The organism is Aeromonas sp. S19(2024), from assembly GCF_041402625.1.
Lineage (GTDB): Bacteria > Pseudomonadota > Gammaproteobacteria > Enterobacterales > Aeromonadaceae > Aeromonas > Aeromonas caviae.
The window spans coordinates 1-57671 of the sequence record NZ_JBGLQU010000014.1 but is presented as its reverse complement, the minus strand read 5'-3'; the positions used below and the strand labels follow the sequence as shown (position 1 = coordinate 57671).

The 57671-nt window shown below is 61.4% G+C and carries 37 protein-coding genes and 1 tRNA gene (1 of these 38 running past the window's edge); 23 read left to right on the top strand and 15 right to left on the bottom strand.

The features are described 5' to 3' along the window. Positions 1-272, bottom strand: the beginning of a protein-coding gene (locus ACB037_RS19315) for an ABC transporter transmembrane domain-containing protein (protein ID WP_371175774.1). The gene continues 1465 nt to the left of window position 1, outside the view; the window shows 272 of its 1737 coding nt (coding positions 1-272); the start codon lies at positions 270-272; its stop codon lies off the left edge, out of view. A 139-nt stretch (positions 273-411) separates the two neighbouring features. Further along, a complete protein-coding gene (locus tag ACB037_RS19310) occupies positions 412-3210 on the bottom strand; it encodes a response regulator (protein WP_045524566.1) in 2799 nt (932 codons plus the stop codon). Positions 3211-3363: 153 nt separating this feature from the next. Here ACB037_RS19310 and trxC point away from each other — a divergent pair, with 153 nt between their 5' ends. The 3 genes from trxC to ACB037_RS19295 all read left to right on the top strand — a co-directional run bounded on the left by trxC (position 3364) and on the right by ACB037_RS19295 (position 6116). Then, the gene (gene trxC, locus ACB037_RS19305) at positions 3364-3804 is read left to right on the top strand and encodes a thioredoxin TrxC (protein ID WP_042879777.1); all 441 of its coding nucleotides are present in this window, start codon (positions 3364-3366) and stop codon (positions 3802-3804) included. Between the two features lie 154 nt (positions 3805-3958). After that, a complete protein-coding gene (locus ACB037_RS19300) occupies positions 3959-5347 on the top strand; it encodes a DASS family sodium-coupled anion symporter (RefSeq protein ID WP_010674893.1) in 1389 nt (462 codons plus the stop codon). Between the two features lie 202 nt (positions 5348-5549). Beyond that, complete coding sequence (locus ACB037_RS19295; protein WP_371175773.1) at positions 5550-6116, top strand: cytochrome b/b6 domain-containing protein; 567 nt, start codon at positions 5550-5552, stop codon at positions 6114-6116. 64 nt (positions 6117-6180) lie between these two features. On the opposite strand, the gene ACB037_RS19290 is transcribed toward ACB037_RS19295, so the two are convergent. Then, on the bottom strand, positions 6181-8655 hold the full coding sequence (locus ACB037_RS19290; RefSeq protein ID WP_045524561.1) for a glycogen/starch/alpha-glucan phosphorylase: 2475 nt from the start codon (positions 8653-8655) through the stop codon (positions 6181-6183). Positions 8656-9048: 393 nt separating this feature from the next. Then, entirely contained in the window at positions 9049-9246 is a 198-nt protein-coding gene (locus ACB037_RS19285) for a DUF4250 domain-containing protein (protein WP_005323525.1), read from the bottom strand. Positions 9247-9480: 234 nt separating this feature from the next. Between ACB037_RS19285 and ACB037_RS19280 the strand changes: the two genes are divergently transcribed. Then, positions 9481-9960 (top strand): cell division inhibitor, encoded by a 480-nt coding sequence (locus tag ACB037_RS19280; RefSeq protein ID WP_323929942.1) that lies wholly within the window; start codon positions 9481-9483, stop codon positions 9958-9960. 321 nt (positions 9961-10281) lie between these two features. Here ACB037_RS19280 and ACB037_RS19275 read toward each other — a convergent pair whose 3' ends face one another. Then, on the bottom strand, positions 10282-11805 hold the full coding sequence (locus tag ACB037_RS19275; RefSeq protein WP_039040872.1) for a fumarate hydratase: 1524 nt from the start codon (positions 11803-11805) through the stop codon (positions 10282-10284). Positions 11806-12015: 210 nt separating this feature from the next. Between ACB037_RS19275 and pabB the strand changes: the two genes are divergently transcribed. From pabB to ACB037_RS19260, 3 genes are all read left to right on the top strand, one after another. Beyond that, positions 12016-13386, top strand: a complete 1371-nt coding sequence (pabB, locus tag ACB037_RS19270) for an aminodeoxychorismate synthase component I (protein ID WP_371175772.1) — start codon at positions 12016-12018, stop codon at positions 13384-13386. Positions 13387-13429: 43 nt separating this feature from the next. Beyond that, the gene (locus ACB037_RS19265; RefSeq protein WP_029314598.1) at positions 13430-13996 is read left to right on the top strand and encodes a CoA pyrophosphatase; all 567 of its coding nucleotides are present in this window, start codon (positions 13430-13432) and stop codon (positions 13994-13996) included. A gap of 215 nt (positions 13997-14211) precedes the next feature. Continuing rightward, complete coding sequence (locus ACB037_RS19260) at positions 14212-15510, top strand: serine/threonine transporter (protein WP_151027678.1); 1299 nt, start codon at positions 14212-14214, stop codon at positions 15508-15510. Between the two features lie 733 nt (positions 15511-16243). On the opposite strand, the gene sstT is transcribed toward ACB037_RS19260, so the two are convergent. After that, positions 16244-17494 carry a serine/threonine transporter SstT gene (sstT, locus tag ACB037_RS19255; RefSeq protein ID WP_371175771.1) on the bottom strand — a complete coding sequence of 417 codons (1251 nt, stop codon included), beginning with the start codon at positions 17492-17494 and terminating at the stop codon, positions 16244-16246. A gap of 332 nt (positions 17495-17826) precedes the next feature. On the opposite strand from sstT, the gene ACB037_RS19250 reads away from it, so the two are divergent. The 4 genes from ACB037_RS19250 (at position 17827) to ACB037_RS19235 (ending at position 25071) form a co-directional block, all read left to right on the top strand. Continuing rightward, positions 17827-19749, top strand: a complete 1923-nt coding sequence (locus tag ACB037_RS19250; RefSeq protein ID WP_371175770.1) for an ATP-dependent DNA helicase RecQ — start codon at positions 17827-17829, stop codon at positions 19747-19749. A gap of 572 nt (positions 19750-20321) precedes the next feature. Further along, positions 20322-22244 (top strand): PrkA family serine protein kinase, encoded by a 1923-nt coding sequence (locus ACB037_RS19245; protein WP_010674903.1) that lies wholly within the window; start codon positions 20322-20324, stop codon positions 22242-22244. A 24-nt stretch (positions 22245-22268) separates the two neighbouring features. After that, positions 22269-23540 carry a YeaH/YhbH family protein gene (locus ACB037_RS19240; RefSeq protein WP_346198779.1) on the top strand — a complete coding sequence of 424 codons (1272 nt, stop codon included), beginning with the start codon at positions 22269-22271 and terminating at the stop codon, positions 23538-23540. Between the two features lie 10 nt (positions 23541-23550). After that, positions 23551-25071 (top strand): SpoVR family protein, encoded by a 1521-nt coding sequence (locus tag ACB037_RS19235; RefSeq protein ID WP_371175769.1) that lies wholly within the window; start codon positions 23551-23553, stop codon positions 25069-25071. 59 nt (positions 25072-25130) lie between these two features. On the opposite strand, the gene fadR is transcribed toward ACB037_RS19235, so the two are convergent. Then, a complete protein-coding gene (gene fadR / locus ACB037_RS19230; RefSeq protein ID WP_010674906.1) occupies positions 25131-25844 on the bottom strand; it encodes a fatty acid metabolism transcriptional regulator FadR in 714 nt (237 codons plus the stop codon). A 333-nt stretch (positions 25845-26177) separates the two neighbouring features. On the opposite strand from fadR, the gene nhaB reads away from it, so the two are divergent. Then, positions 26178-27752: a Na(+)/H(+) antiporter NhaB gene (nhaB, locus tag ACB037_RS19225; RefSeq protein WP_371175768.1), complete on the top strand. Its 1575-nt coding sequence runs from the start codon at positions 26178-26180 to the stop codon at positions 27750-27752. A gap of 86 nt (positions 27753-27838) precedes the next feature. Beyond that, a complete protein-coding gene (gene dsbB, locus ACB037_RS19220; protein WP_139737963.1) occupies positions 27839-28360 on the top strand; it encodes a disulfide bond formation protein DsbB in 522 nt (173 codons plus the stop codon). A 246-nt stretch (positions 28361-28606) separates the two neighbouring features. On the opposite strand, the gene ACB037_RS19215 is transcribed toward dsbB, so the two are convergent. The 3 genes from ACB037_RS19215 to uvrB form a co-directional block, all read right to left on the bottom strand. Further along, positions 28607-29269 carry a DedA family protein gene (locus tag ACB037_RS19215; RefSeq protein ID WP_010674909.1) on the bottom strand — a complete coding sequence of 221 codons (663 nt, stop codon included), beginning with the start codon at positions 29267-29269 and terminating at the stop codon, positions 28607-28609. 146 nt (positions 29270-29415) lie between these two features. Then, positions 29416-29673 (bottom strand): DUF1232 domain-containing protein, encoded by a 258-nt coding sequence (locus ACB037_RS19210; RefSeq protein ID WP_010674910.1) that lies wholly within the window; start codon positions 29671-29673, stop codon positions 29416-29418. Beyond that, complete coding sequence (uvrB, locus tag ACB037_RS19205) at positions 29670-31682, bottom strand: excinuclease ABC subunit UvrB (protein ID WP_010674911.1); 2013 nt, start codon at positions 31680-31682, stop codon at positions 29670-29672. The genes ACB037_RS19210 and uvrB overlap by 4 nt, the downstream gene beginning before the upstream one ends. Before the next feature lie 132 nt (positions 31683-31814). On the opposite strand from uvrB, the gene ACB037_RS19200 reads away from it, so the two are divergent. The 6 genes from ACB037_RS19200 (at position 31815) to ACB037_RS19175 (ending at position 39253) form a co-directional block, all read left to right on the top strand. After that, positions 31815-31890, top strand: a tRNA-Asn gene (locus ACB037_RS19200). 771 nt (positions 31891-32661) lie between these two features. Continuing rightward, complete coding sequence (locus tag ACB037_RS19195) at positions 32662-34347, top strand: aspartate:alanine antiporter (RefSeq protein ID WP_029314601.1); 1686 nt, start codon at positions 32662-32664, stop codon at positions 34345-34347. A 178-nt stretch (positions 34348-34525) separates the two neighbouring features. Then, complete coding sequence (locus tag ACB037_RS19190; RefSeq protein ID WP_128342386.1) at positions 34526-36058, top strand: lytic transglycosylase F; 1533 nt, start codon at positions 34526-34528, stop codon at positions 36056-36058. A gap of 171 nt (positions 36059-36229) precedes the next feature. Further along, complete coding sequence (locus tag ACB037_RS19185; RefSeq protein ID WP_371175767.1) at positions 36230-37195, top strand: tripartite tricarboxylate transporter substrate binding protein; 966 nt, start codon at positions 36230-36232, stop codon at positions 37193-37195. Positions 37196-37252: 57 nt separating this feature from the next. Continuing rightward, entirely contained in the window at positions 37253-37714 is a 462-nt protein-coding gene (locus tag ACB037_RS19180; RefSeq protein ID WP_005300329.1) for a tripartite tricarboxylate transporter TctB family protein, read from the top strand. A gap of 9 nt (positions 37715-37723) precedes the next feature. Then, the gene (locus ACB037_RS19175; RefSeq protein ID WP_045524545.1) at positions 37724-39253 is read left to right on the top strand and encodes a tripartite tricarboxylate transporter permease; all 1530 of its coding nucleotides are present in this window, start codon (positions 37724-37726) and stop codon (positions 39251-39253) included. A gap of 137 nt (positions 39254-39390) precedes the next feature. Here the strand turns inward: ACB037_RS19175 and ACB037_RS19170 are convergent, their stop codons facing one another. From ACB037_RS19170 to ACB037_RS19155, 4 genes are all read right to left on the bottom strand, one after another. Next, positions 39391-40056 carry a response regulator gene (locus tag ACB037_RS19170; RefSeq protein ID WP_261999491.1) on the bottom strand — a complete coding sequence of 222 codons (666 nt, stop codon included), beginning with the start codon at positions 40054-40056 and terminating at the stop codon, positions 39391-39393. After that, complete coding sequence (locus tag ACB037_RS19165; protein ID WP_043155894.1) at positions 40057-41640, bottom strand: sensor histidine kinase; 1584 nt, start codon at positions 41638-41640, stop codon at positions 40057-40059. Continuing rightward, complete coding sequence (locus ACB037_RS19160) at positions 41637-42848, bottom strand: ROK family transcriptional regulator (RefSeq protein WP_029314606.1); 1212 nt, start codon at positions 42846-42848, stop codon at positions 41637-41639. Before ACB037_RS19160 ends, ACB037_RS19165 begins: the two co-directional genes overlap by 4 nt. Positions 42849-42952: 104 nt before the next feature. Then, positions 42953-44620 carry a methyl-accepting chemotaxis protein gene (locus ACB037_RS19155; RefSeq protein WP_134996814.1) on the bottom strand — a complete coding sequence of 556 codons (1668 nt, stop codon included), beginning with the start codon at positions 44618-44620 and terminating at the stop codon, positions 42953-42955. A gap of 128 nt (positions 44621-44748) precedes the next feature. Between ACB037_RS19155 and ACB037_RS19150 the strand changes: the two genes are divergently transcribed. The 4 genes from ACB037_RS19150 (at position 44749) to glpC (ending at position 49765) form a co-directional block, all read left to right on the top strand. Then, a complete protein-coding gene (locus ACB037_RS19150; protein ID WP_109111836.1) occupies positions 44749-45204 on the top strand; it encodes a YchJ family protein in 456 nt (151 codons plus the stop codon). 221 nt (positions 45205-45425) lie between these two features. Beyond that, positions 45426-47105: an anaerobic glycerol-3-phosphate dehydrogenase subunit A gene (gene glpA, locus ACB037_RS19145; protein WP_371175766.1), complete on the top strand. Its 1680-nt coding sequence runs from the start codon at positions 45426-45428 to the stop codon at positions 47103-47105. After that, positions 47095-48372, top strand: coding sequence for a glycerol-3-phosphate dehydrogenase subunit GlpB (glpB, locus tag ACB037_RS19140; RefSeq protein WP_371175765.1), 1278 nt, complete (start codon positions 47095-47097; stop codon positions 48370-48372). Before glpA ends, glpB begins: the two co-directional genes overlap by 11 nt. Positions 48373-48562: 190 nt before the next feature. After that, a complete protein-coding gene (glpC, locus tag ACB037_RS19135; RefSeq protein WP_371175764.1) occupies positions 48563-49765 on the top strand; it encodes an anaerobic glycerol-3-phosphate dehydrogenase subunit GlpC in 1203 nt (400 codons plus the stop codon). Positions 49766-50080: 315 nt separating this feature from the next. On the opposite strand, the gene ACB037_RS19130 is transcribed toward glpC, so the two are convergent. Next, a partial coding sequence (locus ACB037_RS19130; RefSeq protein WP_371175763.1) for a type I secretion C-terminal target domain-containing protein occupies positions 50081-57671 on the bottom strand: 7591 nt, incomplete at its 5' end.

Sequence of the window (57671 nt, the reverse complement as noted above, 5' to 3'; positions counted from 1 at the left end):
ACGTAGGCGAGCCGGTAGGAGGCACCGAACAGCATGACCCGCCACACGTAGCGCAGCAGGTAGATAAGCAGTCCCAGGCCAAAAAGCCCCGCCAGATAGCCGGTCAGGGTGCCGCTGTCCAGGTCACCCTTGGCGATGCCATCCACCACCCAGCCCACCACCTTGGGAGGGATCACGGTCAACAGGGCCACCAGCATCAGCAGGGAGATGGCCACCAGATAACGCCGCCACTGATCCTTGAAAAACCAGCCAAGCCGCAAAAATACGCTCACAGAGAAGTCCTTGGTCGCAGCGCGCTGCCGCGTGATCGTGAAGAGAAGCTCAATACAATCGCCCCCTGGCGGGGGCGAACGAGTGGGTCATCATAGCCTGAAGCGGGTGACTTGAGAACGATTGCTATCTTGCCCTCCCTCAGAGCCGCTTGTCGGGGGGCGAAAACGGGAAGGCGACCGACTCCTGCTGCTCCCCGGTGAGCAGGAAGTGGGAGACCTCCTCCCGGGTCTGGGTAAAGACCTGCTGCAACTGGTTGAGCTCCCCCTCGCTCAGCTCCTCCTGCAGCCGCAGCCGCCACTCCAGTTCCCCGGCCAGCAGTTGCAGGCGGGAAGCGGAGATGTTAGCCGAGACCCCCTTCAGGGTATGCAGCAAGCGGCACGCCACTTCGGGCTGCTGGCGACGCAGGGCGGTGCGGATGTCCCACAGATCGTCCTTGTGTTCGGAGAGGAACAGCTTGAAGAGGATCTGCAGCGCCTCCCTGTCATGCTCCAGCCGGCGCAGGGCATCCTCCAGATCCAGCACGCCCATGAGGGCCGGCGGCTTAACCTCGATGGGCACCTTGGGCTCCCCGCCGCTGCTCTTCACCCATTGCAGCAGGTTGTTGTAGAGATCGAGCTTGCTCACCGGCTTGGTGACATAGCCGTTCATGCCGACGCCAAGGCAGCGCTCCCTGTCCCCCGGCATGGCGCTGGCGGTGAGGGCGATGATGGGCACATCGTGCTTGTCCACCATCTTGCGGATCTGGCGGGTGGCATCCAGCCCGTCCAGCACCGGCATCTGCAGATCCATCAAGATGACGTCAAACGGCTGCTCCGCCACCTGCTCCACCGCCTCGCGGCCGTTGTCCACCACGGTGACCTTGGCCTCCACCCGGCGCAGGTACTCCAGAATGAGCTGCTGGTTGACCCGGTTGTCCTCGGCCAGCAGCACCCGGGTGCCGCGCAGCAGCTCCCGGAACTGCTGCTGATCCCCCTGGGCCTCCGCCTGGCGGACCTTGCTGTCATGGGAGCTGCCGTTGAGCAGTTCGTCCACCTTGGCCAGCAAGGCGTTTTCGGTCATGGGTTTGGCCAGGAAATGGGTCAGTCCCATGCTCTCCATACGCCCGTGCAGCCCCTCCCTGGACCAGGCGCTGGTCATCAGGACAGGCAGGCGCCGCCACTGGCTGTGCTGGTACATCTCGAGGGCCAAGTCCAGGCCATCCTCCTGACCCATGCGCCAGTCGAGGATGGCGAGGCGGATGTGATGCCCCTCTTCCCGCAGCACCTGACGGGCGCGGGAGAGGCTGTTGACCGTGATGACGGACGCCCCCGCCCGCCCCAGGATGTCCTTGGCCAGCTCCAGCACCAGCTCGTTGTCATCCATCATCAGGATCAGGGGCTGGTGATCGAAGAAGACCCGGCGCCCCGAGACACCGTACACCGCCTGGGAGATGGGGATCTCGAACAGGAAGGTGGAGCCCACCCCGGGCTTGCTCTGCACGGTGATCTCCCCTCCCATCAGCCCCACCAGTCGCTGGGAGATGTTGAGGCCAAGCCCGGAGCCGCCATATTTGCGGGTATTGCCCGCCTCCAGCTGGGTAAAGGGCTGGAACAGCTGGGCCTGCTTCTCCGGGGCGATGCCGATGCCGGTATCCCGCACGCTGAAACAGACCCGCATGGGATGCTGGCTGGTGAGGGTGATGGCCACCTCCACCTCGCCCCGCTCGGTGAACTTGATGGCATTGTTCACCAGGTTGACCAGCACCTGACCGAGGCGCAGCGGATCCCCGCGCAGAAAGTCGGGCACGGCGGGAGACTTGTTGATGATGACCTCGATGTGCTTGCGCTCCGCCAGATCCGCGAACATGGCGGCGAGGGAGTCGAGCTGCTCGCTGAGATCGAAGTCGATCTCCTCCAGGGTCAACTTGCCGGACTCCACCTTGGTGAGATCCAGAATGTCGTTGATGAGCAGCAGCAAGGTGTCCGACGAGGATTTGATCTTGTTGAGATAGTCCCGCTGCTGGGGATCCAGACTGGTTTGCAGTGCCAGGGCGCTGAAGCCGATGATGGCATTCATGGGGGTGCGGATCTCGTGGCTCATGTTGGCCAGGAAGTCGCTCTTGGCCTGGGCCAGCAGCGCGGCATGGCGAGAGAGCTCGCTCAGCTTCTGGTTGCGACGCCACAGGGTCGCGGCCACCAGCGAGAAGCAGAGCAGCGCCCCCCCCAACACCATCAGGTAGAAGCGGCTCTTGAGGGAGGAGGCCCGCTCCAGCTTGCTCTGCTTCCAAGCGGGCAGTGAGCTCAGCCCCTTCATCTCCACCACCTGATTGCGCAGGCGATGGTACTCCATCACCTGCTGATTGAACTCCTGGCCAAGCCGAACGAGGGCCGCGACCCTCGGCTGCTCGCCATAGCGGTCGAGCAGGTGCTGCTGGAGTTGCAGCAGTTGCCGCTGCTCGTTCTGATCCCAGCTGCGTCTGAGGTAGTGGTGCAGGCGCATGAGTTCGGTCAGGTCGCGGTACTGCGCCTCACCGACCGGCAGGGTGCCTTGCAACGCCTTGAGCTGGCCCTGGAAGCGGGGAGCCAGATACTCGATGGTCATCTCCATGGTGTAAAGCCTGGCGAGATCCAGCAGATAACCGTCGATGTCCCGCTGCAACGCCTGGGAGCCGGGGTCGTCCACCGACTCCGGATCCTCGTGCACCAGCCTGACGAATCTGTCCAGGTGACTGGAAAGCAGGCTCAGGCGTTGCTGTACGCTGCCATCGCTGGCCTTCTCGCGCCCCAGCAGATAGACGGTATCGGTATTGACCCGATTGAGCACCATCTCAGCCGCCACGCTCAAATCGAAGGCACGCTGCTGCTGGCTGAGCAACTGCCAGCAATAGGCAGAAAAGCCCACCAGCGATACGATGATAAGGCCAAAGACAACACGATTGCCCCGTGCAACACTCTTCATCCCGTCTCGATTCTCATGTCATGGTCGGCCATCCGGTGACATCAGGTCACGGCCGGAGGCCAACTGTGAAAAACCACTGAGTGCTATGTTACCGTTAGTCGGCGCTCTGATTGCAATAAAGATGTTGCCGGGCCATGAAATAAGGAAGCAATTATGTCACTTGTCACCACCTATTGTAGCCAATGCTTTACCCGCAACCGCCTGCCTGTCGAAAAAGCAGACTCAAATGCGAAGTGCGGCCGCTGCCGTCACGCCCTCTTCGAACAAACCCCGGTGGCGGGGCGTCAGGCCAGCTTCGATGCCCTGATCCAGTCCGACATCCCGGTGGTGGTGGACTTTTGGGCAAGCTGGTGTGGCCCCTGCCTGCAGTTTGCCCCCGTCTTTCAGGAGGTCGCCCGGGAGCTTGAGCCCCGCCTTCGCTTCGTGAAACTCGATACCGAGCAGGAGGCCGCCATCGCAGGTCGCTATGGCATTCGCAGCATTCCTACCCTGATGGTCTTCCAGCGGGGGGAGATCCTGGCACAGCGCAGCGGCGCCCTGCCCAAGAGCCTGTTCAAGGAGTGGCTGCTCTCCTTCACCTCCCCCGTCAAATGAAAATGAAATGTTTCATTTCTGTTTGATTGAAGATCCATTTTCACTTGACTCTGTGAGTCGCCACATGATTTGACCATATCCCCCTGTTTCAAACAGGGGGATATATGTAACCTCGGCATCACAACAACAACCATAAATTAACCGAGAGAACGTTATGCACACATCGGCTGTACCTCCCACTCCCCCCTCACGCTGGCTGGACATCAAGTCCGGGATCGTCATCCTGGATCTGCTCCTGCTCTGCGCCATGCTGGCATGGCTCCCGTTTGACCCCATGGTCAACAAGGGGCTGGCCATCCTGATCTTCATCGCCATCCTCTGGCTGACCGAGGCGGTGAACATCACCATCACTGCCATCTCCATCCCGGTGCTCGCCACCCTGCTCGGGGTGTTCGACATGAGCAAGTCGCTGACCGACTTTGCCAACCCCGTCCTGTTCCTCTTCTTTGGCGGCTTTGCCCTCGCGGCAGCCCTCTCCAAGCAGGGACTCGACACCCAGATCGCCGGCAAGGTGATGCAGCTCGCCAAGGGACACCTGGGCTGGGCTTCCATCGTGCTCTTCACCATCACGGCCGCCCTCTCCATGTGGATCAGCAACACCGCTACCGCGGCCATGATGATGCCGCTGGCCCTCGGCATGCTGAAGGGGCTGGACGTTCACAAGGAGCGCCGCACCCTGGTCTTCGTGCTGCTTGGCGTCGCCTATAGCGCCAGCATCGGTGGCATCGGCACCCTGGTGGGCAGCCCCCCCAATGCCATCGCCGCCGCCCAGATGGGGCTGGGTTTCACCGACTGGCTGGAGTTCGGCATCCCCGTGGTGATCATCTTCATGCCGGTGGGCATCGGCCTGCTCTACTGGGTGACCCGTCCCAATCTCTCCCACCAGGTCAGCACCGAGCAGGTCACCATCGAGTGGACAGGCCAGCGCAAAGTGACCCTGGCCATCTTCCTGACCACGGTGCTGCTGTGGATTGGATCCCAGCCTCTTGCCAAGGCGCTGGGCGGCATTCCCCAGTTCGATACCCTGATCGCCATGGGCGCCATCCTGGCCATCGCCGTCAGCCGGGTCGCCAGCTGGGATGACATCAACCAGAACACCGACTGGGGCGTGCTGCTGCTGTTCGGGGGTGGTCTCACCTTGAGCGCCATCCTCAAGCAGACCGGGGCCAACGCCTTCCTGGCGGAGCACCTCTCCAGCGGCCTCTCCTCCATGCCCATCTTCGTGATCCTGCTCTGCCTGGCCGCCTTCGTGGTGTTCCTGACCGAGCTGGTCTCCAACACCGCCACCGCCGCGCTGCTGGTGCCGCTGTTCGCCGGGGTGGCCGAGGCACTGGGGGTCTCCCCCATCGTGGTCTCCGTGCTGATCGCCGTCGGCGCCTCCTGTGCCTTCATGCTGCCGGTGGCCACGCCCCCCAACGCCATCGTCTTCGCCAGCGGCCATATCCAGCAGCGGGAGATGATGCGGGCCGGTCTGGTACTGAACCTGGTGTTCACCGTCATCCTGACCATGCTTGCCTATTTCATGGGGGATATCCTCCACTAAGGTTCGCCCCCTAATGCCCCTCCAAGCCCCGCATCGCCGGGGCTTTTTCTCGCCCCGAAACAACCGTTCTCCCCTACCCGCGACATCACGACGACGTTAACTCGCACTTAAGAAATCGCCTCCATGATGCTCACAACGGCCATCACGCAGCCATGGCTGACGATGGCGATGATCATGGACATCACGACAAGGGGATCACCTCATGGGAAAGACGATGCAGAACAACCGTGAAATCAAGGTATGGGATCCGGTGGTCAGGGGATTTCACTGGGCCACTGTGCTGTTGTGCGTGCTGAATCTCTTCATCCTTGAAGAGGGGGCGCGCAACCACCGCTATGCGGGATATGCGCTGGCCGGACTGCTGGCACTGCGCATCGTATGGGGATTCATCGGCTCCTATCATGCCCGCTTCGCCCAGTGGCTGCCGACACCGGCCGGCGTCATCACCTATCTCAAGGAGACGATCAAGGGGCGCCACCCCTACTACGCCGGTCACAATCCTTTGGGGTCCTTGATGATACTGCTGCTGTTGACCTGCCTTGTCGGCACCGCCGCCAGCGGGATCATGACCGAATACGGGCCTCTCTCCGGCACCCATCGCATGGAAGAGATCCACGAGTTCTTTGCCAAGGGGCTGCAGGTGGCCATCTTCGTCCATGTACTGGCCGTCATCGCCCTGGATCGTCTGGTACGGAGCGATCTCGTCAGGGCGATGATCACCGGCAAGAAACGGGTGCCGGCGGACACCCGGGTGGTCGACAGGCCCTGAGCCTCCCTCAGCCCGACAGATGAAAAAAAACCCCGCATCGCGGGGTTTTTCACAGGAGCAGACATCAGCCGACGCTGCAGCTCGTCAGTTTCCAGATCCGGTCTACGTAATCCTGGATGGAGCGGTCGGAGTTGAACTTGCCCATGGTGGCCGAGTTGATGATGGCTTTCTTCGCCCACAGGGCCGGATCCCGGTACCAGGCGTCGATCAGCTTGTGCGCCTCGGAGTAGGACTCGAAATCCGCCAGGGTCAGGTAAGGGTCTCCCCCTTCCAGCAAGGAGCGCTTGATGGAGGCCAGCTCACCCGGGCGACCCGGCGTGAAGTAGTCGGTATCAAACCAGTCCAGCACGGCTTTCAGTTCGGAGTTGGCGTAGTAGAAGTCATACGGGTTGTAGCCGCGCGCCTTCAGGGACTTCACCTCGTCCACATTCAGACCGAAGATGGCGCAGTTCTCGGCACCCGCCTCTTCGGCGATCTCGATGTTGGCGCCGTCCAGCGTCCCGATGGTGATGGCACCGTTCAGCGCCATCTTCATGTTGCCGGTACCGGATGCTTCGTAACCTGCGGTGGAGATCTGCTCGGAGACATCCGCCGCCGGGATCAGCTTCTCGGCAAGGCTCACGCGGTAGTTCGGCATGAACACCACTTTCAGCTTGCCCTGGATACGGGCGTCGTTGTTGACCCGCTCCGCCAGCTTGTTGATGGCGTAGATGATGTCCTTGGCCAGCTTGTAGCCGGGCGCCGCCTTGGAGCCGAAGATGAACACCCGCGGATGCATGTCATAGTCCGGGTTCGCCAGCAGGCGACGGTAGAGCGCCATGATGTGGATGAGGTTCAGCTGCTGGCGCTTGTACTCATGCAGACGCTTGATCTGGACGTCGAAGATCGCCTCCGCGCTCACGTCGATGCCGGTTTCCGCCTTGATGACCTTGACCAGCTTCTCCTTGTTGTGGCGCTTGATGGTCATGAACTGCTGCTGGAACGCCTTGTCGTCGGCAAACTTCACCACGCTGCGCAGCTTGTCCAGTTGCAGCGGCCACTCCTTGCCCACCACCTCGTTGTAGAGTTCGGCCAGTTCCGGGTTACAGGCCAGCAGCCAGCGACGGGGAGTCACGCCGTTGGTGACGTTGCACATCTTCTCGGGCCACAGCTCGGCATACTCGGGGAAGAGATCTTCCTTCACCAGCTTGGAGTGGATCTCGGCCACACCGTTCACCTTGGAGGAGCCGATGACGCACAGGTTGCCCATGCGCACCTTGCGCACGTCACCCTCTTCGATGATGGAAAGCTTGGCCTTGATGGCATCGTTGCCCGGCCACTTGGGCTCCACCAGCTCGTTCAGGAAGCGGGCGTTGATTTCGTAAATGATCTCGAGATGGCGCGGCAGTACCTTCTCGAACAGGCTGACGGACCACTTCTCCAGCGCTTCCGGCAGCAGGGTGTGGTTGGTGTAGGAGAAGACCTGATAGCAGATGCCCCAGGCGGTATCCCAGTTCAGCCCCTCTTCATCCACCAGCACGCGCATCAGCTCGGGGATGGCCACGGTGGGGTGGGTATCGTTGAGCTGGATGGCAATCTGCGCGGCAAAGTTGCTGAAGTCACTGCCATGCACCCGCTTGTAGCGGCGCATGATATCCTTGATGGAGCAGGCGCAGAAGAAGTACTGCTGGATCAGGCGCAGCTCCTTGCCGGCGTCGGTCTCATCGTTCGGGTAGAGCACCTTGGAGATGGTCTCGGCCTGGGCCTTCTCGGCCTGGGAGTCGATATAACCACCGGCGTTGAACACGTCCCAGTCGAAGAACTCGGAGGCGCGGGATTCCCACAGACGCAGGATGTTGACGGTGTGACCACCGAAGCCGACCACCGGAATGTCCCAGGGCACCCCTTTGATCTTGCGACCGGCGTGCCACACCTTCTTAAGGCCACCCTTGTCACCAAAGACGGTCTCCACGTAGCCGTAGAGCGGGATCTCCTGCACCGATTCCGGGCGGCAGATCTCCCAGGGGTTGCCATATTCGCGCCAGGAGTCCGGACGCTCGATCTGGCGACCATCCTGGATCTCCTGACGGAACAGGCCGTGCTCGTAGTGGATGCCATAGCCCACCGCCGGGTAGTTCAGGGTGGCCAGGGAATCGATGAAGCAGGCAGCCAGACGACCCAGGCCGCCGTTGCCAAGGGCCATGTCAGGCTCTTGTTCACACAGATCGGTCAGTTCCAGACCGAGTTCACCCAGCGCCTCTTCACAGACTTTGTAGAGGGAGAGGTTGTGCAGGTTGTTGGAGGTCAAACGCCCCATCAAAAATTCAGCAGAGAGATAGTGAATCGCACGAGTATCTTTCTTGAAGTGAGTCTGCTGAGTACGGGTCAGGCGCTCGTACACCTGTTCATTGACGGCGGCAGCGGTCGCTTTCCACCAGGCATCCGGAGAGGCTTTCTGTTCGCTTGTACCCAAGGTAGAACGCAGGTGACGCACGATACTCGCCTTGAGCTGATCTTTATCCAGTTGGAGATCCTGGTCTGTCTTCTTCTTGGTAGCCATAAACCATTTTCCTTCGTTACAAATAAAAAATGTCATCCCATCGGGGGGACCGGCGCTGTTGTTATCTCAGAATATGCTCCGGCGGGGGCATACTAGCTAAAGCCAAGGGTTTAAAAGTTAACGTGAGTCACACTTTAACGCATAAAAATGACAGTTTCACCATGAAAACCCTTTCCTTGAGCCAGCCTGAATGAAATATAAATTTCGTTTTAAATCATAGCGATACATGAAAACAAAAAAGATAGTTTCATGAATAGGTTTTCAATGATTGCCTGTGACTGAAAATACGTGAAAATAACCGCCAACTAGGGAGAAATTGAAAGCGTTTTCAATTCACACCTCCTCGTCAGGTAATAAAAAGGGTGCCCCAATCGGAGCACCCTTTGATTTCAATTAACCATGCGCCTTGAACTGATTGCTCATGGGGTCGTAGTGATACCCGATCTGTTGCAGACGGGTAGCCAGCTGATCTTCTGTCATGTCGTAGTAAGCCAGCAGCTCTTCAAGGCCATCACACTCCAGCCGCAGCTTCTCGTTGATGATCCCGAGCAGAATGTTGGCATCCAGTCGTTGCAAGGTACTGACGTCCATCTCGCTCCCTCCTCTCCCTATACAGGACTGTATAACCATGAGCGCCGACCCGAAGTTTGTCTACAGGTTAAAAAACACCCTGCATAAGAAAGATATAAATATTCTTTTTAATCATTGAGTTAAAATCATCTCCTGTTAATCGGCTCACACTTTTAGCCACAAATGACTTGTCACTCCTTGCGAACAGAACTACTGTATACGCATACAGCATGGTTATTCATACAGGAACGACATATGAGCCAGCCCCTGAATCTTTGCCCCCCCTCCTCCTCTGCCGGTCTGATCACCACCTGGCCCACTCGCCATCAGAGCAAGATGGGACAAGAGCAGCGGCGCAGCCCTCTCCATCAGGAAGCACCGCTGCTCGATGCCCTGGGGCAACTGAGTCAGTCTGACAGTGGCTGGATCCTGCTCGTCGCCCCGCCAGGTCTACCCGCCGCCGCGCAATTGCAGGCCAGAGGGATCAATCCTGCCAGGGTGCTTGTCGTGCACGCTCCCAAGATCAAGAATTGGCAGCGCCTGCTGGAGCAGAGCCTGATCAATGGTCACTGTGCCGCCGTGCTGACCTGGCTGCCCGAACAGGTCGCCCTGGACCAGAGCACATTGAGCACCCTGGGCCAGCGTGTCGGTGTCCTGACCCGCTTCTTCGAGCCCTCAACCCCTCTGGGTGGGGCACTGAGTTACGGCGGCCAGGATGTCTACCTGAACCACTGATCGCCCCTTCGGCGTGACAGCCAATGCGCCGGCATTGCCCACCGGGTTATCCAGGCTTCCGACCCGGGATGCCATGGCGACAAAGACAAAGCAGCACAGCAGCACAGCAGCACAGCAGCACAGCAGCACAGCAGCACAGCAGCACAGCAGCACAGCAGCACAGCAGCACAGCAGCACAGCAGCACAGCAGCACAGCAGCAGTAAATTTGCTCAGGTCCAGACAGTCAAATGGGGCCCGCAAAAAAGGCGACCCGAGGGTCGCCTTTCAACATGCTGCTGTACGGGGCTAATCGTCCTCCGTTTGCATCGAAGCCCGATTGATCAAGCCAGCTTGGTCTCCAGCTCGGCAATCTTGGCGGACCAGTAGGCCGGGCCGGTCTCGTGGATGTTGTTGCCCTGGGAGTCGACCGCCACGGTGACCGGCATGTCTTCCACCTCGAACTCATAGATGGCCTCCATCCCCAGATCGGCAAAGGCCACCACGCGCGCCTTCTTGATGGCTTTCGCCACCAGATAGGCGGCGCCGCCCACCGCCATCAGGTAGACAGCCTGGTGCTGCTTGATGCTCTCGACCGTCTTGGGGCCGCGCTCGGACTTGCCGATCATGCCGATGAGGCCGGTTTCTCCCAGCATCATGTCGGTGAATTTGTCCATCCGGGTGGACGTGGTGGGGCCAGCCGGGCCGACCACCTCGTCACGTACCGCATCGACCGGGCCCACGTAATAGATGAAGCGGTTGGTGAAATCGACCCCTTCCGGCAGTCCTTCACCTTTTTTCAGCATGTCGGCGATGCGCTTGTGGGCGGCGTCGCGGCCGGTCAGGATCTTGCCGGAGAGCAGCACGGTATCGCCGCTCTTCCAGCTGGCAAGCTCTGCCTTGGTGATGCCATCCACGTTGACCCGGCGCACATTACCACCGGACTCACGGGTGATCTCCGGCCAGTCTTCCAGCCTGGGGGGTGTCAGCTCCGCCGGGCCGGAGCCATCGAGTTCGAAATGCACGTGACGGGTGGCGGCGCAGTTGGGGATCATCACCACGGGCTTGGAGGCGGCGTGGGTCGGTGCGGATTTCACCTTCACATCCAGCACCGTGGTCAGGCCGCCCAGCCCCTGGGCACCGATCCCGAGCTTGTTGACCTTGTCATAGAGCTCGACCCTCAGCTTCTCTTCGGTGGTCTCGGGACCACGGGCAATCAGCTCCTGGATGTCGATGTGCTCCATCAGAGCTTCCTTGGCGAGCACCGCCGCCTTCTCGGCGGTGCCGCCGATGCCGATGCCGAGCATGCCGGGCGGGCACCAGCCAGCCCCCATGGTCGGCACCGTCTTGAGCACCCACTCCACGATGTCGTCGGAGGGGTTGAGCATCACCATCTTCGATTTGTTTTCGGAGCCGCCCCCCTTGGCCGCGATACTCACTTCCACCTTGTCGCCGGGGATCATGTCGATGTGCACGACAGCGGGGGCATTGTCTTTGGTGTTCTTGCGGCTGCCGGCCGGATCCGCCAGCACGGAGGCGCGCAGCGGGTTGTCCGGATTGGTATAGGCGCGGCGGGTGCCCTCATCCACCATCTCCTGGACCGTCATGTCGCTGTCCCACTGTACCTGCATGCCGATCTTGACGAAGCAGGTGACGATACCGGTATCCTGACAGAGCGGGCGATGACCTTCGGCAGACATGCGGGAGTTGATCAGGATCTGGGCCAGGGCATCCTTGGCGGCCGGGTTGATCTCGCGGTCATAGGCGGCCTTGGCGGCCTGCACGAAATCGAGGGGGTGGTAGAAGGAGATGTACTGCAGGGCGTCAGCAATGGAATCGATAAAGTCCTGTTTTCTAATGATGCTCATATCATCCTCACTGGTCCTTGTTATCGCTTGCGCGAGCAAGGGCTTCCATATGAGCCGGGCCTTCGGCAGGTGGCAAATGCACCTGGAGCCGGCAGACTGCGGCGTGTTTTTATAACGGTGTTTTTCTTAAAAATGCCGGCGGCCATGATACGCTTGACCACCCGAACCGGCTAGGGAGCCGGGCGCAAACTGTTGCCTATGTAACAAAAAATGAAACCAAGACTGCATATCCACCATTTCGACCCGCAGGCCTCGCTCCACACCTGGTTTGCCTGCCTGCAACACCAACCCTGGGCCATCCTGCTGGAATCCGCCGGCCCCCTGGGGGCTGACAACGGTTTTGACATCATCAGCGCCGATCCGCTTGCCACCCTGGAAACCCGGGGTACCAGCACCTGCCTCACCCGGGATAACCACCAGCACCATCATGACGGCGATCCCCTCGCCCTGCTCGCCAAGACCCAGCGAGCCCTGCTTGGGGAGCGCGTTGAGGATGACTCGGGATTGCCGTTTATCGGGGGTGCCCTGGGACTCTTTGGCTACGATCTGGGCCGACGATTCGAGCGTCTACCCGCAGTGGCGCAACAGGACATCCAGGTGCCCGACATGGCGGTCGGGATCTACGACTGGGCGCTGCTGCGAAATGTCGCGACGGGACACTGGCAACTGGCCCACTGGGGTGATGAAGCCGGCCTCGCCCGCAGGCTCGACTGGCTGATGGCGCAACGCGAACGAACCACCCTCCCCCTTCGCCTGACCGGCCCCTGGCAGAGCAACATGACGCGGGCCGAATACGGAGACAAGTTTGCCCGTATCCAGGCCTATCTGGCGGCGGGGGATTGTTACCAGATCAACCTGACCCAGCGCTTCAGCGCCCCTTATCAGGGGGATGAATGGTCCGCCTATCTCGCCCTGAGCGCCGCCAACAAGGCGCCGTTCTCCGCCTTTGTCCGCCTGCCGCAAAGCGCCATTCTGAGCCTCTCCCCGGAGCGTTTCCTGCTGCTCGACAAGCGCCATATCGAGACCAAGCCCATCAAGGGCACCCGGCCTCGCCACCCGGATCCCGCCCAGGATGCCAGGGTGGCCGAGTCACTCGCCAACGCCGACAAGGACAGATCGGAGAACCTGATGATCGTCGATCTGCTGCGCAACGACATCGGCCGGGTGAGCCGGCCGGGATCGGTCACTGTGCCGCATCTCTTTGCCGTGGAATCCTTCCCGGCGGTGCATCACCTGGTCTCTACCATTCACGGAGAGCTGGATGCGCGCTGGCAAGAAGTGGATCTGCTGCGGGCCTGCTTCCCCGGCGGCTCCATCACAGGGGCTCCCAAGATCCGGGCGATGGAGATCATCGAGGAGCTGGAGCCGGTGCGGCGCAATGCCTACTGCGGCAGCATCGGTTATCTGAGTCAGCACGGAAGGATGGATACCAGCATCTGCATCCGTACCCTGATCGCCGAAGCCGGTCAGCTACACTGCTGGGCGGGGGGCGGCATCATCGCCGACTCCGATCCCGACGCCGAATATCAGGAGACCTACGACAAGGTGGCCCGCATCCTGCCACTGCTCGATGCCCTTTGATCCCATCCGGCCCTGCGGGGCCGACACAAGGAGACCCATGGAGATGACGAGTGCCGAGCTGCTGACCCGCTTTTTGCTGCAGCGCCCCGCCCCCGCCCATCGCCTGGCACTGGCCGGGCTCAAACCTGCCGCCGTGTTGATCCCCCTGGTGGAGCGCCCCGAGGGCCTGCACCTGCTGCTGACGCGCCGCAGCGCCGCCCTGCGCCACCACCCGGGGCAGATCAGCTTTCCCGGCGGGCGCCAGGACCCGGAAGACCGGGACCTCATTCACACCGCGCTCAGGGAAACCGAGGAGGAGCTTGGCATTCCCCCCTCCCAGATCCGGATCATCGGCAGCCTCACCCCTCTCAATACCGTCTCGCGCTACGATGTGCTGCCGGTCCTCGCCATGCTCGACCCAGGCTACGGGCTGACTCTGAGCCAGGACGAGGTGGCCCAGGCCTTCGAAGTCCCTCTCGCCCACGTGCTGGATCCGGGGCAGCACATAGCCCTGAGCCTGCCAAGGGCGGACGGTCGTCACACCATCTATTGGATCCCTTGGGAACAATCTTTCATCTGGGGAGCCACTGCCAGCATGATCCGCCAGCTTGCCCAGCACATCTCGACATAACATTTTGACAACATGATGAGGTGGGAAATTATCCAGTTAACATTCAAATAACACTGCATTTGATAAATAAATTTTGATTTTTTATTCTTTTGATCACATTTCTACAAGAAAGTACGGGTTTCAGCCGCACAAAGGTGAATTTGATCAACATTTTTGATTAAAAAGAAAGTATTCTTGCGCCGACTAATTAAAACCACACATTCGGGGTGAGACACATGTCCAATACTGTCACTGGCGCACAGGATGTTGCAGCCGCACAGGAGCAAGGAATCAGCTCGGTCCAATCTCGCGGTTGGAGTAAACAAGACACCACCTGGGTGATCAGCCTGTTCGGTACCGCCGTCGGTGCAGGCATCCTGTTCCTGCCCATCAACGCTGGCATGGGTGGCTTCTGGCCGCTGGTGGTTATGGCGCTGCTGGTCGGCCCCATGACCTACCTGGCCCACCGTGGTCTGGCGCGCTTCGTGCTTTCCTCCAAGCAGCCCAATGCCGACATCACCCAGGTGGTAGAAGAGCACTTCGGCGTGGGTGCCGGTAAATTGATCACCCTGCTCTACTTCTTTGCCATCTACCCCATCGTGCTGATCTACGGCGTGGGCATCACCAACACGGTGGAAAGCTTCCTCGTCAACCAGTTGCAGATGACGCCGCCCCCGCGCTGGATCCTCTCCATCGTGCTCATCATGGCCATGATGTCCGTGATGCTGGCTGGCGAGAAGCTGATGCTGAAAGTGACCGAGTTCCTGGTCTATCCGCTCATCGCCATTCTGGCGGGCATCTCCCTGTACCTGATCCCGGACTGGACCGGTGCGGCCCTGAATCAAATGCCGAGCACCAAGGACTTCGCCACCACCCTGTGGCTGACCATCCCGGTGCTGGTGTTCTCCTTCAACCACAGCCCGGCCATCTCCAGCTTCGCCCTGGCCCAGCGCCGTGATCACGGTGAGCATGCCGTCGCCAAGTCCGACGCCATCCTCAAGCGCACCGCCATCATCCTGCTGGGCTTCGTGATGTTCTTCGTCTTCTCCTGCGTGATGAGCCTGACGCCGGCCCAGCTGGCAGAAGCCAAGTCCCAGAACATCGCCGTGCTCTCCTACCTGGCCAACCAGCATGCGAGCCCCATCATCTCCTACTTCGGTCCGCTGGTTGCCTTCGTGGCCATCGTCTCCTCCTTCTTCGGCCACTATCTGGGTGCCCGTGAAGGTCTGAAAGGGATGATCGTCCAGAACATGCGCAACTCCGGCAAGGCACCGAACCACAAGAAGGTGGAGCTGTTCATCATCGCCTTCTTCATCCTGACCCTGTGGGGCGTGGCCGTGATCAACCCCTCCATCCTCGGGATGATCGAATCCCTGGGTGGCCCCATCATCGCCACCATCCTGTTCCTCATGCCCATGTACGCCATCAAGCGCGTTCCGGCCATGGCGAAATACCAGGGCCAGATCAGCAACGTCTTCGTGGCGACCATGGGCCTCATCGCCATCTCCGCCATCCTCTATCAACTGGTCGGCTAAGCCTTCCTGCGATACCGTCGGACCAGCATCTGGCCCGACGCCTCCCACAGCCCGGCAGATCTTCTCTGCCGGGCTGTGTTCGTTATGATCATCAGGCACTGAGCTCAGATGATCAGAGTCCTCAGATCAGAGACAGCCCTTTCACCCACTCTCTTTCCCCTTGGTGACAGCTTGCCGCTCATATTCCTTTCCCCATGGCACACGACCAAGGCGTGCTGCGTTATCCCGTCATCTGCCGCACGCCATCGGCCTTGCCAGGCAGAACACCAGAGCCCTTGTCCTTGCCAGGAACGCCCGCTCTTCGAGGTTTCGCCCAGAGAGCCGACCCCCCCACCCAATGGAGCCTTTCTTCGAGGCACTCAGGGAAGTACCGGCCACAGGGCGCAGGCAAAAACCGCCAAAAGGACCTTGACTGGGCTTCCCGTACAGCGACCGAAGAACAGATGACCCCTTCGGTCACCAGAGGGGATGCCACAAGCCGCCATGCTGACAGCACAATCAGCCCGATATGCCCGGCGAATGCAGCGCCGGGCACGTTGGTACAGGGAATGGCGTGTTGGCGGTGGCGAGAACACGAAGGCGGCCAACGGGCCCCTCCCGGGAAATCACACAGGGGGATCCGAGCACTGTCAATGCCATGACACGGCGAGAAGGTGCAGGGCGCCTGACGCGCGCGCAAATAAAAAGCGCCCTCCGAAGAGGGCGCCTGTGCAGAGCAGAAAGTCTGAGGGGATCAGGCTTCGCGGCTGGGGAGCGGGGCGGCATCCAGCAGGCTCTCATCCTCGGCCATGCAGGCGGCCGCAGTGAACAGCACGTCGGTGGAGCTGTTGAGGGCCGTCTCGGCGGAATCCTGCAACACCCCGATGATGAAGCCAACGGCCACCACCTGCATGGCGATGTCGTTGCTGATACCGAACAGGCTGCACGCCAGCGGGATCAGCAGCAGGGAGCCGCCCGCCACACCGGAAGCGCCACAGGCACTGATGGTGGCGACGACGGAGAGCAGAATGGCGGTCGCCATGTCCACTTCCATCCCCAGGGTATGCACCGCCGCCATGGTGAGCACGGTAATGGTGATGGCGGCGCCGGCCATGTTGATGGTGGCCCCCAACGGGATGGAGACCGCATAGGTGTCTTCCGGCAGGCGCAGCCTCTCGGCCAGGGCCATGTTGACCGGAATGTTGGCGGCGGAACTGCGGGTGAAGAAGGCGGTCACACCGCTCTCTTTCAGGCAGGTCAGCACCAGGGGATAGGGGTTGCGCTTGATCTTCCAGAAGACGATGAGCGGATTGACCACGAAGGCGATGAACAGCATGCAGCCGATAAGTACCACCAGCAGCTGGGCATAGCCAAACAGCGCATCGAAGCCGGTTTCAGCCAGGGTGGAGGCAACCAGACCCAGGATGCCGAGCGGAGCGCAACGGATCACGGCCTTGACGATGGCGGAAACCCCGTGAGCCACATCGGAAATCAGTGATTTGGTGCTCTCATTGGCGTGACGCATGGCGATACCAAGGCCGATGGCCCAGGCCAGGATGCCGATATAGTTGGCTTCCAGCAGTGCTTTCACCGGGTTGGTCACCACGTTGAACAGCAGGGTCTGCAGCACTTCCGTGATGCCCCCCGGCGGCGTGATCTCGGTAGCGCCTGCCACCAGATGCAGGTTGGAGGGGAAGAGGAAGCTCGCCACCACTGCCACGGCAGCCGCCAGGAAGGTACCCAGCACATAGAGCAGCAGGATCGGTTTCATGTTGGTCTTCTGGCCCTGCTTGTGGCCGATGATCGCCGACATCACCAGCACGAAGACCAGCAGCGGCGCCACGGCCTTCAGGGCGCCGACGAACAGACTGCCGAGCAGACCCGCCGCCTTGGCCCACTCGGGCATGAACATCGCAAGAAGGATACCGAATACCAGACCGACCAGGATCTGGCTAACCAGACTGGTGCTGTTGACCAGTCGAATGAGGGGGTGTTGTTGTGTCATCAAGTAGTCCCTGTGCACTCATGGTGCGTGAATCATTAGTCCTGTTGGCAACCAGCCCCGCGCATTGGCTCCGATCTGTTGACGGTGACGCCGTGGGCAGCTCTTCTGGTGGATCTGTCCCGTTCGCGTGGGGTTGCGGACAGGAATATCCCATCTGCCATGGTTTTTTTCCACATAATCACTGAAAAATATCAGGGTTACCTCACAAAAAATCTACAACAATGTGATAACACAATATCAACCACGGTCAAAATGTCACCAAACCAGTCCGATCATCGGCCACCACTGGGCCAGAAGTGATATGATGACGCCCTTTTTCAGGGAGCCTTGCCATGATCACCTCTTTATTGACCCGACACTTCGGCTTTGATCGCTTGCGGCCCGGGCAGGAAGCGGTGATCAGTCGTCTGCTGGCCGGCAAGAGCGCCGCAGCCATCTTCCCGACTGGCGCGGGGAAATCCCTCTGTTATCAATTGCCCGCCCTCGCACTGCCCCACCTGACCCTGGTCATCTCTCCCCTGCTGGCCCTGATGCACGATCAGCTCGCCTTTTTGCGCAGCAAGGGGATCGCCGCCGCCACTCTGGACTCCAGCCAGACAGCGGAAGAGAGCCGGCGCGTGATGCAGCAAGCCAGCGATGGCCAGCTCAAGATCCTGATGATCTCGGTGGAGCGCCTCAAAAATGAGCGCTTTCGCCGCTTCATCGCCCACATCCCCCTGTCACTGCTGGTAGTGGACGAGGCCCACTGCATCTCGGAGTGGGGCCACAACTTTCGCCCCGACTACCTCAAGCTGCCGGATCATCGCCGTGAACTGGCCATTCCCCAGGTGCTGTTGCTGACCGCCACCGCCACCCCGGCCGTCATGGCGGACATGCAAGCAAAATTTGCCATCGACCGGGATGATCTAGTGGTCACCGGTTTCTACAGACCCAATCTGGATCTGGCCGTCCTCCCGCTGGCCGGCAGTGCCCGCGATACCTGGCTGCGCGAGGAGCTGCACCGGGATCCGGCCGCCCCCACCATCGTCTACGTGACTCTGCAACACAGCGCAGAACAGTGCGCCGCGCAGCTACAGGCCAGCGGCATCCGGGCATGCGCCTACCATGCGGGGCTCGATCCCGCCCTGCGCAGCCAGATCCAGCACGACTTCATGGCTGGCAGACTCGACTGCATCGTCGCCACCATCGCCTTTGGCATGGGCATCGACAAGGCCGACATTCGCCGGGTCATTCACTACGACCTCCCCAAGTCCATCGAGAACTACAGCCAGGAGATAGGCCGCGCCGGACGTGACGGGCTTCCCTCCCGCTGCACCGTGCTGGCGAGCCGCGCCCAGTTGCCGGTACTGGAAAACTTCGTCTATGGGGATACGCCGGACAGGGACGCCATCGCGTACTTGCTCGATATCGTGCGCCAGAGCGGCGCCGAGTGGGAATTCAGCCTGCTGCGCCTCTCCAACGAGACCAACATTCGCCAACTGCCCCTCAAGACCCTGCTGGTCTATCTGGAGATGGCGGGGGTCATTGCACCGGCCTACAGCTACTTTGCCGAGTACCGTTTCAGGTTCGTACTGGAAAAACAGGCGATCCTCGCTCGTTTCAATTCCGAACGCCGCCAGTTCCTGGAGCAGGTCTTTGCCTGCGCACCCCAGGCGCGCACCTGGTGCACCATGGACTTCGAGGCGCTGTGGCAGGGATACCAGGGGGAACGCCAGCGCGCCGCGACGGCGCTGGACTACCTGCAGCAGCAGGGTTGGATCGAGCTTGAAAGCAAGCAGATGACCGAGGTCTATCGGGTGCTGAGCCAGCAAATCGATACCGCGACCCTGGCCGAAGAGCTGCATGGATTGTTTGAAAAGAAAGAGCAGAGCGAGCTGGCCCGCCTTCAGGCGCTGCTGGCCTTTTTCACTTCGACCACCTGCCTCAGCCATGAGCTTGCCCGCTATTTTGCCGACGACGCGGCCCCCGAGCGGTGCGGGCACTGTTCCGTCTGCCGGGGAGAGATCGCCGTGTTGCCGCCGTTGCCATCACCGGGCTTGCCCAACGAGCACGGTTTGCGCGCCTGGTGCGATCCGCTGATCGCCCTCTGCCATCAGCGCCATCCCAGGATCCTGACCCGTTTCCTGTGTGGCATCGCCACCCCGCTGACGACCCGTCTCAAGGCCAGGGATCTGGCCGGTTTTGGCCAGTTGGCGAACCATCCCTTCGCCGAGGTGCTGGCGGCGGTGTCAGCCCTCTATCCCGCCGGATCCTGAGCTTGCAGGTTTGGCGCCGTTCAGGCGCTGAAAAAATAAGACCCTCGCGGATGCGAGGGTCAAGCCAACGGAAACGTGCTTAAACAGAGCTTAGTATCTGCACAATCACCCACTCTCTTGCTAAAGCGATGACTGCTCGACACAGGGCCAATCTAGAGCAGCCAGAATGTAGCGTCAATGTAAAAATTAGAGCATAAGCACCAAACAAATAACATTACGTTGACGTAAGCGACACGTCTTTTCACCCTCTATTCCCTGCCGCCCTTGCCCTTGCTGGCACCGCCCCCTGACAAAACAGAGCGTCACCATTTTCTCCCTCTGGCACACAAAGATTTATTTTTTATGTCTTTGACATTTGCATCACTGTCGTGGCAAAAATAATTTAACAGTCAGTAACATAGGTATGTCACTTACTGCTTCTTCCCGCATGAGGATCGGGAAGCTCCCGCACAAACTTAAACCAATGATGGCGATGGATTACTGGGGGCTGTTGACTAGGCTTAAGAGGTAAACAGAACAAAAGTAGTGATCCACTCTTTTTCAGGGCAAGCGACTATAACGAGGGCTAAGTTATGGGCATCTTCGAGCACTATCAACAGCGGTATGAGAAGGCCAGAGAGGAGGAGTACAGCATCCAGGAGTTTCTGGATATGTGCAAACAGGACAAATCCTGCTACGCCTCTGCCGCCGAACGTCTGCTGACCGCCATCGGCGAGCCGGAAATGATCGACACCTCGACCAATCCACGTCTCAGCCGTCTCTTTTCCAACCGCGTCGTCGCGCGTTATCCCGCTTTCAAAGACTTCTATGGCATGGAAGAAGCCATCGAACAGATTGTCTCCTACCTCAAACATTCCGCTCAGGGCCTGGAAGAGAAGAAACAGATCCTCTATCTGCTCGGACCGGTTGGCGGCGGTAAATCCTCGCTGGCAGAGAAACTCAAATCCCTGATGCAAAAAGTGCCCATCTATCGCATCAAGGGCTCACCGGTGAACGATCACCCCTTCTGCCTGTTTGACATCGACGAAGATGGCGAAATCCTCGAGAAGGAGTACGGCATCCCTCGCCGTTATCTGCGCCCCATCATGTCTCCCTGGGTCGCCAAGCGCCTTCACGAGTTTGGCGGCGACATCACCAAATTCAAGGTGGAGAAGGTGAACCCCTCCATCCTCGATCAGATCGCCATCGCCAAGACCGAACCGGGGGACGACAACAACCAGGACATCTCCTCCCTGGTCGGCAAGGTCGATATCCGTATGCTGGAACACTTCGCCCAGGATGATGCCGATGCTTACTCCTACTCCGGTGCGCTGTGCAAGGCAAACCAGGGGATGATGGAGTTCGTCGAGATGTTCAAGGCCCCCATCAAGGTGCTGCACCCGCTGCTGACGGCGACACAAGAGGGGAACTACAACGGTACCGAGGGACTCTCCGCCCTCCCCTTCGACGGCATCCTGCTGGCCCACTCCAACGAATCCGAGTGGCAGCAGTTCCGCAACAACAAGAACAACGAGGCCTTCCTCGACCGGGTTTACATCGTCAAGGTGCCCTACTGCCTGCGGGTGTCGGAAGAGGTGAAGATCTACGAAAAACTGCTGTTCAACAGCGAGCTGACCGAGGCCAAATGCGCACCGGGTACTCTGGAGCTGCTGGGCCAGTTCTCGGTGCTGTCGCGACTCAAGGAGCCGGAAAACTCCAGCCTCTATTCCAAGATGCGGGTCTATGACGGCGAGAGTCTCAAAGACACCGATCCCAAGGCGAAGAGCTACCAGGAGTATCGCGACTATGCCGGTGTCGACGAGGGCATGAACGGCCTCTCCACCCGCTTCGCGTTCAAGATCCTCTCCCGCGTCTTCAACTTCGACCACGCGGAAGTGGCTGCCAACCCGGTGCACCTCTTCTACGTGCTGGAGCAGCAGATAGAGCGCGAGCAGTTCCCGCAAGAGCTGCACGATCGCTATCTGGAGTTCATCAAGGGTTACCTGACTCCGCGCTACGTCGAGTTCATCGGCAAGGAGATCCAGACCGCCTACCTCGAGTCGTATTCAGAGTACGGTCAGAACATCTTCGATCGCTACGTCACCTACGCCGACTTCTGGATCCAGGATCAGGAGTATCGTGACCCAGAAACCGGCCAGCTGTTTGACAGAGCGTCTCTCAACAGCGAGCTGGAGAAAATTGAAAAACCTGCCGGGATCAGCAACCCGAAAGATTTCCGCAACGAAATCGTCAACTTCGTGCTGCGTGCCCGGGCCAACAATGCAGGCCGTAACCCCAACTGGACCAGTTACGAGAAGCTGCGCACCGTGATCGAGAAGAAGATGTTCTCCAACACGGAAGAGCTGCTGCCGGTTATCTCCTTCAACAGCAAAACCTCGGCTGAGGAGCAGAAGAAGCACGATAACTTTGTCGAACGGATGATGGAGAAAGGCTACACACGTAAACAGGTGCGGCTGCTCTCCGAGTGGTATCTCAGGGTACGCAAGTCATCCTGACCCTGCCGTGTTCAAGGGGGAGTTATGGCGCATTTTATCGACCGCAGGCTCAACGGCAAAAACAAAAGCGCTGTCAATCGGCAGCGCTTCATCCGCCGCTACAAGAAGCAGATAAAACAAGCGGTCTCGGATGCTGTCTCCAAGCGCAGCATTCAGGACGTGGACAAGGGCGAGAGCATCAGCATCCCGACCAAGGACATCGGGGAACCCCATTTTCATCAGGGTCATGGCGGCAAACGGGAGATGGTGCATCCGGGCAACGACCAGTTTGTCTCCGGTGACAAGATTGACCGGCCCAAAGGGGGTGGCGGCGGCCAGGGGAGTGGCGAGGGCCAGGCCTCGGATCAAGGAGAGGGCGTCGATGATTTCGTCTTCCAGATCTCCAAGGACGAGTACCTGGACTTGCTGTTCGAGGATCTGGAGCTGCCGCGGCTGCAAAAGACCCAGCTCAACCAGCTGATGGAGATGAAGACCTACCGGGCCGGCTACACCTCCAACGGGGTGCCTGCCAACATCAACGTGGTGCGCTCCCTGCAAAATTCGCTGGCGCGGCGCATGGCGCTACAGGCAGGCAAGAAACGTCAGTTGCGTGAACTGGAGGAGCGCCTGGCCCAGCTGGCTTGCGATCCCAACGACCATTTCGCCGAAATCGCGCAACTTGAAAAAGAGATCAGGGAACTGAAACGGAGGATCGATGCGGTCCCCTTTATCGACACCTTCGACCTCAAATTCAACAACTTTGTCAAACGGCCCGTCCCCTCGAGCCAGGCGGTGATGTTCTGCCTGATGGACGTCTCCGGTTCCATGGATCAGGCTACCAAGGAGATGGCCAAGCGTTTCTATATCCTGCTTTATCTATTCCTGAGCCGGACTTACAAGAATGTCGAGGTGGTCTACATCCGCCACCACACCCAGGCCAAGGAGGTGGACGAGCACGAGTTCTTCTACTCCCAGGAGACCGGCGGCACCATCGTCTCCAGTGCGCTCAAGATGATGAACGACATCATCAACGAACGTTATCCCGCCAACCAGTGGAACATCTACGCGGCGCAGGCCTCTGATGGTGACAACTGGGCCGATGACTCACCCCAGTGCAGGGAGATCCTGATGCGCGACATCATGCCGCGGGTGCGTTACTACTCCTACATCGAGATCACTACCCGCGCCCACCAGACCCTGTGGCACGAATATGAGGCGGTGGCAGAGCAATACGCACACTTCGCCATGGAGCACATTCGCAAGGTCGAGGACATTTATCCGGTGTTCCGGGAATTGTTCAAGAAGCAAGCGGCTTGAGGGATCACATATGGTAGAAACCGCAAGAAAGATAGCGCCGCTGGATGACGGGCCTGACTGGAACTTCGATCTGCTGGAGCTTTATCACCAGGAGATCGCACGTGTCGCCCGCTTCTACAAGCTGGATACCTACCCCAACCAGATCGAGGTGATCACCGCAGAGCAGATGATGGATGCCTACTCCAGTGTCGGCATGCCCATCGGTTATCAACACTGGTCATTCGGCAAGCGCTTCATCCACACCGAGCGCAACTACAAGCGCGGCCAGATGGGGCTGGCCTACGAGATCGTCATCAATTCGGACCCCTGCATCGCCTATCTGATGGAAGAGAACACCATGCCGATGCAGGCGCTGGTCATGGCCCACGCCTGCTATGGTCACAACTCCTTCTTCAAGAACAACTATCTGTTCAAGGCCTGGACCGATGCCTCCTCCATCATCGACTACCTGTTGTTTGCCAAGAACTACATCACCGAATGCGAGGAAAAACACGGCATTGATGCGGTGGAGAAACTGCTCGACTCCTGCCATGCCCTGATGAACTTCGGGGTGGATCGTTACAAGCGGCCCCAGAAGATCTCTCTGGCCGAGGAGAAGCGACGCCAGAAGGCGCGGGAAGATTATCTGCAAACCCAGGTCAATGAGCTGTGGCGTACCCTGCCCAAGCAGCACAAGATTGCCGGGGTGGAAGACAGGCGCTATCCTGCCGAGCCTCAGGAGAACATTCTCTATTTCATCGAAAAGAATGCCCCCCTGCTCGAGCCCTGGCAGCGCGAGGTAGTGCGTATCGTGCGCAAGATCAGTCAGTACTTCTACCCGCAGAAGCAGACGCAGGTGATGAACGAGGGCTGGGCCACCTTCTGGCACTACACCATTCTCAACCATCTCTATGACGAGGGAAAAATCAGCGATCGCTTCATGCTGGAGGTGCTGCACAGCCACACCAACGTGGTCTATCAGCCCCCCTACAACAGCCGGTATTACTCGGGGATCAACCCCTACGCCCTTGGCTTTGCCATGTTCACCGACCTGCGTCGCATCTGCGAACACCCAACCGAGGAGGACAGATACTGGTTCCCCGATTACGCTGGCACCAACTGGGTCGAGACATTGCATTTCGCCATGCAGAACTTCAAGGACGAAAGCTTCATCAGCCAGTTCCTCAGTCCCAAGGTGATGCGCGACATGAAGCTCTTTGCCATCGATGACGACGATCTGAAAAACTACCTCAAGGTGTCCGCCATTCACAATGAAGAGGGCTACCGGCTGGTGCGTAGCACCCTGTCCGCTCAATACAACCTGAGCAACCTGGAGCCCAACATTCAGGTCTACAACGTGGCAGTGAAAGGCGATCGCTCCCTGACCCTGCGCTATGTTCCCCACAACCGCATCCCCCTTGGCGAGTCACGTCACGAGGTGCTCAAGCATCTGCATCAACTGTGGGGCTTCGATGTGGTGTTGGAGCAGGACAATGGCGAGCTATCCGCAGATATCATCGGCCGTTGTCCGGACCGCAAGAGCATGGCCTGACGTCAGTGCCGAGCATAAAAAAACGCGCCATCAGGCGCGTTTTTCTTGGGTCAGGGCAATCAGTTGTCACACAGGTTGCTTGGCATGTCCTGACGCAGACGGGTCCAAAGCTTGCCAGACTCGATACCGTACTGGCGTACCGTCATGAACACGGCTTCGTGATCCTTGGTTTCGGCCAGCTTGCGCAGCGTCTTGTAGTAGGCATCTGCGGTTTCCCGCGCCTGCTTGTCCGAGAAGTAGTAGCGGCCAACCCGGCTGTACAAGCCCTTGAAACCGTTGAGGATCAAGGCATAGATGGGGTTGCCAGAGGCAAACGAAAGCTGGTGATGCAAACGGTAGTCGAAGTCCGCATAGGCCTCGGCCGTGTTCTCCACATCATCGGCACCACGCAAGATCTCGGCGGCCTGTTCCGGGTTGTTGCGAATGGCGCCACGGATGAAGATGGTGCAGATGTTGGTCCGGGCGGAGAGCAGTTGTGCCACCAGATCAGGCACCTTGTCCTGATCGAGACGCGCCAGGGTCTCCAGGATGTTGAGACCGGAGGTTTCCCAGAAATTGTTGACCTTGGTCGGTTTGCCATGCTGGATGGTGAGCCAGCCATCACGGGCAAGGCGCTGCAACACTTCACGCAAGGTAGTGCGAGTCACGCCGATCAATTCGGACAGCTCGCGCTCCGCCGGCAGAATGGATCCAGGAGGAAAGCGATTGTTCCAGATGGACTCGATGATGTATTCCTCGGCAAACCCGGCAGGGCTTTGCGCTTTAATGACCATGTAATGACTCTGTTGTAGTGCGTAAAAAGGCCCCCGAATAATAGCAAAGCCGGTCATGCTGGCAAGCAGAAGGTCGGTCCTCTGCTCACATTACCCCGATCTTTTTGTTAAAAATATGTATACAGCAACAGATGGGGAGTCAACCAACACCAAATGATGGGGATATAAGCGTTTGCTCGCTGGGCAAGTTCAGCGAGCTTATTTATAGTTATCGCTCCCTTGATTAAAATCATGTGCAATCAATCTGATACAGGTGAATATCCGGATGTTCGGCTCGGGTCGGGCTCGACTGCATAGACGCAGATATCAACAACAGAACAGAGAACCATCATTATGCCAATCAGCCTAGGGCGCGCGTTTACAAAGAACTTTTTGGGCAATGCTCCGCGATGGTACAAAATTGCCATCGTTCTATTCCTGCTGATCAACCCGATCATTTTCTACGTTGATCCCTTCCTGGCCGGCTGGCTGCTGGTTGTCGAGTTTATTTTCACCCTGGCCATGGCCCTCAAGTGCTATCCGCTGCAACCGGGCGGACTCCTGGCCATCGAAGCCGTGCTCATCGGCATGACCTCCGCCAACCAGATAAAGCATGAGCTGGTGGCCAATATCGAAGTGCTTCTGCTGCTGGTCTTCATGGTGGCCGGCATCTACTTCATGAAGCAGTTGCTGCTCTACGTCTTTACCAAGATGCTGGTGCGCATCCACTCCAAGACGTTGCTTTCTCTCGCCTTCTGCCTGGTGTCTGCATTCCTCTCCGCGTTCCTTGATGCCCTGACCGTGATCGCCGTGGTCATCAGCGTCGCAACCGGCTTCTACGCCATCTACCACAAGGTGGCCTCCCGGGATGAGTCCGGCAATCTGCATCATGATGACGAAGAGATTGACGAGCTCTCCCGCCAGCATCTGAACGAGTTTCGTGCCTTCCTGCGCAGCCTCATGATGCACGCCGCCATCGGTACCGCCCTGGGGGGCGTCTGCACCCTGGTCGGCGAACCCCAGAACCTCATCATCGGTGAACAGGCGGGGTGGCACTTCGGTGAATTTGCCATTCGCATGGCGCCAGTCACCATCCCGGTCTTCATCTGCGGCCTGCTGACCTGCATCCTGGTCGAAAAATTCCGCTGGTTCGGTTATGGCGCCCGCTTGCCCGAGCCCGTGCGTCACATCATGGAATCCTACGAGCGCGACGAAGACGCACAACGTACCCCGCAGGACAAGGCCAAGCTGATCGTCCAGGCGCTGATTGCCACCTGGCTTATCACGGGTCTTGCCCTCCATCTGGCTGCAGTCGGGCTGATCGGCCTGACGGTCATCGTGCTCGCGACGGCGTTCACCGGCGTGACTGAAGAACACGCGCTTGGCAAGGCATTCCAAGAGGCTCTGCCGTTCACCGCCCTGCTCACCGTCTTTTTCAGCGTGGTGGCGGTCATCATCGATCAACAGCTGTTCAAACCGGTGATCCAGTGGGTACTGGCCGCCAAGTCGGAGGATCAGCTTGCCCTCTTCTACCTGGCAAACGGTCTGCTCTCCATGGTCAGTGACAACGTCTTCGTCGGCACCGTCTACATCAACGAGGTGAAGACCGCCCTGATCAACGGCGCCATCAGCCGCGAGCATTTTGATCTGCTGGCCGTGGCCATCAACACCGGCACCAACCTGCCGTCGGTCGCCACCCCCAATGGCCAGGCCGCATTCCTCTTCATGCTCACCTCGGCCCTCGCTCCCCTGCTGCGCCTCTCTTATGGCCGCATGGTCTGGATGGCGCTGCCCTATACCCTGGTGCTGGGGCTTGTCGGCTTTTTCTCCGTGGAACTGCTCCTCGGTCCTGCAACCGAATGGTTCTATCAGGCAGGGTGGTTGCTGGATCATGGGGCACTGCCACTGCCCACCCCGTCCACACACTGATCATGAAAGGGGCTGTTCGGCCCCTTTCTTTTCAGATGGGGCTCTGCTCTAATTCAGCCACTATTTTTCTCTGAGAGATCAATCAGATGATCGAGTATCTTCGCCGCATTGCCAGTCATCGTCTGGCCTGGGGATTGCTGGCAGCCTCCGCTTTCGCGCTGGAACTCTGCGCCCTCTTCTTCCAGCACGTGCTGGGTTTGCACCCTTGCGTGATGTGCATCTATGAACGTATCGCCATCCTCGGCGTGCTCACCGCCGGCCTCCTCGGCATGGTCGCGCCAGAGCGCTGGTACCTGCGCTGGAGTGCCATGCTCCTGTGGGGTTACAGCGCCTTCTGGGGCCTGAAACTGGCGCTCAAGCACGTGGATTACCAGATGAACCCCTCCCCCTTCAACGTATGCGAAGGGTTTGTTGACTTCCCTGCCTGGGCACCACTGGATAAATGGGTTCCCTGGATGTTCTACCCGGACGGCGACTGCAGCGAGATCAGCTGGCAGTTCCTCGGTTTCTCCATGCCGCAGTGGCTCGTGGTCATCTTTGCCGCCTACCTGCTGGTGTTCGTCATCGTGGCTGCTGGCAACCTGATAAAAGGGCGCTGCTGCAACTAGTTCGTCACTCGACCCTAAGAAGGGAGCACATGGCTCCCTTTTTATCTCCTCTTTATCGCCTCACGACCCCATGCCCAGGGGGCCGGATCTCCTTCTCCCTGTTCTGCCAATGAAGTGGCTGCCTGCGGGTGTGCATCATCGTAACAGGCCACAAGCGGGTCAAAGGGCGCAGCGGCGACCTGCCACTCAGCCAACCAACAAGAAGGGAGCCATATGCTCCCTTCTTTCATGTCGTGCACGGCGATGTCACGCGCCTTCGGAGGTAGCCTTGCTGGCACTTCTCCTGGCCTTCACCATGCCGATCACCATGGGCAACAAGGAGACCGCGATGATGCCGAAGATGAGCAGGGTAAAGTTGTGGCGCACTACCGGCAGATTGCCAAAGAAGTGGCCGGCATAGACGAAGGAGAGCACCCACAAGAGCCCCCCCACCAGGTTGAACGCCAGGAAGCGGGGATAGGTCATGGCCCCCATGCCCGCCACGAAGGGGGCGAAGGTCCGCACTATGGGCAGGAAGCGGGTGATGATGATGGTCTTGCCGCCATGCTTGGCATAGAAGGCATGAGTCTTGACCAGATAGTCCCGACGAAAGATTTTGGAATCGGGGTTGCGAAACAGCTGCTCACCGAAGAAGTGGCCTATGGTGTAGTTCACCACGTTGCCGAGCACCGCGGCGATGATCAGCACGGCGGCCAGGGTGTGCACGTCCAGTACGCTGCCCACGGTGAGGGCACCTGCCGCAAACAGCAGGGAGTCCCCCGGCAGGAAGGGGGTCACCACCAGCCCGGTTTCACAGAAGATGATGAGAAACAGGATGGCGTATACCCAGACGCCATAATTCTCGAACAGCTCTTTCAGATGCACGTCAACGTGCAGAATAAAGTCGATGGCAAAGAGGATCAGATCCATTTTTTGGTACCCATGAAGTGAACGGCGTGGAGTCTACGCCAATGAGACCTGGCTCACAATCTCCCCATGGTCCCCTTTTTCGAACTCCATGAAGGGAGTCATTCAATCCCCCTTCTTTTTCCCTTTCCCTGAACGTAGGGTTCTGCTCACTCGGCCTTGTCCAGAGCGGCCAGCACCTCGCCGGGCAGGCATTTCTCCCAGCCCCACAAGAGGAGCAGCAACAGGGTCGCGTCGTCGAGCCAGCCAAGGAGAGGCACCACATCGGGGACAACGTCCACCGGGCTGATGCCATAGAGCAGGATAAGGATCACCAGCCCCTTCGCCCACCAGGGTGTGCCTGGGTGGCGAAAGCCCTGATAGAGGCGGCGCAAACGCCGCCAGATGAGCCAGCGTCTGGCGCTCATGACTCGATCAGCTCGCCGCGCAGCCGCTGGATCTGATCCCGCAGCGCCGCCGCCTGTTCGAACTCCAGATCCCGCGCATGCTGGAACATCTGCTCTTCCATCCGCTTGATCTCCTTGCTGATCTCGCTGGCAGAGCGGGCATGGTACTCCCCTTGCGGTTCGGCAGCCTTGCGACTCCCCTTGCCGGCCTTGCCCGCCGTGCGGCTGCCCCCCATGTCCATCACATCGCCGATGGCCTTGTTGAGCCCCTTCGGCACGATGCCGTGTTCCAGGTTGTGGGCGTGTTGCAGGGCGCGGCGCCGCTCGGTCTCTTCAATCGCGACCTTCATGGAGTTGGTGATGGTATCGCCGTAAAGGATCACCTTGCCGTTGAGGTTACGTGCCGCCCGGCCGATGGTCTGGATGAGGGAGCGGGTGGAACGCAGGAAGCCCTCTTTATCCGCATCCAGAATGGCCACCAGGGAGACTTCCGGCATGTCGAGGCCTTCGCGCAGCAGGTTGATGCCCACCAGCACGTCGAACTTGCCAAGGCGCAGGTCGCGGATGATTTCCACCCGCTCCACGGTATCAATGTCCGAATGCAGATAGCGCACCCGTACCTCGTGATCCGCCAGGTATTCGGTCAAGTCCTCCGCCATCCGCTTGGTCAGTGTCGTGACCAGCACCCGCTCCTCCACGGCGACCCGCTTGCGGATCTCGGAGAGCAGATCGTCCACCTGGGTGCTGACCGGCCGCACTTCCACCTCGGGATCGAGCAGGCCGGTGGGACGCACCACCTGCTGCACCACGTCACCGCCGGACTTCTCCAGCTCGTAGGGGCCCGGGGTCGCCGAGACGAACACAGTCTGGGGCATCAGCGCCTCGAACTCGTCGAACTTGAGGGGCCGGTTGTCCAGCGCCGAGGGAAGCCGGAAGCCGTACTCCACCAGGGTCTCCTTGCGGGATCTGTCCCCTTTGAACATGGCGCCGATCTGCGGCACCGTGACGTGGGATTCGTCGATGATGAGCAGGCCGTCCCCCGGCAGATAGTCAAACAGGGTGGGCGGCGGCTCACCCGGCGCGCGACCGGAGAGGTAGCGGCTGTAGTTCTCGATACCGGAGCAGTAACCCAGCTCCTGCATCATCTCCATGTCGAACTGGGTGCGCTGGCTGATGCGCTGCTCCTCCACCAGCTTGTTGAGGCTCATCAGCTGCTCGCGCCGCCCCTTGAGTTCCTCCTTGATGTGCTCGATGGCACCCAGGATGGTTTCCCGCGGGGTGGCGTAGTGGGTCTTGGGGTAGATGGTGTAGCGCACCACCGTCTGCTCGATGGCACCGGTCAGGGGATCGAACAGGGAGAGGCGTTCTACCTCTTCATCAAACAGCTCCACCCGCAGGGCCAGCTTGTCCGATTCGGCGGGGTAGATGTCGATCACCTCCCCCCGCACCCGGAAGGTGCCGCGCTGGAAGGCCATGTCGTTGCGGGTGTACTGCAGTTCGGCGAGGCGGCGCAGGATATCCCGCTGATTGATCACGTCTCCCACTTTGAGGTGCAGCATCATGCTGAGGTAGGCCTGGGGATCCCCCAGACCATAGATGGCCGACACCGAGGCGACGATCACCACGTCGCGCCGCTCCAGCAGCGCCTTGGTGGCTGACAGCCGCATCTGCTCGATGTGATCGTTGATGGAGGCATCCTTCTCGATGAAGGTGTCCGTGGTCGGCACATAGGCTTCGGGCTGGTAGTAATCGTAATAAGAGACGAAATACTCCACCGCGTTGTCGGGGAAGAACTCCTTCATCTCCCCGTAGAGCTGGGCCGCCAGGGTCTTGTTGGGCGCCAGGATCATGGTGGGGCGATTGAGGGTCGCGATGACGTTGGCCATGGTAAAGGTCTTGCCCGAACCGGTCACCCCGAGCAGGGTCTGGTGGGCCAGTCCCGACTCGATGCCATCGAGCAGCTGGGCGATGGCCCTCGGCTGATCCCCGGCGGGTTGAAACTGGCTGGCCAACTGGAATAACTTGCTCATGACGACTCCCGGCAAAAAACGGCAAGGGAGCAGTGTACCCCGAGTTGAAGGAGCTGGGTATCCGCTCACCCTCCCTGATGGCTATTGACCCCGAAATACGACCTCTGTATGATGCACCTCCTTGCCTGATGTTCCCCCGTAGTTCAGTCGGTAGAACGGCGGACTGTTAATCCGTATGTCACTGGTTCAAGTCCAGTCGGGGGAGCCAATTCCTCACCATCTCGGTGCAAGTTATCCACTTTAGTGCTTTCCTCTTCCAATTTTAATGCACAAGCCCTTCCCTGCGGCCTGACTCCCTTTTGATCTCCCGATACTGACCAGCAGCGTTTTGTTCTGCTGCGCATAACTATTTGATTTTTATAGAAACAATTTATTGCAGGTATTTTTTGAACAGTCCTTGCAGCCCAGCATTGGCGCGGCTTTCAGCCTGATCGCCAAGTTTCATGAACAGGGTTATCCACAGTTTCTGTGGGTAACTTGACCAAAGCCACGGTTCATCTGGGCTGGCAGCCATTGTCCCCGGTTTGCGATGGCTGCCCCCGCTCTTCCCCATTTTCTGCTGTTTTTCCCTTCCCCCCTAAATGGGATGAATCGACTCGCGGTGCTGCCTGTGGGGGATTTTTTTTCGCTATGCCGCGTCCTGCGGGTCAGCCCTCGCCGGATGAGTCATGAGTCTCTTTTGTTACCCTTCAATTTCCTCAGTGGAAAATGCTGAAAAACATGCCCGTTTGCTCCCCATGCAGCAGGTAATAAATTGTCCACAGGAGCGTCATCCCCTCCCGGCTCGACAGCATATTTCACTCATTGACAGCGGGCCTTGCAGCGTAAAATAGAGGTGTTTTCCCCAGCCCCCCCTCGCATCCCTATCTTCACCGAAGAGACCAGCACTTAACTGGCTGTTAATCCGCTTTGGCGCTTCTTTCTTGATACAGGATCCGGCACAATATCGGCCCCACTTTTTTCCTCGGTTTTTCCGGGCATGACCATAGATTTCGTGACACTGCTACATCAAAGCGACTCCCTGCTGCTGTTCGTGGTACTGGCCTTCGGGCTGCTGCTGGGCAAGGTACGCATCGGCAACTTCCAGATAGGCAACACCATAGGCGTGCTCTTCACCGCCCTGCTGTTTGGCCAGATGGGATTCCAGTTTTCCACCTCCACTGAAAACGTCGGCTTCATGCTGTTCATCTTCTGCGTGGGGATTGAAGCGGGGCCGCACTTTTTCAGCGTCTTCCTTCGCGACGGCATCCACTACATCACCCTGACCCTGGTGATCCTGCTGTCGGCCCTGCTGCTGACCGTGGGGCTCGCCAAGTTCTTCAATCTGGGGCCCGGCATGGCCGCCGGCATTCTGGCAGGTTCTCTCACCTCCACGCCGGCCCTAGTGGGGGCCCAGGACGCCCTGCGAAGCGGATTGCTCAACCTGCCCCACCAGACCGACATGCAGTCGGTGCTCGACAACATGGGGATAGGCTACGCCCTGACCTACCTGGTGGGCCTGGTGGGCCTGATGCTAGTGGTGCGCTACCTTCCTTCCCTGGCCAGGCTGGATCTCAACACCGAGGCCCAGAAGATCGCCCGCGAGCGGGGGCTCTCCGACAGCGAGAGCCGCAAGACCTATCTGCCCATCATCCGCGCCTATCGGGTCGGCCCGGAGCTCGCCGCCTGGATCGGCGGTCGTACCCTGCGCGAAACCGGCATCTATCCCCACACAGGCTGCTATGTGGAGCGCATTCGCCGCAACGGCATTCTGGCCAGCCCCGATGGTGACGCCGTCATTCAGGAAGGGGACGAGATCGCCCTGGTGGGCTACCCCGAGAGCCACGAGAAGCTCGACGTCAACTACCGCAACGGCAAGGAGGTGTTCGATCGCAACCTCCTTGACCTGCAGATCGTCACCGAAGAGATCGTGGTGAAGAATGATGCCGTGGTGGGTCGCCATCTGGTGGAGCTCAACCTCACCGAGAAGGGATGCTTCCTCAACCGGGTGGTGCGCTCCCAGATAGAGATGCCGTTCGATCGCAACATCATGCTGCAAAAGGGCGACGTGCTGCAGATCAGCGGCGAGAAGCAGCGGGTCAAGCTGCTGGCCAACAAGATAGGCTTCATCAGCATCCACAGCCAGACCACGGATCTGGTGGCTTTCGCCACCTTCTTCGTGCTGGGCCTGCTCATCGGCTCCGTCTCCCTGGTGTTCGGCCAGATAGAGTTCGGCCTCGGCAATGCCGTCGGTCTGCTGCTGGCGGGGATCCTGATGGGCTACCTGCGTGCCAACCACCCCACGGTGGGCTATGTGCCACCAGGCGCCCTGCGCCTTGCCAAGGATCTCGGACTCGCCGTCTTCATGGTGAGTACCGGCCTCAAGGCGGGGGGCGGCATCCTCGATCACCTGAGCGAAGTGGGGATGGTGGTACTCTTCTCCGGCATGCTGGTGACCACCTTGCCGGTGCTGGTAGGCTACCTGTTCGGTGTCTGGGTGCTGAAAATGAACCCGGCCCTGCTGCTCGGCGCCATCACCGGGGCCCGTACCTGCGCCCCGGCCATGGACGTGGTGAACGAGGCGGCCAACAGCTCCATCCCGGCGCTCGGCTACGCCGGCACCTATGCGGTGGCCAACGTCATGCTGACCCTGGCGGGCTCCTTCATCATCGGCTTCTGGTTCTAGCCGCAGAGTACCTGCCCGCCCATGAAAAAAGGGAGCCTCGAGGCTCCTTTTTTCATGGGCGGGCACTCCTGGATGGAATAGTGAAAATCGTGCTATGGGGACGGGTCTATCAAACCCAATAAGCTAAATCCTCTACAAGGTGCCACTTACACTCAATAAAACGAGCGAGGTGTAAGTGATGAAACGCGCATGGATGATTGTGATCTGGTGGTTCTGCTCCCTGACGCCAGCCTGGGGGGCCGAATCCGGCAAGCAGGTGGCCCCCGAAGCAGAGACGGAGAAAAGCGCCCTGAGCTTTGAAAACGACGAGCTTGCCAAACCCAGGCTGGGAGATCTCGACGTCATGCTGGAGCAGCGCACCATCAGGGTGCTCACCACCTACAACAAGACAGGATTTTTCATCACCAAGGGCGTGCAACGGGGGGCCACCTACGATGCCTTCATGCAGGTGGAAAAGCGCCTCAACGAACAGTTGCGCAAGAAAAAGGCGATCAAACGCCACCTCAAGGTGCACTTCGTCTTCATTCCCGTGGCCCGGGAAGCCCTGCTGAGCTCCCTCATCGAGGGCAAAGGCGACATCGCCGCCGCCAATCTCACCATCACGGACAAGCGCAAGAAGCAGGGTATCGCCTTCACCGATCCCCTGCTTGAAAACGTGCGGGAGCTGCTCGTCTCCGGCCCCCTCTCCCCCAAGGTGGAAAACGCCGCCGATCTCGGGGGCCAGCGCGTCTTCGTGCGCCCCTCCTCCAGCTACTACGAGAGCCTCATGGCCTACAACCAGGCCCGCAAGTCGGCGGGAGAGCCCCTCATCGACCTCCAGCCCGCCTCGGAGGTGCTCGAAGATGAAGATCTGGTGGAGATGGTCAATGCGGGCCTGCTCCCCTTCATCGTCATGGACGAGCACAAGGCCCGCTTCTGGCAAAAGATTTTCCCCGGGATCACCATTCACGACGCCCCCGTGTTCCGGGAAGGGGGCGTCATCGCCTGGGCGGTGCGCAAGGAGAGCCCCCAGTTGCTCGCCATGCTCAACGAGCAGATCAAGGCGCTGCGTGGCAAGGCGACGGGAGACGAGATCCTGGCCCGTTATCTCAAGCAGAACAAGTTCGTCAAAAGCGCCGCCGCCGAGGCGGAGCGCAAGAAATTCCTGCAGGTGGTCGAGCTGTTCCGTGAATATGGCGAACGCTATGACATGGACTGGCTGCTGATGGCGGCCCAGGGCTACCAGGAGTCAGCCCTCAACCACCAGGCCCGCAGCCATGTGGGCGCCATCGGCATCATGCAGATCATGCCCGCCACCGGCAAGGGGCTGAAGGTCGGCGACATCCGCAAGCTCGAGCCCAATATTCACGGCGGCGTCAAATACATGCGCTGGATGATCGATCACTACTATGCGGACGAGCCCATGACCGCCCTCGACAAGGCCCTCTTCTCGTTCGCCTCCTACAATGCCGGCCCCGCCAGGGTGGCGCGGCTCCGCGCCGAGGCCAGGAAACGGGGGCTGGATCCCAACGTCTGGTTCCACAATGTCGAGTACGTGGCGGCGGAGAAGATTGGCCCCGAGACGGTCACCTATGTGGGCAACATCTATAAGTACTACATCGCCTACAAGCTGGTGATGGAGCAGGTGGCTCTTCGCCAGCAGGCGAGCGATGCCCTGAAACAGGAGGCGAAGGAGGACGTCAGCACATCGGCGGCGAAACCGACCCAGTGATCCTTGCCGGACGAGGCGCCCATGGCGCCTCGTCTCTGTGCACATCCTTCTGTGGCCCGTGACCAGAATGAACACAATGGGCACAACAGCCTTAATAGCCATTACGGTCAGATTGTTTTCCAATCAGACATGATTAATTAACCTTCCTGCAACAATCACAAGGAGATCACCATGTTGCAAGGAACCCTCAAACGCACCCTGATCGGTAGCCTGCTCGCACTGAGCGTCGGCGCCCACGCCCAGATCAACGAAGTCCACTTCCTGATCCCGGGCGGCGCTGGCGGCGGCTGGGATACCACGGCCCGCGGCACCGGTGAAGTGCTGGCCAAGTCCGGTCTGGTCAAGACCGTCTCCTACCAGAACATGTCCGCCGGTGGCGGCGCCAAGGCCATCGCCCACCTCATCGAGACCTCGGCCCAGTCCGACAAGACCCTGATGGTCAACTCCACCCCCATCATCGTCAAATCCCTCTCCAAGGAGCTGCCCCAGTCCTTCCGTGACCTGACGCCAGTGGCCGCCATCATCGCCGACTACCAGGCCCTGGCGGTGAAAGCGGACTCCCCCTATCAGAACTGGGCCCAGCTGCTGGCAGCCTACGAGGAGAACCCGGCCAAGGTGAAGATCGCCGGAGGCTCCGCCCGTGGCAGCCTGGATCACCTGGTCGCAGCCCTGACCTTCAAGAACGCCGGGGCCGACGCCAGCAAGCTGCGCTACGTCGCCTACGATGCCGGTGGCAGCGCCATGGCCGCCGTGCTGGCCGGAGAGACCCAGGCCATCTCCACCGGCTTTGGCGAGGCAATGGAAGCGGTCAAGTCGGGCCAGATGCGGATCCTCGGGGTCACTTCCGACAAACGCCTGCCGGGGGCGGAGCAGATCCCCACCTTCAGCGAGCAGAACAACCCCACCGTCTTCGCCAACTGGCGCGGTTACTTCGCCGCCCCCACCATCAGCCCGGAGAAATCCGCCGAGTTTGCCGCCCTGCTCAAGCAGATGTACGACAAGCCGGAGTGGGAAGTGGTCCGCAGCCGCAACAGCTGGACCAACCTCTACCAGTCCGGTCCCGAGTTCACCGCCTTCCTCGACGGCCAGGAGCAGCAGATCGGCGGCCTGATGCGCGAGCTCGGCTTCATCAAATAACCCTCGCTGTCCCATCGCAGGCGGGCGCAGGCCCGCCGCTCATGTTGGAGTCAAAAGATGAACATTACCAAGGAGCGACTGGGGGGCCTGCTGTTTCTGCTGCTCTCCCTCGCCTATGGCTACTACGCCACCGAGATACCGGGCTACCCCGGCGACGAATACGAACCCTTCACCGCCAGCACCCTGCCCTATGCCCTGGCCGGGATCGGGGCACTGCTCTCCCTGCTGCTGGTGCTCTTCCCCGGGGGCGAGCCCCTGCGCCGGGAAGAGGGGGACTGGCGCCGGGTCTTCATCCTGCTCGGGCTCATGGTCATCTACGGACTGGGGCTCACCTGGTTTGGCTTCGTGCTCTCGACCATCGCCTTCCTGAGCGTGGGCATCCGGGTGCTCGGTGAGCCCAGCCTGCGCTACGGCCTGATGATCAGCGTCCCCTTCTCCATCGGCTTCTGGGCCCTGCTCACCAAGGGGCTCAACGTCTATCTGGAGCCGGGTCGCCTGTTCACCCTGCTCGGTTTCTAAGGAGTCACCATGTTAGACGGAATCTTGCAAGGACTCGGCACCGCACTGCTGCCGGTCAACCTGATGATGGTGGTGCTTGGCTGCTTCATCGGCACCTTTATCGGCATGTTGCCGGGCCTTGGCCCGGTCACCGCCATCGCCCTGATGATCCCCATCACCTATGGCCTGGATCCGGCCTCCGGCATCATCTTGATGGCGGGGGTCTATTACGGCGCCATCTTCGGGGGCTCCACCTCCTCCATCCTGATCAACGCCCCCGGCTGCTCCGCCACCGTGGTCACCGCCTTCGACGGCTATCCCCTGGCCTGCAAGGGACAGGCGGGCAAGGCGCTGGCCATCGCCGCCTACGCCTCCTTCACCGGCGGCACCCTCTCCGCCATCATGCTGATGGTGGCGGCGCCCCTGCTCGCCAAGGTCTCCCTCTCCTTCCAGTCGGCGGACTACTTCGCCCTCATGGTGCTGGGCCTCTCCGCCGTGGCGGCCTTTGCCGGCAAGGGGCAGGTGCTCAAGGCGCTGATCATGGCGCTGTTCGGCATCATGATCTCCACCATCGGCATCGACCGCAGCGTCGGGGTGGACAGGTTCACCTTCGGGTTGCCGGATCTGCGTGACGGCTTCTCCTTCCTGCTGCTGGCCATGGCCACCTTTGCCCTCGCAGAGATCCTGATGGCGGTGCTGCGCCCCGGCAAGGACAACAGCGAGGAAGAGGCCAGGCAGATGCAGCAGCTCGGCAGCCTCAAGCTCAGCAAGGAAGAGGTCAGGGAGATCGCGCCTCCCATCGCCCGCTCCTCGGTGCTGGGCTTTCTCATCGGCGTGCTGCCGGGAGCCGGTGCCACCATCGCCGCCTTCATGGCCTATGGGGCCGAGCGCAACATCGCCGGCAAGCAGCGCCAGGAGCAGTTCGGCAAGGGCAGCCTGCGCGGCCTGGCCGCCCCGGAAGCGGCCAACAACGCCGCCTCCACCGGCTCCTTCGTACCCCTGCTGACCCTGGGGATCCCGGGCTCCGGCACCACGGCCCTCATCCTGGGCGCCCTGGTGGCCTACGGCATCCAGCCGGGCCCGCGTCTGTTCATGGAGCATCCGGATGTCTTCTGGTCGGTGATCATCTCCATGTATCTGGGCAACGTGGTGCTGTTGATCCTGAACCTTCCCCTCATCCCCTACCTGGCCCGGGTACTGGCGGTGCCGCGCCCCGTGCTCATCCCCATGGTGCTGCTGTTCTCCCTGACCGGGGTCTATCTGGTCTCCTTCAACACCATGGACATCCATGTGATGGCCATCGTTGCACTGATCGCCATCGGCCTGCGCCTGCTCACCTTCCCCATGGCCCCCATGCTGCTCGGCTTCATCCTGGGAGGCATGCTGGAGGACAACCTGCGCCGGGCCCTGGTGATCAACGACGGCAGCCTGAGCTTCCTGTGGGAGCGCCCCATCACCCTCGCCTTCACGGTGATCACCCTGACCATGTTGCTGCTGCCCGTCTGGCAGTGGTGGCAGGCTCGCCGGGCCCCCAAGGGGGAGCCTGCCACCAGCCACTGAATCGATGAGCCTCTGCCACCTCTGAACCCTGACCATAACGCGCAGAGACCTTGATGCCCACGGGAAGCAAACCCTGATAAAAAGAGCGCCGAAAGGCGCTCTTTTCTTGTCTGGACAACAGGTTCCGGGCGACCGGATCACGGCTTGCGGTAACGCCGCTCCGGCCGCCCGACGGTGCCATATTCGAGCTCGGGGCTCGCCAGTCGCTGCCCCACCAGAAATTCCAGATAGCGGCGCGCCGTGGTCCGGCTCACCCCTATCCGGCTGCCTATCTCCTCGGCACTGGCGGCCTCCGGAGTCAGGGCCGTCAGCACCCGCTGCAGGGTGAGAGCATCGATGCCCTTGGGCAGTCCCTCTGCCGCCACCTGCTGCAACGGCGTACCGAACAGGGTGTCCACCGCCTGCTGGTCGATGTCGGCCAACGCCGCCAGGGCGGCGATGCTCTGACGGTACTTCTCCAGGGTGTCGCGCAGCCGCTCGAACACCACGGGCTTCAAGATGAAATCCACCACCCCGAGGCGCATCGCCTCCTGCAGGGCAGCGGCTTCCCGCGCCGCGGTGAGCAGGATCACATCCAGACTCGCCCCCGCCTGGCGCAGCTCTCTCAATAGCGAGAACCCCTCTCCATCGGGCAGCCAGACATCCAGCAGCACCAGATCGGGCCGGAGGATCCCTATCTGCTCCCTGGCATCGAACAGGGTCAACGCCACCCCCAGCACCTCAAAACCGGCGAGGCGCTGCACGAAGCGGCGGTGGATCTCGGCAATGGCGGGATCATCCTCGACGATCAGGATCTTGATCACTCACACCTCCTTGGGAATGTAACAGACGACGCAACTTCCCTGCGTCGTGGCTTCGATGGTGATCTCCCCCTGCAGGGCATCCAGGGTCTTGCGCACCAGGGAGAGCCCGATACCGTGTCCTGGCTCGGGCTTGCTGCTGACCCCCTGTTCGAACAACCTGTCCGCCAACTGCGGGTCGATGCCGCCAGCCCCATCCTCCACCTCCAGCACCAGATCCTGCCCCAGATCGCTCAGGGAAACCCGGATGGGCTGATAGGGCGCACCGTGGCGGCGGGTCGCCTCGAAGGCGTTGTCGATGAGGTTGCCCAGCACCGTTACCAGCTGGGAACCGCTGACACGGGCAGGAATATCGTGCAGACGGGCATCGGGATCGATCACGAGCTCAAGACCGAGCTCGTGGGCCCTGTGGTATTTGCCGAGCAGCAACCCCGCCACCTTGGGTTTGGCGATGGCCCCCATCAGGAAGCCGAGCAGGGTCTGCTCGGTGGCCGCCTCCCGCCCGATGAAGGCGAGCGCCTCCCGGGTGGCACCGAGCTCAATGAGGCCGGCGATGGTCCCGAGCTGGTTGTTGTGCTCGTGGGTCTGCACCCGCAGCAGATCGCTGTAGGCCTGCACCTGGGAGAGCTGGGCGCTGAGTTCCGCCAGCTCGTCCTTGCGGCGAAAACTCGACACGGCGCCGATCAGCTTGCCCTCGCGCACCAGCGGCAAGCGGTTGACGATGAGGGACTGGCCGTTGAGCACTATCTCCTCGTCAAACTGGGGGGTCTGCTCTTGCAGGATGGAGAGCATGCGACTGCCCGGCAGCAGGTGACCAATGGGCTGGCCGATGGCGCTCCTGGCGGTGGTGTCGTCCAGGCGCAGCAGCTTGATGCCGTTGGGGTTCAGGGAGGTGAGGCGCCCTTGCTCGTCGATGGTGAGGATCCCCTCGCGCACCGTGCGCAGGGTACAGTCGAGCTCCGCATAGAGACGCCCCATCTGCTCGGGTTCAAAGCCGAATATCGCCTTCTTGTAGCGCCGGGCCAGCCAGGCGGCGGCGACACTGTTGAGTACCACAATGAGCAAGGTCATGGCCAGGCCAAAGCGCAAATAGCCCTGCAGATCCGCATCGATGTCCCGCACCAGATAGCCGACCGACACCACCCCGATGATCTTGCCCATCTCGTCACGGATGGGCCCCTTGCCGCGCACCGAGACCCCAAGGGACCCTTGGGCCCTGGAGATATAGGCTTCTCCCTGCAGGGCACGCTCGGGATCATCCCCCACCATGGCTTTGCCAATCCGGTCCGCATTGGGGTGCACCAGGCGGCGTGCCTGCCTGTCCCCGATGACGATGTAGCTGGCCCCGACCTCGGCGCGGATCCGCTCCACCAGGGCATTGAGGCGGACCGTATCCGCCCGTTTCACCCCGGCGATGACGCCGGACTCCCGCGCCACCAGCCGTGCCACATCCAGGGCCTGATCCCCCACCTCACGGTAGCGCTGCTCGGCGACATAGTAGTAGCTGGCCCCGCTCAGCAACACCAGTTGCAGCAGACTGACCAGACAGAGAATGAGCAGGAAGCGTCCTTGCAACCCGAGCCTCATGCCTCCTTGTCGCCTCGCAACAAGTCGAGCAGCAGACTGCCATCGCGCAGGGCCTTGTGCACCTGCACCGAGGTGGGTTTGGTGGGATCTTCGTAGAAGTGGGTGGATTCAATCTGCAGGCGCACCAGGTACTCGGCGGGCAACTGGCTTGCCAGGGACTGGTGCAACATGGGGAAGAGCAGTCGATCGGCCCGGGTGATCTCCCCCCCTAGCAGCAGCTTGCCCGGATTGAGCAGGCAGATGAGGTTCGCCAGCACCCGGGAGAGGCGGCCTGCTGCCTGGTGCAGGATGTCCTGACACAGGCTGTTGCCGGCCAGCGCCAGCTCGCACAGCTCGCGTATGGTGACGCTTTCGGGCAGATCGAACTCCTGCATCCGTTCGCGCAGCTCCCGATATTGCGCCTCCAGCGCCTGATTGGTCACGAGGGTGCAGGCGCAGCCGAAGCCACCGCAGTAGCAGCGCTGGCCATAGGGTTCGAGCTGCAGGTGGCTGAGATCCCCGAGCAGAGCCGACTCGCTCTCGATGAGCTGGCCATTGACCACCATGCCGACCCCGATGTCGTTGTGCACGAACACCAGCACCGCATCCGAGCAGTTCCTGGCGGCGCCCCACTCCCGCTCGGCCTGGATCCAGGTGCGCACGTCGCCGCTCACCAGCACGGGTACCGAGAAGGCTTCCTGCAGGGTGGGACCGAGGGGCCAGTTGCGCAGATCGTAATAGGGAAAATGCTTGACCATGCCGGAGTGGCGCTCCACCTGGCCGGGCAGGCAGAGGGCGATGCAGGCCAGACGCAGCGCCTTCTTGGGCAAAAAGCCCTCGATGGCCCGCACCAGGCTGGCCAGCAGCTCGGCACGCTCCGCCTCGTTGAAGACATGGCGATGGCGTGCCAGGGAGTGACCCGCGAGATCGAACAGGGCCATGTCCACATAGCCGCGCCCCAGGCGCATGGAGAGAAACTGGAAGCGGCGCTCGTTGATGCGCAGCAGGGTCTGGCGACGGCCACGCCCCACCGAGCTCTCGCCGCAGGTGACCACCAGGCCGCCGTCCAGCAGCTCGCGGGTGATCTTGGTGATGCTGGCCGGCGACAGGCCGGTCAGACGGGACAGATCGGTACGGGACAGCTCCTTGTGCTCCTCCAGGCTGGCATAGACCAGGCCGTAGTTGAGCTGACGGATCAAATCGATACTGCCTTTCACGATCTCATTCATAGGGTTGGGGCTAACGAAAGGAACGAATGGCGCGATTTTCACACATTCTGCGCCGATCCCCAAATTTGCCGTCTGGAAATCCTGTCCAGACGGCAAAAATGTGATTAGTAACGGAAGCGGGAGACGAGTTGGCGCAATTTGTCACCCGTGCCTGCCAGGGCGCGGGTGGTGGTGCTGGACTCCCCGGACGCCTCGGTCAGCTCGCTGACGATCTGCTGGATGGCCACCAGGTTCTTGTTGATCTCCTCGGAGACCGCGTGCTGCTCCTCGGCGGCCGTGGCGATCTGGATGTTCATGTCGTTGATGGTGCCGACCGCCGCTACCATGCTGTCCAGGGAGCTGGCGATGTGGCTCGCCTCCTGCACCGTCTCCTGGCTGCGTGCCTCGCTGGCCTGCATCACCTCCACCGCCTGCTTCACCCCGCCCTGCAGGCGCTGGAGCATCTCGTTGATCTCCTTGGTGCTCTGCTGGGTACGGCCCGCGAGGGATCGCACCTCGTCCGCCACCACCGCAAAGCCGCGCCCCTGCTCGCCCGCCCGGGCCGCCTCGATGGCGGCGTTGAGGGCCAGCAGGTTGGTCTGATCGGCGATGCCGCGAATGACCTCCACCACGGAGCCTATCTTGCCGGTCTCGTGGGCGAGCTGTTCGATGACCCCGGCCGCCACATGCACTTCGTCCACCAGCCGGTTGATGCTGCCGATGGCGCTGCTCACCACCCCCCGGGCAGCATCGGACTCGCGGGCCGCATCGCTGGTGGCGCTGGCGGCGTTGGAGGCGCTCGCCGCCACCTCCTGGGCGGTGGAGCTCATCTCGGTCACCGCGGTCACCACCTGATCCGTCTCCTTGCCGTGGCCCTGCATCTGCCTGTCCGCATGCTCGCTCAGGCTATGCAGCCGATCCACGGCCCCCAGCAACTGGTGACTGGTTTCCCCCACCTGGCTCACCACCGACTGGATCCGTTCGACAAAGCGGTTGAAGGCGGCGGCCAGCTGCCCCACCTCGTCCTTGCTCTGCACCTTGAGGCGCTGGGTCAGATCCCCGTCCCCGTCGGCGATGTCATTGAGTGCGGCAACCGCATCCGCCAGCGGGCGGGTGACCCGGTTGCCGATCACCACGGTGGCCGCCAGGGTCACCCCCAGGATCACCAGGATGAACAGCACCCCGGTTTTCAGGGAGCCATACATGGTCTCCTCCCGCTCGCTGCGCAGGGTGGCCAGCTCATTGTCGATGTCGTCGATGTAGAAGCCCGTGCCCACGACCCACTGATATTTGTCGAGCACCAGGTTGAAGGAGAGCTTGGGGGCATCCCGCCCGATAGAGGGCTTGTTGGTCCAGTACTCCGAGAAGCCATCTCCTTCCCGCGCCGACTTGATGATCCCCTGAATGAGGAAGGCACCCTTGGTATCCTTGTCCTGCCAGCGGTTCTTCCCCTCCATCTCGGGCCGGGTCGGCAGCAGCACGGTATTGCCCTGATAGTCGTAGACGAAGAAGTAGCCGTCGCTGCCATAGCGCAGCGGCCGCAATATCTCCTTCACCTGCTGGCGCACTTCGGGGCTGTCAGGCTTGCCGTAGCTGCCCTCGATGGCCGTCTTGGCCAGCATCAGATAACTGCTGAGCAGCGCCTTGCGCTCCTTGATTGCCCTCTCCCGCGCCACCACCAGATCCGATTCCAGATCGCTCCTGGCCACCAGGTAGTTGCTGAGATTGACCACCAGGGCCATCAGCAGCACGGGGATGGCCCCCAGTAACAGGATCTTCTGCTTAAGTGTCATTGTGTCACCCTTTGTGCTGTGTTCATTGCTGCATGATGTCTGCCTAAACGGCATGGGAAGCTGGCCGAAAGGGAAGTGCGTTCGCTACAATCCCGCCACCTTTAATTATCGACCAGATGAGCTGACTCATGAACCTATGTCCTTGCGGTTCCTCTCTTTTTCTTGCCAAGTGCTGCGGTGTACTCCACGCAGGCCAGCCCGCCGCCACCCCGGAGCAGCTGATGCGATCCCGCTACAGCGCCTTCGTGCTGGGATTGGGAGAATATCTGGTACACAGCTGGCACCCGGACTATCTGAACGGGCTGACCGCGGCCGACCTCTCATCGACCGACACCCGCTGGGATGGCCTCGAGATCCTCGCCAGCCAGGGCGGCCCCGATGACATCCTCGGCATGGTGGAATTCAAGGCCTGGTTCCTGGAGGGGGACGAACGTCACTGCCTCCATGAGCGCTCCCGCTTCGTGCGCCATCAGGGGCGCTGGGTCTACACCGACGGCGAGCAGGATCCGGCGCCGCTGCGGGTCGGGCGAAACGACCCCTGCCCCTGTGGCAGCGGCAAGAAGTTCAAGAAGTGCTGCGGCTGAGGTTTCCCCCACGCCGCCCTCTGGCCAGCCCCCGGGCTGGCCTTCTCCCCTCCAGTCATGCTTTCCCCTGCCTGCCTCGACGGTGACGTGAGGTTCATCACATTTCGCTCATCACCTCACACTTAATGAGCGTTTACGAACATTAATTTGGCCCATATCAAACATTTTACGTCGTGGAGGCGCCACACTGGCCTCATCTGGAAGAGATGAGACGGGCACGAATGAAAATAATCACCACACAAGTCGTCATCATAGGGGGGGGCGCCACCGGCGCCGGCATCATGCGCGATTGCGCGCTGCGCGGCATCGACTGCATCCTACTTGAGCGGGACGACATCGCCGCCGGCACCACGGGCCGCAACCATGGCCTGCTCCACTCCGGCGCCCGCTACGCGGTGACGGATCAGGAGTCCGCCCGCGAATGCATTCAGGAGAACCGCATCCTCAAGCGGATCGCCAGCCACTGCGTCGAGGACACCGGCGGCCTCTTCATCACCCTGCCGGAAGATGACATCCATTTTCAAAATACCTTCATGGACGCCTGCGCCCTGGCAGGCATCGACGCCCGCCAGCTGGATCCCGCCGAGGCGCTGCGCCTTGAACCCAACGTCAACCCGGCGCTGATCGGTGCCATCCAGGTGCCGGACGGCACGGTCGACCCCTTCCGCCTGGCCGCTGCCAACGTGCTGGACGCCAAGGAGCACGGCGCCCGCATCTTCACTCACAGCAAGGTGCTGGGGCTTTTGCGCACCCAGGATAGGGTGCACGGGGTCAAGGCCATCAACACCCGCACCGGCGAAGCGTTCGAGGTGGAGTGCCAGGAGGTGATCAACGCCGCCGGCATCTGGGGCCAGCAGATCTGCGAGTATGCCGACCTCGGCATCCGCATGTTCCCGGCCAAGGGCTCATTGCTCATCATGGATTACCGCCTCAACCAGCTGGTGCTCAACCGCTGCCGCAAACCGGCGGACGCGGACATTCTGGTGCCGGGCGATACCATCTCCCTCATCGGCACCACGTCGAGTCGCATCGATTACCACAAGATTGACCAGCTCACCGTCGAGCCCGAAGAGGTGGAGGTGCTGCTGCGCGAGGGGATAAAACTGGCCCCCATCATGGCCCGCACCCGATTGCTGCGGGCCTACGCCGGCGTTCGCCCCCTGGTGGCGGTGGATGGCGACGAGTCCGGCCGCAACATCAGCCGCGGCATCGTGCTGCTGGATCACGCCGAACGAGATGGCCTCCAGGGTTTCAACACCATCACCGGCGGCAAGCTGATGACCTACCGGCTGATGGCCGAATGGGCCACCGACTTGCTTGCCAAAAAGCTTGGCAACAGAAAGCCCTGCCGCACCGCCGAGCTGAGCCTGCCCGGCTCGCGGGATCCGGAGAAGGTCTCCGCCCCCGGTCTCTCGGTACCCGCCGAAGGCTCGGCCCAGTACCGCCACGGCGAGCGGGTCATCGCCTTTTTCCGCGACAACCCCAAGGCCAACGCCCTCATCTGCGAGTGCGAGATGGTCACCGCGGGCGAGATTGAATACGCCCTGCGGGAGCTCGACGTGGACAACCTGGTGGACTTGCGCCGCCGCACCCGCCTGGGTATGGGCCCCTGTCAGGGGGAGCTGTGCGCCTATCGCGCCGCCGGCCTAATGCAGGAGTACGGCAAGGCGGACGGTCGTCAGGCCTGCGTCATGCTGCGCCAGTTCCTGGAGGAGCGCTACAAGGGTACCCGGCCGGTGCTGTGGGGCGATGCCCTGCGCGAAGCCGAATTTACCTACTGGATCTATGAAGGGCTGTTCGGCCTTGGTGAGTGGACGGCCCCCCACCTGGTGAGCGAGCCCCCCTTCCCGCTCGATGCCAGCACCGCCAATTCCACCAAGGAGCGCAGCCATGAAATTTGACAGCATCGTGATCGGCGGCGGCATGGCGGGCCTCTCCGCAGCCCTGCGCCTCGCCGAGGCCGGCCAGAAGACCCTGCTGATGGCCTCCGGCCAGAGCGCCCTGCACTTCTCCTCCGGCTCGGTGGATCTGCTGGAGAGCGACGGGGATCCCCGCGCCGCCCTGCCCGTCTTCATGGCGGCCCATCCGGATCACCCTTACAGCAAGGTGGGGATGCAGAATATCGAGGGGAGTCTGGCCGACCTGCAACGCCACTGCGCAGAAGAGGGGCTACCCTTGATGCGCCAGGAACACAACCACCAGCGGCTGACCCCCATCGGCACCCTCAAAGCCACCTGGCTCTCCCCCGACACTTGCGCCTGCATGACCGATGCCCCCGCCCCGGACGCCATCCTGCTCGCCACCCTGGAAGGGTTTCGCGATTTTCACCCGGCGCTCGCGGCGGCGAATCTCGCGACCCACGCCCGTTTTGCCCACAGCCGCATCCTGACCGGGGAAATTCGCCTGCCCCAGCTCGCCCAGTTCAGCCGCAATCCCCACGAGTTTCGCTCCGCCGACATCGCCCGCCTGTTCGACAAGCAGGGGCCTGGCCAGCAGGACCTGCTGGCGGATCTGGCCCGCGAGATCAGCCGCATGGTGCAGGGATGCGGCGTGCCCGGCTGTCGCCATATCGTGCTGCCCGCCTGCCTGTCGCTGGGGCTGGTCGGCCCGCGTCTGAGCGAGCTGGAACGGCGCACCGGCTGCACCATCAAGGAGGTGGCCACCATGCCGCCGTCCCTCATCGGCATGCGGATGCAGGAGGCCCTCAAGCGCCGCTTCATGACCCTTGGCGGCACCTTCCTCACCAGCGAGCGGGTGCTGGGCGCCCGCTATGACGGCGACAAGGTGATCGGGGTGCACAGCCAGCACGGGGAGGATCAGCTGTTCGAGGCGGACCACTTCGTGCTCGCCTCCGGCAGCTTCTTCAGCCGCGGGCTGGAGTCGCGCCTCGGGGGCATTCGTGAACCCATCTTCGATGCCGACGTACTGAGCCTTGCCGAGCGCGACACCTGGGCCGGCCGCCGCCTGTTCGACCACCACCCCTTCATGGGCTTCGGGGTCAAGACCGACGAGCGGCTGCGGGTGCTGCGCGGCGGCAGGCCCCTCACCAACCTTTACGGCGCCGGCAGCGTGCTCGCGCACTATGACCCCATTAAAGAAGGTTCCGGCTCCGGCGTGGCCGTTGCCACTGGCTGGCAAGCCGCTGGCCATATTCTGGCGGAGGGCTGAGATGAATCACATATTCCCACTCCAACGACACAGCGTGCTGGCCCACGACGATGCCCAATCCAAAGAGGGCTCTGGCTCAGGTGTCGCGGTCGCCACCGGCTGGCAGGCTGCCGGTCACATTTTGAGTTCAGCCCAATGATGATTTCGCCCCATATCCCGTGCCTTCAACCCCAACGGGAGGAGAACTGACATGCTACTGGATCATGCCAACCAGACTTTCGATCAGTGCATCAAATGCACCGTCTGTACCGTCTACTGCCCGGTGGCCAAGGCCAACCCGGCCTACCCCGGCCCCAAGCAGGCGGGCCCGGATGGGGAGCGGCTGCGCATCAAGAGCCCCGAGCTCTTTGACAGCGCCCTCAAATACTGCACCAACTGCAAGCGCTGCGAAGTGGCTTGCCCGAGCGGGGTGCGCATCGGCGACATCATCGCCAAGGCCAAGCACCAGTACAGCGGCTTCAAACCGGGGATCCGCGAGTTCGTGCTCTCCCACACCGATCTAATGGGCAGCATGTCCACCCTGATGGCCCCGGTGGTCAACTTCACCACCGGCCTCAAGCCGATGAAGCAGGTGCTGGACAAGGCGCTGGGGGTCTCCTCCCACCGGGACTTGCCCAAATATTCACAAGGCACCTTCCGCGGCTGGTACAAGAAGCAGAAAACGAGTCAGGCCCGCTTTGCGCGCCAGATCGCCTACTTCCACGGCTGTTATGTGAACTACAACCACCCGCAGCTTGGCAAGGAGCTGGTGCAGGTGCTCAACGCCATGAACATCGGTGTCCAGCTGCTTGCGCGGGAGAAGTGCTGCGGCGTGCCGCTGATTGCCAACGGCTTCATGGACAAGGCCAGGCAGCAGGCGGCCTTCAACATCCAGCAGCTGGAGAACACCCTGCTCGGCAACGAGATGCCGCTGTTGGCCACCTCCTCCACCTGCGGCTTCACCCTGCGGGACGAATATCCCCACCTGCTGGAGCAGGACAACCACAAGGTGCGCGATCGCATCTCCCTGGTGACCCGCTTCCTGTGGAACGAGTTCGATCGGGGCAACAAACCGGCCATGAAGCCCCTCAATCTGCACATCGCCTACCACACCCCCTGCCACCTGGAGAAGATGGGGGGCGTCATCTACACCCTCGAGCTGCTGCGGGCCATCCCCGGCGTCAAGGTGACGGTGCTGGACTCCCAGTGCTGCGGCATCGCCGGCACCTACGGCTTCAAGTCCGAGAACTACGACACCAGCCAGGCCATCGGCCAGGGGCTGTTTGATCAGATAAACCGGCTCAAGCCCGATCTGGTCATCACCGACTGCGAGACCTGCAAGTGGCAGATCGAGATGAGCACGGCGTTTCGCTGCGAACACCCGGTGCACCTGCTGGCACGGGCGCTGGCCTGACCGCCATCCCCCCGGTCCGCCCATCATCACGGGCACCGGCTTGGAAGCGACACGCCCCGGTCAATGCCTGCGCCCCCTCTGGCCGGCATTGACCGGGATCGGCGCGGCAAGGCCCTGACGCCGCCCGGGCAGCCCGATGGGAGGCCCGGGCGGCAAACCCTTTTGGTTGTTTGAACCACCCGCACAGTGAAAAGCAGCAACAACACCCACCCCGTTAAAATCCATCTCCCATTACCACCACCAGAAAACATCAAGCCAGCATATTCAGCCAAAAAAGAGCCGGCATTCGCCGGCTCTTTGCATCTTCTCACCCCATCAGGGGTGCTGGATGATCAGGCTGTGCTGATCCAGCATGGATTGCAGGATGTCGTGAGAGGAGGAACCGCTCAGGTTCCAGCCACTCAGATCCACGTCCTTCAGGGTGATCTGCTGGGTGACATTGCCATCCCCCGCCGGGGAGACCGACAGGCTCACGTCACTCAGGCCGTTGCCGGTGCTGGTCACCGATGCCTGGAGATGACCCAGCAGGCCATCCACGCTGTTGTCGGTCACCCCCTTGAGCAGGTCCGCCAGATCGATCCTGTCCCCCTCCTGGGGACGGAAGTCGGTGATGGTGTCTATCGCCGGAGAGGCCGTCGTCCCCTCGTCACCACTGCCCCACACGAAGAGATCGCTGCCGGCGCCACCGGTCAGGATGTCGTTGCCCTGACCGCCCCGCAGCACATCATCTCCCATGCCGCCCAGGAGGCGATCATTGCCGGAGGAGCCGAACAGCCAGTCCCCCTGATCCGAGCCCAGCAGATCGTGACCGCTCTGGCTGTGGATGGTGATGGTCTCCGTGGCCGAGCTCAGGGTGCCGCCACCCAGGCTGGATTCGGCACTCAGGGTGAGGGCATGATCCCCCGCCGGCAGATCCTTGAGGTAGATGGGCACGGACTGGTCCATCGGCAGCAACCAGTCGTTGCCATCCGCGTGGCCGACGCTCTGGCCGTGCTCGTCCACCACCTGGGCGCTGCCGAGGTTCTGGATCCGCACCGACAGCTCACCCGGGGCCGGATTGACCACGCTGGCGCTGAGGTTGAGTGGCACCCAGGCCCCTTGCAACGCAAGGATATCGTGGGTGCCGACCCCCAATTGGGGATCGTCCGGCTCGGCCGTCACCTGGATGGCAATCTGGGCGCTGTCGGTCAGGACGCCACCGGCACCGGTATTGCCCTGATCCGAGGTGGTGATGCTCAGGTTGTCCTGACCCCAGAAGTCCCTGGCTGGCTCGTAGTGCAGGTTGCCTGCCAACAGACCGTTGAGATCATCGAGCGACCCGACCAGGGTCACCACGCTGGTCCCCGCCCCCTGCACCGAGACGGCGCCTGCCGCCCCCAGCAGGGTCAGCACACCGTGCTCCACCCGCAGCACCATGGAGATGGGCGCACTGCCCGCATCCACGTCCTTCACGCTGATCCCGGTGAGCGACAGGGAGCCATCCTCTTTCACCTGCAATGAGCCCGGCACCTGGGTGACAGGGGCATCATTGACTGGCTCGACCTCGATGGGCAGCACGTCGGTATCGCTCAGGGGGCCACCGCTGCCGGTGTTGCCAAGATCATTGGTCACCATGGTCAGGGCATCCTGACCATTGAAGTCCTGCTCGCCCTGATAGGTCACGCCCCCTGCGAGCAAGGCATTGATGGCATCCTGGGAACCGCTCAGCACCAGGGTGTTGCTGCCGCTGCCGCTCACCGTCACGCCACTGCCCGCCGCCAGTTCCAGGGTACCGTGCAGCACGGAGAGGGTGACCAAGAGGGGGCTGTTGTCCGCATCCACATCGCTCACCTGCAGCCCGTGAATGGTGAAGGGCTGATCTTCCTGCGCCACCTGGGGCGTCGTCGGCAGCTGGTTGACGGGGGCATCGTTGACCGGTTGTACCAGGATGGGCAGCACATCGGTGTCACTCAGGGCGCCACCGCTGCCGGTATTGCCCCGATCGTCCGTCACCATGGTCAAGGCGTCATTGCCATGGAAGTCCGGGTCGCCCTGATAGGTGACGCCGCCCGAGAGCAGGGCATTGAGATCCGCCAGGGTGCCGGTCAGCACCACATCGCCGGTACCGTTGCCGGTCAGGGTCACGCCGCTCCCGGCCGGCAGGGTCAGGGTGCCGTGCTCCACCGAGAGGCGCACTTCCATGATGCCGTTGCCCGCATCCACGTCCTTGACCTGCAGACCCTGGATGACGAACGGCTCGTCCTCCTGTGCCACCTGGGGATCATCGGGCAGCACGTTAACGGGGGCGTCGTTGACCGGGCTCACATCGAGATGGATGGTGCCGTTCACTTCGGGGCCGAGGGCGCCGTTGTCCAGGCTCTGGGCCGTCACCTTGATCGCCATGGCGCCGTTGGCGTCGTTGGTCACGAGCTCCACCGCGTCGAGCTTGCCCCCGTCCGTGGTGACCTGCCAGCGGCCACCGCCGAGATCCACCACGGTGCCGTTCACCCCGCTCGGCAGGCGGATTTCTGCCCCGTCCGGCACCCCTTCCAGGGTGACGCGCACCTGCTCGGGACCGTTCTCGTGCACATTGCCGGCATTGCCGCCGGTAGCCTGGGTATCCCGGGTCTCCACCCCCAGGTTCAGGGTGATCACATCCCCTTCGGTGCCGCTCGCCTGCTCCTGCATGTCAGTGATGACCGCATCCCCCACCGGATTGACGGTGACGGTGAAGCCCGCACTGGTTTCAAGGGGCAAGGTCAGCCCCTTGTCCAGGGTGAAGGCGCTCAGGGTCAGACTCACGGTGCCGCTGAAGTCCGCAGGCGGGATCAGGGTCAGCTTGGAGAAGTCGGTGCCCACAGGCACCTGCCACACCCCACCGCCGTTGTTGACCGCCGGGGCGGACAGGGTGAAGCCATCCGGCACCCCCTTGATCTGCAGCCCGACGATCTGCTCGGAGCCATCGTTGTCGATGAGGCTGGCCCCCAGCCCCCCCAGACTCACGCTGCCATCTTCCTGGCCCGTGACGTTCTGGACCGTGAGGTTGGCCGGATCGTTCACCGGCAGCACCTCGAAGCTCACGTTGCCGCTCCAGCTCCCCCGAACCGTGCCCGTGGTGGCGGTATCGAGAATATCCACCGTCACCGCCAGCGGCACCTTGCCGCTGAAGTGTTCTTTGGGCACGAACACCAGATCCTTGAGATCCGCCGGGTTGTTCACCGTGAGGGTGGAGACCGGCTGGCCGTTCTTGTCGAGGAAGTGACCATATTGGGGATCCACGGTCACGACCACCTGCTCCACGGTCTCGAGACCGCCATCGGCCACCGAGGGGCTGATGTCGGCGAGCTTGACCGAGAGATCGAGATGAATGTCGGTGTCTTCCAGGTTGTCAGGCTGGCCGTCGCCGTTTACGTCCTTCACGTTCAGTTGCAGCTCGGGCAGGCCGTCCGCCCCGCCGTTGATGTCCACCTCCGGGGTGATGGAGAGGGTGACGTCCTTCTCCACCATCTTGGTGTCACCGCTCACGGTGTCGGTGTTGACCAGGCGCACATTGAAGTGCAGGCCGTCACCGGCATAGTCTTGCGGCAGGGTCAGGGTCAGGCGGTCGAGATCATCGAGGCCGCCCGGCAACTTGATGAGGTACTCGCCGTTGACGAAGTCATAGGTGAGCCCCTGTACGTTGACGCCCGGAGGGAGACCAGTGATGACGATGCTGAGCTCGTCGTCCCCGATGTCCGCCGTGCCCAGGGTCACCATCTGCTTGAGCTGGCTGCCGAAGTTGACGCCGTGATCCTCCACCCCGGTGATGGGGGTACTGTTGTCAAAATCGACATCGGCGGCCACCTGACCCGAGTGGGTCGCGCCATGGAAGTCGGCGCTGGCGGTGATCTCCCGATAGGCCGGGGCGCTCACATCCCCCTCGTTGTTGTCACCAAGGTCGACCACCCTGGCGCTCACCTTGAAGGTGACGGTGCCGGTGAAGCCATCCGGCGAGCGCAGGGCATAACTGCCGAGGGCGTCGTGGGGCACCGTCCAGTTGCCCTTGCCATCGTTGATGCCGCCCACCACCACGAAGCCGGGGGGCAGATCGCTGATCACCAGGTAGTCGATGACCTCATCGCTGCTGGGGTCCAGATCCTCGAACACGAAGACGCCGTCCAGCGGGATGTCGTGCCCGTCCGGGCTCTCCAGCTGACCGGTCTGCACCAGGTTGCCATCGGGCTCCACCACCGCCTGGATATCCACATGCAGGGTGCCGTCGATCACCTTCTGGGCAGTGGCGCTGGAGTCCACATCCACTTGTGTCACCGTGACATGGCTCTGGAGGGTGGTGTCCCTGTCGCTGTCCTCGGGCCCTTTCACCAGCAGCTGGCCACCGCCGAGCAGGCTTTGCAGCTCGGCGTCGCTCAAGTCCACGGCGCCGCCGCTCACGGTCAGCTGGGTCTCGACCCCGCCCACGCGGATCCAGACTTCATACCCGGGTTCGATACCGGAGAGGCTGAGGTGGGTCACCTTCTCGGCGCCGTCGGTCAGGTCAGGCTGCCAGTCGAGGACGGTGAACTGATCCTCCAGGCCATGGCTGGTCTTGGCGTAGTCGGTAGCGTCGATGGCCGGCTCCACCTTGATGGTGAGGGGCACGTCGAAACTCTTGTGGTCGCCGTCATTCTCGGTCACCACCACGTGGCCGATGAGGTGAAGATCCGCGGTGCTGTTGGGGGGCGGCTGGATCTGCAGGTTGCCAAGGCTGGTCACATCCACCTGATAGAGAGGATTGCCCTTGCCATCGAGCCCGGCGAAGGTGAGGGTCAGCTCCTTGCCATTGCCGTCGAATACCTTGGCCCCTTCCGGCAGCCCTTCCAGCACCAAGTTCAGGGTTTCCGAGTGATCGAGCGGGGTATCCGTCCACTCCCCCGAGGTGAGCTTGAAGTCAAGGGGCGCCCGGCCATCCTCCTGGATGGTGATGCTGTAGCCGTTGCCATCCTGGGTCCAGTCGGTGGTATTGAGATCAAAATGGGGTTCATCCACTACCCCCACCAGATCCACGTGCAGGCTCTGGCTGCCGGTCTCCTTCTCGTTCACCACGGTGTGGGTCTGGCCGCTGGCATCGGTCAGGATGGCGGTGTCCTTCACCACCCCCTTGATGGTGAGATCGAAATCGACGTTGCTGTTTTTGGGCGGCAGCAGCTTGAGGTCATTGATGCGGTCATAGGGCACCTCGTAATAGCCGTTGGCATCCTGGGTGACCGCCACCCCACCCAGCAGCAGGGTGGCACCGGCGGGCAGGCCGCTGATGCGCACGAACAGCTGCTCGGAGCCATCCGTGGTGTCTCCCAGATGGGCGAGCCCAATCTTGCTGCCCAGATCGATCAGGGTATCTTCCTTGCCCTGGATCTCGCGCACCGTCAGCTTGGCGTCGTCCGCCAGCGGGTTTACGTTGACAATCACCTCCAGCGGATCGCCGAGGGCCGTCTCCTTGCCGGTCACCACCGGGGTCTTCTCGGTGCTCACCGGGGTCACAATGAGCTTGATGTCACCGCTGTAGTCCTTGCCGGGCACCACGGTCACCTTGTTGATGTCGCCACCGGCCACCGTATAGAGGCCGTTCGCCCCCGGAGTGAGCACCTTGCCATTCAGGGTCAGGCTGCCCTCACCGGACGCCCACTCTATCTGGTAGCTCAGGGTCTCGGAGCCGTCCGTATCGGTGAGGCCCGCTTTGACGTTGAGGGCGATGCCGCTGCTGTCCTCGTCCGTGGTGTAGTGCTGGTGCGTGCTGCCCGCATCCCACAGGGGTTTGTCGGCAATGCCCTGCACCGTGATGTCCAGATTGCCGGTCAGCACCGGGGGCTTGCTCCCCTCGGTGACGCCTACCTGCAACTGCACCGGGAAGCGCAGCGGAGCACCTCCGTTGTTGTAGCTCGAGTAGTCGTGGTTTGGCACAAAAGTGACACCGGTGAGCTGGAACTTGTCATCGGTGTTGGCCACCGCCACCATGGCCGCGGGCGGCACCTCATACCAGGTCTTGCCCCCCTGGGTGATGGTGGTCAGTGCGACGCCGTTGAAATAGAAGGTGCCCTGGGCGTTGGCTGGCGCCTGGATAAGCAACTGCTCCACATGCTCGCCCCGATCGAAATCCCCCACATCCAGGTTCATGGTGATGGGGATCCCCTGGCCCGGATCGCTCGCCCCCGCATCCTCCTGGCCGGTGACTGCGCTCACGGTGAGCTTGCCCGCCTCGTCCCGGATGGTCAGGGTCAGAAGACCGTCGTCGGTATCTCCGTCGCCATCCACCAGGTGGAAGCCTATCTGCTGTACCAGGGTGCTGTTGCTGTGATCGATGCCTGATTTGGCGGTGAAGCTGTAGTCACCCTCGGCATTGATCACCAGGGTGCCGATGATCTGCCCCGTGCCATCTGTCACCGAGATGGTGGTGTTGCCCGTGGCGGCGATGGGGTGCTCGGTGCCATTGATGGTCACCGCTCTCACCACCGCATCATCCGCCCCCTCGCTGGCAGTGGCCAGCAGATCGCCGGTCACTTTCGCCCCTTCATTCAGGGTCTTGCTCGCGTCCACGGCCACGGGTACGTCATCCTGCACGCTCACATGGCCGATCACTTCGGCGCTCAGATCCCCATCACTGTCCCGTGCCTGCAATGGCAGCTGGATATCCAGCAGATCCTTGCCCTGGACGCTGTGATCCAGGTTGCCGGTCAGCTCGAAGGTGTAGCGGCCGGACACATCCAGGGTCAGCTTGAAGATGAGCTTGCCTGCGCTGTCCTTGCCAAAGTAGACACCCGGCTGGCTGTTTGCCCCAATGGTGACCGCCTTGCCCCCCGACGTCAGGGTATTGAGGGCGTTGAAGCGGGCTACATCCAGTTGCAGGGAAACCACCCGGTCACTCCCGGCGGCGATCGTCACCTGGCCGATGGCAACCTCTCCCGTGCCTGACGGGCTGGTACCCCCATGCTGGCCACTGCCCCCGTTGAGGTCCGACTCCTTGACGGTCACCCCCTCGATGGCGGTGATCACGGGATCCGCCGCATCGGTGATCACCGCCGTGGTGCTGCCGGTGATCACACTGCCGTCGCTGTCGGTCACCTTGACCGGCAGGCTCAGGGTGAGCTTGTCGTCAGCCCCGTGATCCAGGTTGGTGTGTACCGTCACCTGGTAATCGAGGGTTGCCTGGGTGTGGGCTTCGATGCGCCCCGGCACGCTCGGCAGGGTCACCGTCAGCACCAGGGTGCCGCTCGCAGTCACTGCCTGGAAGCTGTGGCCGTTGCTGCCCGGCACCTCTTGCCAGGTGAGGGTCTCACCGTTGTGGGTGATGGCCTTGCCACTCCCATCCACGACTTGGCCCGAGAGGGTCAGCCGCACGTCCACCACGGGATCGGAGTCCGCAGTGATGGTCAGGGTGCCGCTGGCTTGCTGGTCGTCCGCCGTCTGGTTGTTGGCGGCCCCATCGAAGCGCCCTTCGCTCACCGTCACGCCGGTCAGGGTGAGGGTCGGGTTGGCCCCTTCCGAAATGCGGATGTTGAGGGTACCCGTGGTGCTGTCGTTGTTGCCGCTGCCCTTGTCGCTGTCGACGATGTTGAGCTTGAACGGCAGGTCGGTCGCGGTGTTGCCGCTCTGATGAACCCCCTCGAACAGGGTCACCTTGTAGTCAAAGCCGTTGCTGGCAGCGTTGTCCAGCTTGCCCACCAGTTCGACCTGAAGCACCTCGACGCGCTGGCCATTGACTTCCACATAGCCTTTCAGCACCTGGTTGCCCGGGATGCTGGCATCGCCGTCGACCAGCTCGTATTTGACGCTCTGGCCCAGGGCGGTCAGGGCCGGCTGCTCGCTGATGTCGGCAAACGACACCTCGCTCACCCGATCCGAGCCCGCATTGACCTGGAAGTGGCCGGTGCCGGTCAGAGTATTGCTGCCGTCG

Coding starts and splice junctions, on each gene's coding strand:
- ACB037_RS19215 (WP_010674909.1), bottom strand. CDS start 29,269: ATGGATCTGATCCTCTTTGCCATCGACTTTATTCTGCACGTTGACGTG.
- ACB037_RS19245 (WP_010674903.1), top strand. CDS start 20,322: ATGGGCATCTTCGAGCACTATCAACAGCGGTATGAGAAGGCCAGAGAG.
- nhaB (WP_371175768.1), top strand. CDS start 26,178: ATGCCAATCAGCCTAGGGCGCGCGTTTACAAAGAACTTTTTGGGCAAT.
- ACB037_RS19150 (WP_109111836.1), top strand. CDS start 44,749: ATGAACCTATGTCCTTGCGGTTCCTCTCTTTTTCTTGCCAAGTGCTGC.
- ACB037_RS19190 (WP_128342386.1), top strand. CDS start 34,526: ATGAAACGCGCATGGATGATTGTGATCTGGTGGTTCTGCTCCCTGACG.
- dsbB (WP_139737963.1), top strand. CDS start 27,839: ATGATCGAGTATCTTCGCCGCATTGCCAGTCATCGTCTGGCCTGGGGA.
- glpC (WP_371175764.1), top strand. CDS start 48,563: ATGCTACTGGATCATGCCAACCAGACTTTCGATCAGTGCATCAAATGC.
- ACB037_RS19250 (WP_371175770.1), top strand. CDS start 17,827: ATGATCACCTCTTTATTGACCCGACACTTCGGCTTTGATCGCTTGCGG.
- trxC (WP_042879777.1), top strand. CDS start 3,364: ATGTCACTTGTCACCACCTATTGTAGCCAATGCTTTACCCGCAACCGC.
- fadR (WP_010674906.1), bottom strand. CDS start 25,844: ATGGTCATTAAAGCGCAAAGCCCTGCCGGGTTTGCCGAGGAATACATC.
- ACB037_RS19180 (WP_005300329.1), top strand. CDS start 37,253: ATGAACATTACCAAGGAGCGACTGGGGGGCCTGCTGTTTCTGCTGCTC.
- uvrB (WP_010674911.1), bottom strand. CDS start 31,682: ATGAGCAAGTTATTCCAGTTGGCCAGCCAGTTTCAACCCGCCGGGGAT.
- ACB037_RS19280 (WP_323929942.1), top strand. CDS start 9,481: ATGAGCCAGCCCCTGAATCTTTGCCCCCCCTCCTCCTCTGCCGGTCTG.
- ACB037_RS19155 (WP_134996814.1), bottom strand. CDS start 44,620: ATGACACTTAAGCAGAAGATCCTGTTACTGGGGGCCATCCCCGTGCTG.
- ACB037_RS19210 (WP_010674910.1), bottom strand. CDS start 29,673: ATGAGCGCCAGACGCTGGCTCATCTGGCGGCGTTTGCGCCGCCTCTAT.
- glpB (WP_371175765.1), top strand. CDS start 47,095: ATGAAATTTGACAGCATCGTGATCGGCGGCGGCATGGCGGGCCTCTCC.
- ACB037_RS19290 (WP_045524561.1), bottom strand. CDS start 8,655: ATGGCTACCAAGAAGAAGACAGACCAGGATCTCCAACTGGATAAAGAT.
- ACB037_RS19300 (WP_010674893.1), top strand. CDS start 3,959: ATGCACACATCGGCTGTACCTCCCACTCCCCCCTCACGCTGGCTGGAC.
- ACB037_RS19185 (WP_371175767.1), top strand. CDS start 36,230: ATGTTGCAAGGAACCCTCAAACGCACCCTGATCGGTAGCCTGCTCGCA.
- ACB037_RS19285 (WP_005323525.1), bottom strand. CDS start 9,246: ATGGACGTCAGTACCTTGCAACGACTGGATGCCAACATTCTGCTCGGG.
- ACB037_RS19240 (WP_346198779.1), top strand. CDS start 22,269: ATGGCGCATTTTATCGACCGCAGGCTCAACGGCAAAAACAAAAGCGCT.
- glpA (WP_371175766.1), top strand. CDS start 45,426: ATGAAAATAATCACCACACAAGTCGTCATCATAGGGGGGGGCGCCACC.
- sstT (WP_371175771.1), bottom strand. CDS start 17,494: ATGACACAACAACACCCCCTCATTCGACTGGTCAACAGCACCAGTCTG.
- ACB037_RS19265 (WP_029314598.1), top strand. CDS start 13,430: ATGACGAGTGCCGAGCTGCTGACCCGCTTTTTGCTGCAGCGCCCCGCC.
- ACB037_RS19295 (WP_371175773.1), top strand. CDS start 5,550: ATGGGAAAGACGATGCAGAACAACCGTGAAATCAAGGTATGGGATCCG.
- ACB037_RS19160 (WP_029314606.1), bottom strand. CDS start 42,848: ATGAATGAGATCGTGAAAGGCAGTATCGATTTGATCCGTCAGCTCAAC.
- ACB037_RS19310 (WP_045524566.1), bottom strand. CDS start 3,210: ATGAAGAGTGTTGCACGGGGCAATCGTGTTGTCTTTGGCCTTATCATC.
- ACB037_RS19195 (WP_029314601.1), top strand. CDS start 32,662: ATGACCATAGATTTCGTGACACTGCTACATCAAAGCGACTCCCTGCTG.
- ACB037_RS19165 (WP_043155894.1), bottom strand. CDS start 41,640: ATGAGGCTCGGGTTGCAAGGACGCTTCCTGCTCATTCTCTGTCTGGTC.
- ACB037_RS19260 (WP_151027678.1), top strand. CDS start 14,212: ATGTCCAATACTGTCACTGGCGCACAGGATGTTGCAGCCGCACAGGAG.
- ACB037_RS19235 (WP_371175769.1), top strand. CDS start 23,551: ATGGTAGAAACCGCAAGAAAGATAGCGCCGCTGGATGACGGGCCTGAC.
- ACB037_RS19275 (WP_039040872.1), bottom strand. CDS start 11,805: ATGAGCATCATTAGAAAACAGGACTTTATCGATTCCATTGCTGACGCC.
- ACB037_RS19175 (WP_045524545.1), top strand. CDS start 37,724: ATGTTAGACGGAATCTTGCAAGGACTCGGCACCGCACTGCTGCCGGTC.
- pabB (WP_371175772.1), top strand. CDS start 12,016: ATGAAACCAAGACTGCATATCCACCATTTCGACCCGCAGGCCTCGCTC.